Source organism: Ureibacillus galli (assembly GCF_014836845.1).
Taxonomy (GTDB): domain Bacteria; phylum Bacillota; class Bacilli; order Bacillales_A; family Planococcaceae; genus Ureibacillus; species Ureibacillus galli.
Map to the genome: position 1 here is coordinate 1 of NZ_JACSQA010000020.1, position 57,671 is coordinate 57,671.

The window sequence follows — 57,671 nt, forward strand, 5'->3', positions numbered from 1 at the left end:
ATTTTATTTCATTATAAATAAAAGTACCCTATAAGAGAGACCTTTTTTCAAGTGTCTTTCTTATAGGGTACATTTTAAACAAGGACCTTGTCTTTCATATACTTATTTTCTAAAGCTTACTTTTGTGTCGCTAACCATGCTGCAGCTGCTTCTGCATCTTCACCTTGAAGCAATCCAGCAGGCATACCGCCTCGACCATGTAAAATGACATCTAATATTTCATCTTCAGAAAGTCGTGAACCGACATCGGCTAATGAAGGTGTGTTCCCCATACCTTGTAAGTTACCGCCGTGGCAAGTTACACAAGATTCTTTTACAAGTTCTTCACCTGCGCCAGCATTAGCAGTATCCCCATTGTCTGTTGTTTCTGTTGCCGTATCGTTTGTATCTTTGTTTGCATTGTTTGCTTCATCGTCACCGCCGCCACAAGCAGCTAAAAATAGTGCAGAACCGAATGCAAGTGCTAACCATGTTTTCTTCATTTTGAACCCCTCCAAAATTTTTATAATTAGTGGATACCACTGGTTATTATACCAAAATTAAACCCGTTTAAAACCTTCTCCCAACACTTCATAAGCATCGGAAACAATAACAAACGCAGTGGCATCAACCGTTTTGATGATCTGTTTCAGCTTTGTGAACTCTGTTTGATAGACGACAACCATTAACATAAGTCGTTGTTCTCCCGTATATCCACCGAAGCTAGGCATCTTCGTTACACCACGGTTGATTTCCTTATAGATAGCATCTCGCATTTCATCTTGTTTATTCGTAATAATATAGACCATTTTTGATTGGCTAAAACCTAACTGAACAATGTCAATGGTTTTCGTTGTTACAAACAATCCGATTAGTGCATATAATCCTTTTTCCAAGTCAAATACGATGGCTGCACTTAAAGCAATTAAACCATCAATCATTAGAACGCTCGTACCTAATGTAAGTCCAGAATATTTTGTAATAATCTGGGCTAGTAAATCCGTACCTCCAGTTGATGCTTTGCCTTTAAAAACTAACCCGATCCCTAATCCAACGACAATACCACCAAAAAGGGCGGCAAGTAATGAGTTCATTGTTAACGCATTCATATCGTCAAATAAAATGACGAAAAATGGTAATGCTATTGTCCCGATAAATGATTTAAAACCAAAGTTTTTACCTAAAATAATGACACCAGAAATAAAAAGGGGAATGTTAAAAGCATATTGTACAATCCCGGCATTCCAACCAAAGAGACCGTGCAAAATGGTGCTAATTCCACTAACGCCTCCAGATGCTACTTGATTCGGAAATAAAAAAGCATTGAATCCAAAGGCGATGACTGCTGCTCCAAGAAGAACATAAATATATTCCACGATCTTATCCTTTGGAGAATACATTACTTTATCATTATGTTTACCCATCCTGTTCCTCACTCACATCGTTTCTCATTTTTCTCTGCATGATTATAACAAAAGCAGTAAAAAAAGAGAAATTTAATAAAGTCTACATACTGGACAGATCACTCTAACCTAAAAATACTATTTTTTGAAGGTAAAAAAACTGTAAGACTCCATCAAAGGTGTAATACTTAATTTCTTAAGTCACAGCCTTTTGAATCAAACCAAATTTATAAAGATTTTTATTATTGCTGATTGCCAATAAAATGCCTTAGAATATGCCTCTTCTACAGATCTTTTGTCAATGTTCTAAGTCTAATTTGAAAATTAGACTTTCTAAAAACGATGTTCATCTATAAACCGTCATTTTCTCATTTTTCACATCACTAACCGGTTCATATAAAAAGGAGGTTGCACAATAATAGGTGTACTTCACTAACGTGAATTTAAATTTACTTACTATTTAACATTTATCAATTCCTGTATTTGACAATTGATTAAAATTAATCTAAAATTTATTTAGATAATATTCTAAATATCTAAAGAAGGTGTATTATATTGCCCGATGTATTTAAAGGCTTAGCTGATCCCACTAGGAGAGAAATACTCTCTTTATTAAAAGATAGAGATTTAAATGTAGGTGAAATTGCAAAACACTTCCCAATTTCCATGGCAAGTCTTTCACACCACTTAAATATTCTTTATGAAGCAAGGTTAGTTACTAAAATTAAAAAAGGACAGTTTGTATATTATTCCTTAAACACAACAATTGTAGAGGATGTCATCTTAAAATTGGTGTCTTTGCAAAAAAAGGAGGAGTAAATTTTGGATATATTAAATTACTATGCTTTAATAATTTTTTTACTTCTTTGTGCATTTTTATTTTTTCAGCTAAATTACTATAGATTTGGAAGAGCACATAACTTATTCTCATTAATCTCACTAATACTAATCGTAACATTAATCTTTAATTTATCTAATAAAACTAATAATGTTACTTTGTACTCCTTACTCACCTTCTATATAGGATTATTATTATTACTCTTGGGGAATTATTTCACTCACAGTTTAGGGAAAAAGATTGGAAGAATGTTTACAACAGTTCATTTGAATAAATATAAATTAAGAAGAAGAATTGGTTTAATATCTATAATTTGTGGTTTATTATATATAGTTCTGTCATATTTTAATTTTAATAATTATTATGTTCTATATATATCAGTTTGGACTTTGATGCCGTTACTAGGAATTTTAACCATCTTTATAATTATAAAATATTCAAATTTGAAGGAGGTCTGAATATGAGGTCAATAACAAGGGGCTTGCATATTTTTTTCGGTTTAACTGTTTTTTTCCAATTAATCGTGATCAGCTATGTCATTATAAGTAATAATAATCCTCAAGTACCAATTCACTTCTCTTTCGGTGGAACTGCTGATTCGTTTGGAAATGCTTCTGAATATTATTTACTAATAGGGATTAACATTTTAGTATATATCATTACATTTCTACTTGGAAAAAAGGTAAAGGTAGACATGAAAAAATTTCACAGAACTTTTAAGACTAACGAAGATGAAATAAATGCCCAAAATAACATAAAAACAAAAATTCAGGTATTCTTACAAGTGTTAAGCACAAATTTTTCTTTATTTATTTCTGTATTAATTGCATTATTATTAAATAATATTATAAATGATGTAACAAGTGGAAATATTAATAGTATAGGTATTGTTGCCTTCTTCCTCTCTAATCTGATCATTATCATTGTAGGTTTAATTTGGATAAATACCTTTGATAAATAGTTAAAATACCTCGATATGATTGAAATGGAAAAGGCATTCTCCTCAAAGAGTATGCCTTTTCTAAAAAATGCCCTATTTTCCCGATTGTTCTGTCAACATATCCAATGTTTCTACAGCTGCTTGTTCAATAGCATACGCCTGTTGAACGGAACTTGATGTATATGCAACATATTTCCATATACCTGTTGTAATTGCAGCCCCAGTTTGTAGAACTACGCCCTGAACACCGCCAACATATAAGTATACGCCTGCTACTACAACTAAAACGCATACTGTTGGACCACATGCTTGAGGTGTAACTACATCTTCCTCAGTTAATACCTCTGTTTTATTTCCGCTATCTTCGGCATAAGAAACAATTAACTTTTCTCCCTCTGCTAATGTCTCAACCAGTTTATTTGGGTCCTTATTTTCAATAGAGCTTTTTAGCTCATCAAAATATGTAGGATCCACTTCCTCGATGTACTCAACAATAGCGGCGGCAGCTTTCTCCCCTTCTTTTGATTTTGCCTTTTTAGTAAGCTCATCATCGGAGATTTGAGAAGAAATTATTTCTCCTACCTCACCTTGTCCAAACATAAGGCCTTTAAAATATTCTTCGCCAGAGTATACTTTTACAGGGGCAGAATCATTGTTTTTAGCCAATGATGCCTGGCCAATAGTTCCTAGAAGCAATATCAAAACTAGCAAGGAAAATCCCATTTTTTTCATTTTTTTCACCCCCTTCCAATTACCAATATATTACCATATTTTTAAAAAAATAGGGGATTTTTTGTTAAAATATTGAAAATATAGTATATTTTAAGAGTATAATCATTGTTAAATTGGAAGGTGGATTTTGTAGTTATGGACAAATTTGTAAAAGAGAAAATATTTATAATAGTTGTCTCTATTCCTTTTTTATGTTACGTCGTGCTTCATTTTTCTCACGCTCTTCCATCGAGTTTAATAACAGATACAATTACTGCTAAAGCAAAAGTATTCCAAGACTTTTCACCACAGGGATTTGGCTTCTATAGTAAACCTCCAACAGAAAAGGGTATTACTTTTGAATCAGAACATTTACAATTACCCACAGCAATACCAGAAAACTTTATAGGTTTATCGCGATTTGGAAGAGCGCAGGCTATTGAGTTAGGGAAAATATATGAAGAAATACCTAAAGATTATTGGCTAAGTTGTGAAACTGAGAAAGAATGTACTTTGTTAGAAAATAAGTTAAAACCCTATGTGGTAAAAAAGAATGATGAAATACACCACTTGGTAGAAGGTGAATATCTAATTAAAAGTCAGGAGCCTATTTCTTGGTATTTTAGAGATTACAAAGAAACTACGTCTTTTGAACGTGAAATAGCGAAAGTGGTGGTTGAATGAATAAATTAATAGAGCAAATTAATCAATTCAACCCATACTTTAATGTTTACGGACTAGCAAGGACATTATTGGCGATTTCATCTTTATTGACACTTTTGTTCAACAATACAACTACTCTATTAACATATAATCGTAATGACGTATCTTGCGAATATTTAACTGCTCCTTCTGCATTTTGTGTTGCTGACCATTTTAACATTTCTCTAGAATTAATTAGATTTTTAATGATCCTCTGCCTCTTTATTATCGCAAGTGGCTGGAGACCCCAATATACCGGTATTATTCATTGGTATATAGCATATACCCTTCAGTGGTCAGCTACTACAATAGACGGTGGAGAACAGATAAATACCGTCCTTACTTTTTTGTTAATTCCAATCACACTTTTGGATAGAAGAAAGAATCATTTTTACAAAACTGTTGAAAATTGTAACAATTTTTATAGCAAATATATAACTTGGCTATTTATGATATTAATAAAAATTCAGGTGGGTATTATATATCTTAATGCTGCTTTAGAACGATTAAAAAATCCTGAATGGGCAGATGGAACTGCACTATATTATTTCTTTAGTGATCCAATTTTCGGCTTACCTCCTTATCAATTAAATGTATTAGAACCATTATTAAATAGCCCATTCATTATTCTGGTAACATGGGCAGTCACTGTTTTCGAATTGTTTTTGGTTATCTGTATGTTTGCTTCAAGTCCACTTAAAAGATTTGGACACAATTTAGGGATTATTTTTCACATTGGGATTATTTTTACGATTGGGATTGTAACTTTTGGAATCACAATGTGTGCAGCTGTTATATTGTATTTAAGACAGTGGAATAACGAATATTCATTTACAAAAGTAAAAAAGACATTGAAAAAATATATTAATTTGAAAAACACTAAACGGTTCTTTGTAGATAGTTCAGGACGGAGTATCTTTAAGTAAAAAATAAAAAAGGATTGAAAAAAATGAGCGGGATTATTTTATTTGATGGGGATTGTAACTTTTGTGATTGTGCAGTTCAATTCATAATTAAAAATGATAAAAAAGGCTATTTTAAATTTGCATCATTACAGAGTGAAATCGGGATTTGTTTATTAAATAAGTATAGTGCGCCACATGATATTGATAGTATTTTTCTGTTGGAAAATAATAAATATCATTATAAATCTTCTGCAGTACTTCGAATTTGCAAAAATTTAAAAGGATGGTATAAGACGGGGTATATATTGATAATCATCCCTAAACCATTAAGAGATTTCATTTATAATATTGTTGCAAAAAACCGCTATAGGTGGTTTGGTAAAAGAGAAACTTGTATGATTCCTTCTCCAGAAGTTCGCAAACGTTTCTTAGATTAATATGGACTAAATGGAGATTATATTTTTTCAAGAAAAAAGCATAGTTCTTAACAATTAAAGAACGGTCACAGAGTATCGAAATATACAAATTATTACCAAACTTTAATATTACTTTTTGAATTTTTTTAATTTTAATACTAATTTTACATCAGTTATTTGTCAGAATATGATTTACTGAATAAAAAAATAATAGACAAAGTCGTCGAAAGCGACTTTGTCTAGAGTATAAGACCAGTCTTTAATAATTAAGGAAAGGCTGGTCATTTTAGTTTGTTATTTATTTCACTGATGACATTTTGAGTTTAATATAGACTTGGGATAATTAATTTGTAAATACCAGGAGATAGGTCTATTTCATCTTCATCGAAGAATCTCTCTTTTTTAATGGGTGTATACTTTGGATTTTACTACAACCATTCATCTTCCTTATATCAAATTTTGATTCATTAAATAAAAAAATGTTATAAAAGTGTTCGATAATATATTAGCGACACTAAGGAAAAGAATAGTTCTCAAAAAGAACAGTGTTTGCTAAGTTAAAAGAATCAGTAATAAAGTAAAAACAACAAAATTAGTAGCAAAATTTGAGAATTAAACTCAGATTGTAGACAAACTAGAATTTTCAAGTTTGCCTACAATCTGAAGTAATAATTTTTCTTATTGTTCCTCTTTAAAAACCGTTGACCATTCGCTACGTTTTTCTAACATTTCTTTTGCAAGATTTTGGGCACCTTCTAAACTATGGTTTGCTGCCCAGCCACATTGCACTTCATTACAAGCTGGAACTTCCGTAGCGTTAACAACATCTTGCAATGTCTTTTCTAAAATCGTTAACACTTCTTCATAGTCATCATGGTTAATCATCGTTAAATAAAAACCTGTTTGGCATCCCATCGGACTCATATCGACTACAAAGTCCGTATGGTTACGAATATTTTCTGCCATAAGGTGTTCTATTGAGTGAAGAGCATCCATTTTCATATGTTCTTCGTTTGGTTGTTTGAAACGGACATCATATTTACGGACAACATCGCCATTTTGCCCTTCCTTAATCCCGGCAAGTCTTACATATGGCGCTGCCACTTTTGTATGATCTAAATTGAAACTTTCAACATTCATTTTTGGCACGATTTTATACCTCATTTCTATTTTCCTTGATTGTAAACGAGCAATCATGAATAGTAGACGGATATTCAACTCTCATTTATCTATACTATTTTACAGGTTTGGCCTATTTCTGTCACTGGTGACAACACCATTCCTTCAAATTTTATAAATAGTTTTTAAACCATGAGATAATTTGAGTTAAACGCTCGATTCGTAGGCTTGGTGTACCTGTACGAGATAAGTTATGATTATTGTCAGGGAATCGAACAAAACTTGTTTCTTTCCCCATCGATTTTAATGTAATAAATAATTGTTCGGCTTGTTCAATTGGACAGCGGAAATCCAGTTCACTATGCAATATTAATAACGGTGTTTCAATATTTTTCGCGTATTTTAATGGAGAATGATGCCATAGCTTTTCTGGTTCTGTCATATCAGCACCAATTTGCCACGGTGTAAAATAATAACCAATATCAGAAACGCCAAAGAAACTAATCCAGTTAGAAATACTACGTTGCGTTACTGCTGCTTTAAAACGATTTGTATGACCGACAATCCAGTTCGTCATAAAACCACCGTAAGAGCCTCCTGTAACACCTAGGCGGTCGACGTCAATCCAAGAATGTTCACGAAGCACTTCATCCAAACCGGCCATAATGTCTTCATAATCTCCCCCACCATAATCACCGCGTACTGCATCAACAAATGTTTGACTGTAGCCGTGGCTGCCCCTCGGATTTACATAAAGGACACCGTAACCTTGAGCGGCAAGTAATTGCATTTCGTGGAAGAACGTATTCGCATACATCGTATGTGGCCCACCATGAATTTCAACAACTAATGGATACTTTTCACCATCTTTCCATTGACTAGGTTTCATTAACCAACCTTGAACGGATTTTCCATTTGTACTTGTGTAGTAAAAGGCTTCCGGTTTTACAAGTTCTACTTCATCTAACCATTCATCATTAAAGTGAGTGATTTGATTTCGTTCGCCCTTCGCAATATCAACTTTATATAACTCTCCCGGGGAAACTGGATTCGATACACAAACTAATGCAATTTGACCATTTTTGGAAAGGGCATAATCATATACGTGCTCCCCTTCTGGTGTCGCAGGATAAACAGCCCCATCTAAACTTGCATAATATAATTGAACATCCCCCGTTGTAGAAAGTTGGAAATATAAGTCGTTGTCTTCCGTCCAAACTACATCTGGAGCTGCAACCCCTTGCTGAACGTCAGCTACTGCATAATCCCCAACAGGACAATCGATACTTTCTGTTAAATTTTGTGTTAACTCAGTTTCCGTATCATAAATATACACGTTGGAGTGGGTCGCATTTTTATATGTTGCATCGCTCCCAACATAAGCTATATATTTACCATCAAATGAATATTTTGCTCCGCCATAATACCCTTCATGGTCTACTAATACCGTTTTATTTTTTGTTTCAACATCTATGATAAATAAAGGATTATTAAATTCGTAATCCGGCTGGTCATAATGTTTTAAACCGATAATAAGCTTTTTACCATCTGGTGAAATATCATTTAAAGAGTAAGAATCTTTTCCTTCTGTAAACTGTTGAATGGCATTATCTTTTAAAGAAATGATGCCAATTTGGGAAGAGATTTTTTGTTTGACTAGCCCATGTCCCTTTACCCCATCCATTTTATAGCGCATTTTGTGTACGGTATAGGTCTCTAGTTTTTCTTTTCCTTCTTCTTTTTTCGCCTCTTGAGTAAAGGATGCTCCTTCTTTTAAACTACTCGTAAACCATATTTTTTCTCCACATGGCGACCATAAAAATGACTGGATTCCTTCTTCAAGATCTGTTATTTTTTTTGCTTCGCCACCGCTTTTATTCATAATATAAAGTTGACTTTTTTCATCGCGGTTCGAAATAAATGCAACTTGTTTTCCATCTGGTGACCATCTAGGATTTGAAATTCGTTCCTTTTCAAAAGTCCATTGAACGACATCGTTCGAATCCACATTGACATAATATAAATGGTTAAAATACTGATCCTCTTTTTCATCAATAAACGTCTTAATAAAGACAGCTTCATTTTCTGTAGGAGAAAATTTCGGGTTTGTAATGGACTGAATTTTAAACAAATCTTCTTTTTGAAGTAATCGTTTTGTGACCACTTTTCTTCACCATCCTATTCAATATTTCGGTTTCCGTAATATAAAGTTTATCATGACGACTGTTTATGTCAAACTATTTTTAATAATCAAAAATATACAATTTTATAGTATATGAAAAAAAAAAGAGATTATCCCATCTTGGAGATAATCTCTTAAATATTGTTATTTTGCTTTTTCAATTTCTTTTAAAGAGCGGCGTAATATTTTCCCTGTCGAATTTTTCGGTAGTTCGTCTAAAAGCTCGATTACAGTCGGAACTTTATATTTCACAAGACGATCGGAACAATACTGTTGTAATTCTTCGATAGACGTATGGTTGTCCTTTAATACAACATATGCATGTACCGCTTCACCTAAATTGGAATCGGGCATCCCGACGACAGCAGCTTCTAACACATTCGGATGGGAGAATAATACTTCTTCCACTTCTCGGGGATAGACATTAAACCCACCTACGATAATCATGTCTTTTTTCCGATCGACAATATAGAAGTATTCATCTTCATCTTTTTTCGCCAAATCTCCCGTATATAACCACTCTCCGCGAATCGCATTATACGTTTCTTCTGGCATTTTATAATAACCTTTCATGACATTCGGACCACGAACGATTAATTCCCCAACTTCGCCAACAGGGACTTCATTCCCATTTTCATCGACAATTTTATTATCAACATTTGGAATAGACATCCCAATGGAACCCGCTTTACGTTCCCGATCCAACGGGTTAAAGCATGTTACCGGAGAAGCTTCTGATAAACCATAACCTTCTGAAACTCGTACTTTAAATTTCTCTTCGAAATTTAAAAGAACTTGTACAGGCAGTGGTGCACCACCTGAAACGGCTAACCGTAAATGGGCGAAATTCTTTGTATTACCATCAAATTGATAGAGGAAATTAAACATTGTCGGCACCCCTGCAAATACCGTTGCCTGTTCCCTTCCAGCAAGATTATAAATTTCACTTGGACTAAATTTCGGCGCTAATAGCACTGTAGCCCCTTGCAGTAACGGTGCGTTGACGACGACGGTTAAGGCAAATACATGAAATACAGGTAAAGTAGCAATAACCCGGTCATCCGGCGACATCTGTAAGTAATGGCCAACATCCCGCGCGTTAGAATAAAGGTTACGATGGGTTAGCATAGCCCCCTTTGGATACCCTGTCGTTCCTGAAGTATATAAAATAATTGCCACATCATCTTCTTCCACATGAACTGGGTCAGCGAAAGCTGTAGCCTTCCCGAGTACTTCAGAAAATAAAAACGTTCTTTCTTTTGCTGTAGAAGAAAGAGCCTCCATTCTTTCTCCTATGTTTGGTGTTGTTTCACAAATAATGTACGTTTCAACCTGCGGTAATATGTTCACTCCTGCCTCCACTAACGGCAGTAAGCCATCTAATGCGATTACTACTTTCACATCACCATTTTGAATAATGTACGAAATTTCTTCTTGCGTGTACGTTGGATTTACTGGAATTGCAGTCGCTCCGATTCGCATTGTCGCATACAACGAAATTAAAAAATGTGGTGTATTTCCTAATAAAAACGCCACATGATCTCCCTTTTCCACCCCAAGTTGTTGTAATGCATAGGCAAAACGACTTACTGTTTGTTCGAACTCACCGTATGTAGTGTCACTCCCTAAAAAATGATATGCACGTCTTTCGGGCTGTTCTAATGCTGTTTGTCGAACACGTTCAACTAAATTCAAAACACCCATCCCCCTTTGACTTAACTTCCTTTTACTACGAACATGACGAAAGGAAGTCGAAAAATGAATTACTATTCATTTTCTAAATATTATAAATTATTTATATTAATAAAACAATGAATTTTAGTGTTTTATTACATTTTTCTCTTAGAAAATGGAAAGTTATTCTACTAATAACATTTATTTTGTCAATCTCGAACGTGGGCTAAATAGCGCCAACGAATTAAGTAAAAGTAAATAAGTTGCAAAAGAATTAATAAGACAAAGGAAATAACCACTTCTTTTACGATGGATATATTCGCAAAATCCCTCAATAAATTTTGCAAAGTAAAGAATGCAAAGAGACTATGGAATAGTGCAACACCCCATGGTAAGAAAAATTGTGGCATTAGGTGTTTTGTCACAAGGGATTTCAGCTCACTGTGGGAAATCCCCATTCGCTTCAATACATCAAATTTTTTCTTATCCGCTTCTAAATTCGTATGCAGTTTAAAATAAATAAAACTGCCCCCTGCTAATAAAAAGACTGCTGCTACTAATAAACCTACTAAAGTTAGTAAGGAATAAGTGGATAGAAGATACGAGTAATTTAATCCTGCATTTTCAAAATAATAAGGTAAATGGTATTCGTCTTTTAAATATTCCTTCGCCACCTTTTGTTGAATAGCAAATCCGACTTCGTTTGCTTCAATCCATTGGGGAATATCGAACGTATATAAATGATACCCTGGCTCTACATCCGGAACGCCATTATATGGATGTACGAGCTTCTTAAAATCTTCGTCACTAATAATAATGGCATTTAAACCTACAATCGTTCGGGGAAATATTAATTTTGGATATACTTGATCGATACGGATAGGTACATTGTTTTCGACTAAAACCGTATTAACCGTCCGATTGGACAACTTCTTAATGGAATCTTCGGAATAAGGAATAAACATCCCTTCCCCCTCCGATAAATTAATTAATGGGTATCCATAAGAAATCAATAAACTATTAATATCTGACTCACTAAAAACTTCCACTCCATAATTGGTGAAAGATGATGTCTGCTTTAACACCGTAAATTGGGTGAGTTGATAAGATAATCCTTTATGCTCTAACTCTGATACGATGGATTGAATATGTTTATGTTCATACGGATTATCGATGTGCCCTTTATAAATTAACCCTAAAGGATTGAGCTTATCATATTGGGATGTATAAGATGAAAAGGCAGCAAGTAATCCAATCGATAAAAATGCTAACGTAGATACCATTGTCATGATAAAAAACATTTTTCCGTTGTTTTTAAAAATAAACGTTTGCTCCGCAATTGGCAGCATCCGAGATTTTTTCCAGTATAGATTTTTTTTCCCCTTTACACGGGCAAAAAAATACTGGGTCGTATGGGCAAAGAAATAATACGTACCTAACGTAATAAAAATCGGAATTAAGACGGAAAAAATTTCAAAGGTTCCCCTCGTTGTCAGAAGAGCTAAACAATAGCTAAACACGATGAAGATAATACCAAGTATCGCTTTATTTTTCGTATAATCCACTTTTACTTCGATACTTTTTGGCCCATTAAAGACATCAATAATTTGTTTCTCCGGTGCAAAATGAAAGCAAAACAACGAAATAAATATAAACGCACTTAAATAAACAGCAATCGTTAATAAAAAGGGTTCCCATGAAAGATATAGCGGAAGATCTTCCAACAGTAAAATTTCACGGACAATCATAAAGAAAAACTTCGAAAAGGAAAATCCGAATATAATCCCCAACACAATAGAAATGGAGCCGATAATAATCGTCTCCAAAAAAATGAGCTTCGAAAGCTGTCTTCTTTCCATCCCAAGATGAAGCAAAATAGCAAATTCTTTCGCTCTAGCTTCTAAAAAGGCTTTCATAGAATAGAAAATAAAAAACCAAGAAAACAATACTAAAATGATTTCAGCAATGACCATCCAAAGAATCGGAACATTTCCTAAAAAACCGTTTTCCGTTGCTGGATGGAACATTAGCATCGAGTAAATAAAGAAAACAAATACGGAAAAAAAGCTTGCCATGAAGAAAGCGGCATATATTCGTATATTTCTTATGACATTACGGTAAGCGAATTGATGAAAGGTCACCTACTTGTCCTCCCCCTAGTAAGCTCAGCACATTTAGTATTCGTTGGAAAAATGTTTGGCGTCTATCATCCCGGTGAATCTCATTGAAAAATTCACCATCTTTTATAAATAACACCCGATCGCAGAAACTCGCCGCAATTGGGTCATGGGTAACCATAATAATTGTTGCCCGTTTTTCTTTATTGATTTTACTTAATAACTCAAGTACTTCACGGGAATTATTTGAGTCTAAATTACCTGTTGGTTCATCAGCTAAAATAATCGTAGGCTCATGAATTAACGCTCTTGCAATGGCAACCTTTTGGGCTTGTCCACCGGAAATTTCATTCGGTCGTTTATGTAAGAACGATGTTAAATCAAGCCTTTTCGCTAAATTCTCCAACCTTTCTTCCATCATCTCTACCGGCTTTTGATCAAGAGTTAAAGGTAAAATGATATTTTCTTCCACTGTTAACATAGGCAACAAATTAAAATCTTGAAAAACAAAACCTAGTTCTCTTCTTCTAAAATAAGCTAGTTCATTTGGACTTAAGCTTTGTGGTTTCATATCATTGAAAATAATTTCACCCGAAGTGGGACGATCAATCGTCGAGATTAAATTTAACAAAGTGGATTTCCCGCTACCTGAAGGACCCATTACCGCTAAAAACTCCCCCTGCTCCACATCAAAAGAAAGTTGATTTAATGCTCGATTCGTTACTTTTCCTTCATATACTTTTGTTACGTCTTTTACTTGTAAAATTGGCATTGTTCAATTCCCTCATCAAATAGTATTAGAAAGTTAATATGATAGTCGTTCCTACCCCTACTTCAGATTCAATTAATAATTCGTGACCTAATTTTTCACATATTTCCTTTGCTAAATATAAACCCATACCGGTAGATTCACCGGTTTTACGTCCATTTTCCCCTGTGAAAAAGGCTTTTGTAACCCTCGTTAAATCCGATTTTGGAATACCAATTCCTTCATCCTTTACCGTTAACGTTACTTTCGATTCTTGTTTTGTCGCTGACACGATGATTCGTTTATTTTGCTCAAATGTATACTTCACGGCATTTGTAATAAATTGACCTAAAATAAATTTTAACCATTTCGAATCACTAGCAACCGTTAATTCGTCATCAATATGTGTTTCTGGAAAGACCCGATTTGTTATAAATAAACGTTTATTGTCATTTATAGTTGCATTGACGATTTGTTTTAAGTTTACTTGCTCGACTTGCATATCATCCTCAAACTTATCAAGTCTTGCATTCATTAACACCATTTCGAGTCCTCGTCTTAAACGTTCTACTTCCTCTTGGACACTGTTTTTGTCGAGCGGACCTTCTTCTTGCAGTAACAATTCCAATACAGCAATGGGTGTTTTCATTTGATGAATCCACTGATTTAAAAACTTCTCATGTCTTGTTTGAGTGGCATATAAAGCTTGTACTTCATGTTGATACACTCGATATAGTTCTTGTAAAAATTGTTCCGTTTGGATATGTTCAGGTGATTTGGCATTTTTCTGAAGGGCATCTTCCATCGTGAAAGGTAATTGGGTAATTTTTTTCAAATATCTTTGACGGAAAAAATAGCGAACTCCTAAATAAGAAACCGTTAATATTAAACTAATAATAATTGTATAGATGGCCGTATTCACATTTCGAAATCCGTCTAACCAGTAGACTGATAATATAAAAAGAACGATAAATAGCTGAAAAATAATTAATGACCAATTGTCCTTTATAAATAATCTTAACCCCATTACATTTCCTCCGCATTTAACACGAAACGATAGCCAGCACCCCGAACCGTTTCAATAACCGAAAGAACGCCGTAATCAGCTAGTTTTTTTCGAACACGGGTCATATTAACATTCAACGTATTTTCATCGACAAAAGTTTGGTCATCCCATAGTTCTTCCAGTAATTTTTCCCTCGATACGACTTTCGGAGATTGGCCCATGAGTAAATCTAAAATGATACACTCTTTCTTTTGCAATGGAATTTCAATTTCCCTTAAATGTAGTTCCATTCTTTCTAAATAAAGGGTTAACTGACCTAAAAGGACGGTACGTTCTTCTTGTCTAGAAGAATACTCCCCATAAGTTCTTCTTAAATGACTTTTAATTTTCGCTAAAACAATTTCATAATTAAATGGCTTTGTAATAAAATCATCTCCGCCATTTTCTAACGCAAAAATTTGATCCATTTCCCCAGAACGTGCTGAGATAAATATAATGGGACATTTTGTATGTTGTCTTAATTGTCGGCACCAATAATAGCCATCATAGGAAGGTAAATTAATATCTAATAAAATAATGTGAGGAGCAAAAGAATTACATTCCTCTACGATTTCATCAAAATTTTGTACAATCTCTACTTCATATTGATATTTTCTTAATGTATCTGCTAAAAGGGAAGCAATCTTATGATCGTCCTCCACAATGAATATCCTTGTGTTTACCATACTCATTCCTCCGTTATATTTTGGAATGCTTAATTACTTTATTTTATCAAAAAGTCGATAGGTCATAAACCTGGAGCTACTTTTTTTCTATTCGTATCATCTTGAAATATAAAAAAGATGCCCCGTTAGTAGAAATGGAGCACCTTTTTAGTAAAAAGGGAGTATTAATAGATTAAGTTTAAAAATTCTTCTTTTGTGACACCACCGAAATAGTGAGGAATATCAATTGATTCTAAAGCAATGTCAATGCTAGAACGATCATACTTTGTCCCAATTAAACGTTTTTCAATTTCTTCTACATCACCTACACCGAAGAAATCTCCGAAAATTTTAGCCTCTTCAATGATTCCTTTATTTACCTCTAAACGGATATCGATACTGCCTGAAGGGAAACGGTTCGTTTTTTGAATGTTAAAACGAGGTGATTTTCCATAGTTCCATTCCCATGTTTGATAACGTTCTTTTGAAATTTGATGAATTTTTTCCCAATCTTCGTCAGTTAAATTGTAGTATTGAATGTTTTCTTCTCCACCGAAAATCGATTTTAAAATTTCCATTCTAAACTGCTCTACCGTCATCGGTTCTTTTAAATAATCGGAAATATTACCAACTCGAGAACGAACAGACTTAATCCCTTTTGACTCGATTTTATCTTTTTTCACTTTTAGCGCGGAAGCAACCGCATCCACATCTGTATTAAACATTAAAGTTCCATGACTAAACATACGCCCTCTCGTTGAATATTGGGCGTTCCCTGATACTTTACGGCCTTCCGCTAAAATATCATTACGACCGGAAAGTTCGGCATTTACACCAAGTTTCGCAAGGGCATCTACAACAGGCTGTGTGAACTTTTTATAGTTGTGGAAGCTGTTACCATCATCCTTCGTTAAAAAGCTAAAGTTTAAATTGTTCAAATCATGATAAACTGCTCCACCACCGGATAAACGTCTTACAACAATGATTCCATTTTCCTCTACATAGTCAGTATTGATTTCTTCAATCGTGTTTTGATTTTTCCCAATAATAATTGATGGTTGATTGATATAGAACAGTAAATAATCGTCCTTTTCTATATCCATATTTCTTAAAATATATTCTTCTATTGCTAAGTTAATACGGGGGTCTGTAATCCCTTTATTATCGATAAAATACATTGTTTTCACTCCTCTTCAAATACAGTTACTATTTTACACGAAAATTGAAATTATGTGTTGACGAAAACAAACTGTTATAATACAATTAAAAATATCAAATCAGTAATATAACAGATGTCCAAAAGGAGGGGCGGCTCTTGTTAGAAAACGTTGTTGAATTCTTCAAAAATTTACCCGACAAAGTTTGTGTACAATGTGGGGACAAAATGGAAGAACAAAGTGAATGTTACGGCAACACTTGCGATAAATGCAATTCTCTCTAGTCGTCAGTCGGTGTATTATTGATTCAGTATTAACCTTCATCTTAGTAGATGAACCTTTAAGTAAATAGCTTACACGATAAAACCCTCAAAGCTCGCTCAAGCTTTGAGGGTTTTTAATTGATTTCTTAATGATGATTACTTTCTTCATTGGATTCACTATGCTCACCGTGCTCACTATGATCTGTTTCTGTAGATTCTCCTTGATCACTTGGCATTGAGCTATCACTATTATCTTCTTTTACTTTACTCATATCTGGATTACCGACAATAATTTGTTGTTTCGGCATAACGTGCAAGCCCCTCGCAGTTGTATGGGCGTACATATAGTAAACGCCATCATGATCAAAGGTAATTTCCGCTTTATAAACACCGTCTGCTTCTAACTCACCGTCCATCATTTGCCCTTCATCTCGATATCCAGATTCCCACACTTCGAATTCTACAGATTCTGCATCATTTATATTTTCACCATTTTGAGAAACATGGGCAGCTAATTCGATTGGTTCATTCACTGCTACTTTTTCAGGCGTTAATATATCTACAATGACTTCAAGTGATGCTACATCTACTGGCTCTTTATTCGTATCTACTTTTGTGTCATTTGACGAACATCCTACTAATAATACCGTTATTGCTACGAAACTTGCGAACCACTTTTTCATTGTTATTTCCTCCAATCTTAAGATTGAAAACTTTATCGGTTTCGAATTAGTTCATACTGTTATTTACAAAGTAATAAAAGATAATAGCTGCCTTATCTATGAAGATTCGACAGCTATGTTCAAGTTTTAATTTAGATGAGCTGCATTTCAAACAGTTCTTGTAGCACATCTTCAGCAACGGCTTTCCCTTGAGAAACACAATCTGGAACACTAATTCCTTCATAGGAACTCCCTACTAATTTAACATTCGGGAATTCTTTTTCCAATTGCTGTCTCATCGATTCCATACGTTTCTCATGCCCTACTGTATATTGTGGCATTGATTGCTTCCAACGGGAAACAACCGTAAATAATGGCGCTTCCGTTAAACCAATGGCTCTCTCTAAATCTTTCAAAACAGTTTTTTCAATATCGCTATCTGACAATTCAACAATCGCTTCATCACCGACACGACCAATATATACTCGCAACAAGTCGTAACCTTCGGGAGCAACATTTTTCCATTTATGATTACACCAAGTACATGTCGTAATGGCAAAGTCACTATTTCTAGATACAAAAAAGTTCATAGCATCTTGATAGTTTTTAGCTTCTCCTTGTTTAAAGGCCATTGTTACTGTTGCAATAGTGGCATATTGCATAATAGGCGTATGTTCCAACAAACCGTAACTAGTGAAAATATCCTTTGCCACATTAAAAGGTGTCGTCATAATCACTGCATCACATTTAATAGGAGCCATATTATTCGAAAATAATTGAATCGTTCCATCATTTAACTTATCAATTGATTCCACTTTTACTCCTTTTAAAATGGAGTTGGGCGATAATTGAGATTCCAATGATTCAACTAGCGTTTCTAAACCATTTTCAAAAGTTTGATAGGACTCAATATGGTCTTTTTTTAATGCTTCTCCTGATTTTTTCAAACCAAGAATTAAACTACGATGTTTCTTTTCAATCTGATAAAATTGGGGAAACATCGACTTAATACTTAAATGGTCGATGTCTCCCGCAAAAGTTCCTGCAAGTAAAGGTTCTACTAAATTTTCAACAACTTCTTTACCGAAACGACGTCTAAAGAAATCCCCAATTGGTTCATCCTCCACATCTCTTGTTTTAGGTAACAATAAATCCCCTGCAGCACGAATCTTACCAGTTAAAGAAAATAAACTAGAAGTTATGAATGAAGAGACTTCAAGTGATCCGAACATTAAATTGTTCGGGATTGGATATAAACTGCTACCGACTGCCACATAGGTATGACCATTGTTATTCTCCATCATCTTTTGTTCAATTCCTAAATCTTCCGCTAAATTACGAACACTATTGTTATAGTCTAAAAAAGATTCAGGACCCCGTTCGATAACAAATCCGTCTTTTCTTAAAGTTTGGATTTTACCACCTAAACGTAAAGATGATTCGATTAACACGACCTCAATCGGCAAATTGTTCAATTGTGCTTTTCTTTGTAAATAGAATGCTGCCGTTAAGCCGGTAATTCCACCACCTATAACAGCAACTTTTCGCATACTTAAAGTCACCTTCATCATCACTCTCTAAAATTAATTAGCCAATTTATTATAAATAGCATCCACCATTGCATCAATAAATAAAGGATGCGTGTTTGGCATTGGCGGACGACGGTAGTTCGCTCCTAGTTCTTCACAAACCACTTTACATTCATAATCGTTATCATAAAGAACTTCTAAATGTTCTGTTACAAACCCTACAGGAATGTAGACGAATGAACGGAACCCTTTTTCTTCATAAAGTTCGCGTGTTAAATCTTGTACATCCGGTCCAAGCCAAGGCTCAGGTGTTTGACCAGCAGATTGCCAGCCTACCTCCACATTTTTCACACCTGTTGCTTGTTGGATTAAACGAGCTGTTTCAATTAATTGGTCTTCATAAGGATCGCCAGCTTCTTTAATTTTTTCAGGCAATGAATGATTTGAAACGATTAAACATGCTGTTTCACGTTCTTCTTCGTCCATTTCAGCAAATGCATGATTCACTGCTTCCTTCCAATATTCAATAAACTTCGGCTCGTTGTACCAAGCTTCTACAGAAGTTAATTTCATCGAGCTACCTAGTTTTTCAATCGCTTCTTTCGCTCTACCGTTGTAAGATTTGATAGAGAATGTTGAGAAGTGTGGTGCTAATACAATTGAAACTGCTTCTTCAATCCCATCTTTCACCATTGCTTCAACTGCATCTTCAATAAATGGTTCAATATGTTTTAAACCAATATAAAATTTATATTCCACTTCATCTTGCACTTCATTTAAACGTGCTTCAAGAGCTTGTGCTTGTTTTTTCGTCATTTCTGCAAGGGGCGAAATCCCACCAATTGCTTTATAACGACTTTTTAAATCTTCTAAATGCTCCTCAGAAGGTTTACGTCCATGACGAATATGTGTGTAATATCTTTCAATATCTTCTTCCTTATATGGTGTTCCATATGCCATTACTAATAACCCGCGTACTGGTTTCAATTTTTTCACCTCATAAAATTTTACTTAATGCTGTCATTTATTATTTGAAAAAAACTTCGATAAAATAAAATTTCTCCCTGAATAAATTAACCTTATTGACCTAATTGACTTACTCTTTCACGACTGTATTCATGAATGAAGGTTGTAAGGCGTTTTAATACATCAGGATTTACTTCTGGGAATACACCATGACCTAGGTTAAAGATGTGGCCAGGTACTTCAAGTCCTTGATCGATAATATCTTTTGTTCGTTGTTCAATTACAGACCAATCTGCTAACAACAATGAAGGATCAAGGTTACCTTGCACAGCTTTCTGTACGCCTAACTCACGGGCTTTTCGAATTGGCATACGCCAATCTAAGCCAACAACATCAATCGGAAGATCATTCCATTCATTAATTAAATGGCTAGCACCTACTCCGAATTGAATTAATGGGACATTCTCTTTTCGTAATTCAGCAAAAATACGTGTCATAACTGGTTTAATGAAAACTCGGTAGTCTTCAACATTTAAAGCACCAACCCAAGAATCAAATACTTGAATCGCTTTTGCACCAGCTTCAATTTGAGCTGTAATGTCACTAATAATCATGTCGCCTAATTTGTCCATTAAAGCAAACCATGCTTTCGGCTCCGAAACCATAAATGATTTTGTTTTATTGTAATTACGAGAAGGACCGCCTTCAATCATATAACTTGCTAAAGTGAAAGGTGCACCTGCAAAGCCTATTAATGGTACATTTAATTGTTCTTCCGTTAACAATTTAATTGTTTCTAATACGAAGGGTGTATGTTCTTTTGCATTGAACTGTCCTAGTTTCTCAACATCCGCTACAGTACGAATTGGATTTGAGATGACTGGTCCAACACCCGCTTTAATTTTCACATCCACACCGATACCTGGAAGAGGTGTTACAATGTCTTTATAAAGGATTGCTGCATCTACATTGTAGTTTTCAACAGGTAATCTTGTGACATAAGCACATAATTCCGGTTGATGAGTAATTTCTTCTAATGAATACTTTTCCTTAATTTTTCGGTATTCTGGTTGAGAACGGCCAGCTTGACGCATATACCATACTGGTGTGTACTCTGTACGTTCACCTCTAGCAGCCCGCAATAATGTATCATTAATCGCTTTCATTTTTGTACCTTCCCCTCAATTTAATTCGCCTTGATTGCTACTCCTTTTTCTATCAAAGCCACTCTCTATTCCGTATAGGAAACTCTATAAAGAATAAAGTAAAAAAGCAAAACTACCTTATGGTCATTTCACTTGTCGTCTATTTTTAAACGTACCGATGATAAACACATTACCGTTTCCGTTAAATATGTTACGAGGTCGTGAGAAAGACGATAGGTTCCTCTTTGTTCATCTGTTACATTTTCCATTAGAAAAGGTAAAATTTTGCTGACAAAGAAATATATTAGTTCATTGATATCCGTTTTCAAATATATACTTTTACCATCATATTGTATAGTTTTATCGACTAAATGTCATAAAATTGTTCTTTAACGAAAGGTTTTTATCATGAATTATTTTTGACAAACGTTCCGTCTTTTGCTTTGATGATAACAATAGGAAATGAAGAAAGGAGTTTGGTTACGTATGTATATCTATTTAACATCTGGAACTGCGGAATATATGGAGAAGTTAATGAAAAAATATCGTTCAAAGGAACAAATGATTGTTTTACATGGTTCTGGAACATCTGTCTTACTCCATGAAACAGAGGGAAAAACGCTTTTTGCTACACCTCGGAAGTATGAAGTGTTAGATCGTGTAAACGAACTTGAGCAACGAGGTTATTTTGTTTTCAATCATATTCCGGTGTCTGATGAGGGGAGACCGATATTTGAAAAACGGTTTTTAGACCGTTCTAAAACGATTGAAAAGGAGCCAGGGTTTATTGCTTTCCGATTATTACGACCTTTAGCTTCTGATACGTATATTGTACTTACCCAATGGACTGGTCCAAACTCCTTTGAAACGTGGAAAAATTCCCAATCCTTTAAAGAAGCCCATAGCAAGCCAAATGGCACAACACCAGGTGTAAAAAAACAAAATATATTTAACGCTGCCAGTTACCTAACGACTTACTCTGGCAAATTAATGGAAAGTGAACAATAAAAAATAGAGGGGTGTCAATGGACACCCCTCCTTTACTATACTTCGACATTTATTCCCCGATTATCCTTTAATGCTTTAGAATAGACACCCTTTGCAACGGCTAGATCATAATAAGCAGCCCCAACGGATTTAAAGAATGTCACATCCTTTTCGTTTTCTCTTCCTATTAAATGGCCGCTTACTAAAGACTCTAATTCCCCATACAGTTGTTCAAAGGACCAAATCCCTTTATTATTCGCATTGATTAGTTCTCCAGCTTCATCCTTTGCACCATGTAAATCATCTACCACAATTTTAGAAGCGGATGCAATGGTAGTTTGATCAATTTCATGCATATGTGGTAAATAAGAACCAACTCCATTCACATGGGTACCAGGTTTTAAATAGTGTCCGTTAAAGACGGGTGTTGTCGATTTTGTAGCACAACAAATAATGTCAGCTTTACTAACCGCCACATTGACATCCTCTTCCACCTTAATGGTGGCTGAAACTCCAAAATCCTTTAACGTTTGTAAGAATAATAGAGCCCGTTCCTTCGTTCGATTTACTAAAAGTATTTCTCGAATATTCCGAACCGCTAATACCCCAAGTACTTGCTCAAATGCCATTCCACCCGTTCCGATAACTGTTAACACTTCTGAAGTTTCCTTTGAAAGGCAGTCAGTTGCTAGGGCAGTCATTGCGCCTGTCCGTAATCTCGTTAAATAAGAGGCATTAATTAAAGCTAAATGCTCACCGGTCTCCGTACTCGTTAAAACGATGACTCCTTGGGTTGTGGGCAACCCTTTTTCAGGATTATTTGGAAAAATCGTCACGACTTTTACTGCCGCCACTTTATTTTCCAAATCCGCGCTTGGCATATAAAGAGAGGAAGCATTACTTTCTGAAAACTCCAGTACCGTTCGATGGGGAGATTGAACTTTATTTTGACCTTTTGCAATCAACGTTTCTCGAACATCTTGTATGGCATCTTCCATCTTATAAAAACTTTTAATTTCTTCTTCATTTAATACGTTCAATCGTAACATCTCCGTTATTTTTATTTATTAATGTACAGCAGTCTTTTCCCGTTCTTTTCCTTCAGTTTTACCTTCATTATTTACAGTTTCAAATTCATCTAACTCTTTATTACTCTTTTCTCTTACTGAGAATACGGCAAATAAAGAAATAACAGCGGTCAATATAATGTAAAGGGCAACAGGAACATAGGAATTATCAAATTGAACTAATAAAGCAGTTGCTACTAGCGGCGCTGTTCCACCAGCAACGGCAGCGCCAATTTGGTATCCTAATGAAACTCCTGTATATCGTACTTTCGCGTCGAAAATCTCAGAAAACATTGTACCTAATACAGCAGTAATCGGCGCCCAAATAATACCTAGTCCGATAATTGTTGCAATCAATAGCGTTGCAAAGGTACGTTGTTCTAGTAACCAGAAATATGGGAATGCGTATAAAATCATTCCAATCGTACCCCATATATACACTTTTTTACGGCCAATCTTGTCAGATAAACTCCCCATTACTGGCATTAACAGCGTAGTAATAATTGTAGCGATCATAACTGCAACTAAAACTTGCGTATTGGTAAAACCTAAATTACTTGTTCCATAGGACACGATAAATGTGGCAAAAATATAGAATGGAGCTGTTTCAACAACTTTTCCACCAATGGCGATTAGTACTTCTTTCCAATGGTATTTAAAAATATCAACAATCGGTAATTTTGGAATCTCCCCTGACTCTTGTACCTTTTTAAAGGAAGGTGTCTCATCAAGCCCTTTACGGATCCATAGACCAAAAATAACTAAAACTGCACTTGCAATAAATGGAATACGCCAACCCCAAGAAATAAAGGCATCTTGGGAAACAACCGAAGTGATGAATGTTAATGCACCTGAACCTAAAAACATCCCGATTGTAACACCCATTTGTGGGAAGGCACCAAATAGTCCCCTTTTATCCTTTGGTGCATATTCAACTGCTAGTAGCAATGAACCGCCCCATTCACCACCAATCCCGATTCCTTGAACTAACCGAAGGGTAATTAATAGAATCGGAGCGGCTACACCAATTGCTTGATATGTTGGTAATAGCCCCATTAATACCGTTGCAACGCCCATTATCGTTAACGTTACAACAAGGGTTTTTTTCCGTCCTATCCGGTCACCGATATGACTAAAAATAACACCGCCTAATGGGCGTATAAAGAAGGCTAAAGCTAACGAAGCGTATGATAACAATAGACCGACTGTTGGATCATCGGCGACAAAAAACACTTGATTAAATACTAATGCGGCAACTGTGCCATATAGAAAATAATCAAACCATTCAATCGAACTTCCTACTAAACTCGCAATCCATACTTTCACCATTTGATTTTTGCTCACAATATTTCCTCCTTAGGTTTTATTTATGTCACTAAAAATCGAAGAAAGAAAGCAAAGTATGTACAAAAATTTAAGTGACACTTAAATTATTTCAAATCAAATATTACACATTTTAGAATTTTCAGTCAATATATTTTTTTAGGTTTGAGTTACCTAGTTTAGTAGCGTATAATTTTTTTATGGAAATATCAGGAGGGGTGTTAGACATGACGATAGGTGAACGACTCCGCAAAATAAGAAAAAAGAAGAAAATGACATTAAAAACGCTATCAGAACTTACGGGGGTTTCCATTAGTTTCTTATCTCAAGTAGAACGAAACAAATGTAATGTAACATTAGAATCATTGAGGAAAATTAGTGATGCCCTTTATGTTAATCCAAGTATATTTTTTTCCGGTACAAATCATGATAGCCCAGAAGTGAAAAGTTTCCCCTTTTATTACGAGGATCTTTCGAATAATATTAAAAACCCATCTTTTCACCCGATACTTGTTACATTAAAGCCGAGGGAAAAGGAAATTAAAGAACTTACCCATTATGGCCATGAATTCATCTACGTTTTATCTGGTACATTAACATTATCCCTTGAAGGAAATATGATTGAACTAAAAGAAAACGACTCCATTATGTTAGAATCCACAAGAAACCACAATTGGTGGAATAATAGTGAACACGAAGTTCGGTTTCTATTAGTTTCTACTAATTAATAATAAAAAGGAGTACTTAAGTAATTAAACTTCAGTACTCCTTTATTTTTGTTTAATTATCCTCAGAAGGATCCTTTGTCATCATAAAAGTAACTTCACTTATCACTATCAAAATAATCGCTAATACAAAAAACAAAGGTTGTCCAACGGCACAAAGGGTAACAATAATGGCTTGAATGACCATGAAAAGACGCAACACTTTTTGCACTGCTTGTTTTCGTTGACTTTTTACAACTGGATATAGCCGATCCATTCTAAAATCTCCTGAAGATAATAGGGCGTATTTTAACTGAATCGTCGTTGCAAAGGAAAGGGCCGCAACAACAATCCATGTAACAATTGGAATATTCACTAACAAGACGACAATACTAGAAATCGCCGTCAATCGAACCCATAAATAAAAATGATCATCCGTTCGGATAAATGTTCGATAGACTAAATAATTTTGGGTACTCTTTTGACTATAAGGAACAATTGAATAGACGAAATTCAACCAACTTCTTCGGCGAATCGAACCTCGTAAATGAGGGACGTCTGTAAAATAGTTCGCAAAGCGATAAAAGCCCATCATGCGGTTTTGTTCTAATTTGACAAAATGTTCGTAAGGGATTGGTTGTTCCTTTACTCGTCTAACTAATGCCCAGTCGTATATTAAAAGTAAAACGATAAAAAGAATAACAAAGGAAAAACGTGCAGTTAAGATTGATTGCACCGTTAAAATCGAAAGAACGGCACGAGTTATTTTATCAACGCCAATGTTATGTCCTCTATTAGCGTATCGATAATGAAATTCAATTTGCACATTCAAATATTTTAAAAGAATAATAATTATTAATACAGTCCAAATTTGGGCAGAAGATAATTCGGTCACTGTATTTAATAAAGGGATCGCCACAATATACACAATGGATACTAGTCCAATTTGAGACCAAAAAGTCCATGTTAGCGCCTTTTTAAAATAGAGGGACATTTTAGATTCTAACGGTAACAAATAAACTTGATCCGGTTCACGTAACAATGTAACAGGTCGACTGAATGCCAAAATGAAGCCGATAATAAGCGCTATGATCCATTCTGCTGGGAAAGAAGCGTTGACGACTTTTAACCATTCACTATATTGATATCCGACAGCGCCGATTACAAACACTAACACAATTGCTAAATGTCCTGTGAATACAAAACGCATATATTTTTGCACTTCATTCATATAGTGGGTAAATCGCTTAGACCAGACCTCGTTCAAATTATTCATGGTCTTGCTCCTTTGTCATAGCGATATATAAATCATCTAATGTAGCATTCGGCATATTAAAGGCTTTTCGTAAATCATTCATCGTCCCTTGCGCTCGAACTCGACCTTCATGTAATAAAATAATTCGGTCACAATGCTTTTCAGCTGTTGATAAGATGTGGGTAGACATTAAAATGGAAGCACCATCTTTTTTCTTGTCATCCATCTGATCTAATAACGATTGAATTCCTAGTGGATCCAAACCAACGAATGGTTCATCAATAATATATAATGGTGGATTTACTAAAAATGCACACATAATCATTACTTTTTGACGCATCCCCTTTGAAAAATGGGACGGAAACCAATTTAAACGTCTTTCCATTCGGAATTCTTTTAATAAATCTTCTGAGCGCGATTTTAATGTATGTTGGTCAATGCCATAAGCCATTGCTGTTAATTCTAAATGTTCTTTTAAAGTTAATTCATCATATAACACAGGGGTTTCGGGTATATATGAAAAAGAAGAGCGATATTTTTCCATATCCTCATTCAGCGTGACACCATTTAAACGAATTTCCCCATTTTGTGGTAAAAGTGTACCGATAATATGTTTAATCGTTGTACTCTTTCCTGCTCCATTCAAACCAATTAAACCAACTAGCTCACCCTGACCAATTGAAAAAGTTAAATCTTTAATTACTGGTTTTCTTGTATACCCACCGGTTACTTCAGTTAGTTGTAACAATGTCATTTTTTTACGTCACTCCTATTCTTTCTACAGTTTAACAAAAAATGCGAATTGAATCAGTTGTCATATGTTAAAATATTAGAAAAACACGAATATTGCTAATCAAAGCTGTATACGATGTCTTTGAAAAATTGAGCATATCACCAATTAGGCTGGCATGTCTCACTACTTTACTTGAAAGGGTGTTTATTTTGAACGATTGTATTTTTTGTAAAATCATTGACGGTACCATTCCAAGTACAAAAGTTTACGAAGATGAAAACGTCTATGCATTTATGGATGTTTCACCTTTAACAAAGGGACATACTTTATTAATTCCAAAACAACATGTCCAAGATTTATTTGAAATGCCAGAAGAAGTTGCATCTAAACTCTATTCCGTTGCACCTAAAATTGCTAATGCGATTAAAGATGCTTTTCATCCACAAGGAATGAACACGATTAACAACAACGGTGCTTTTGCAGGACAATCTGTGTTCCATTACCATTTACACTTTATTCCTCGTTATGATGAAACAGATGGTTTAAAAGTTAAGTGGGAAACAAAACAAAACGAGTTTACTTCTGATGTTTTACAAACAATCGCATCTCAAATAAAAGAAAACTTAAACGACTAAGATTGTATCCTTTTACAATTATATGAAATTCGTTGAATTGTATTCTATTATATGAGGTTGCAAAATATTTATTAAGCGATTAAAATCAATGTAAGTTTCGCTAACGGCAACGAGTGCACGTTAGGAAATGAGAGCATAGAAAAGTAGAGGAGAGTTTTGTAAATGAATACAAAAAATTTAGTTTTAATGGCACTTTTAGTTGGTATAGGTGCTGCGCTTTATCTTATAATCCCTGGTTACGGTGAAGGGATGAAACCAGATTTTATGTTAACAATGATGTTTATTGGGATTTTATTATTCCCTACCTTTAAGGAGACATTTTTGTTATCTATTGCAACAGCTATTTTATCTGGTCTATTTTCCACATTCCCGGGCGGCTTTGTTCCAAATATTATTGATAAAGTCGTAACAGGTATTATTTTCTTTATTATTGTCGTAGCTTTACGTAAAGTAGCACAAAAAATTGCAGTAGGAACAGTATTAGTTTGTCTTGGAACATTACTTTCTGGAACTGTTTTCCTATCTATGGCATTAATGTTAGTAGGATTACCTGGCGGGCAAGCATTCGGTGCTTTATTTGTCCTCGTAGTTTTACCAGCTGTACTATTAAATGCTATTGCGTTTATCATTATCTATCCAATTATTACGAACCTATTAAAACGTGCAAAATTCAACACATCGATATCCCAAGCTTAAATTAAAAGTAGACAAAGTACATTCGCTTTGTCTACTTTTTTTCTAGACTAGCCTCCTCTCTACTTCTTTTTTAAAACGCATTTCATGGTTTAATATGGTTAAGAGAGGGAAACTTTTATATATAGAAGAAAATAATAAACTATCGATTACCCTATAGGAGTGATAAGTATGCGTGCGAAACCATTTTTAATCGGACTATCAACAGGAATTATCGGAGGGCTAACTGCCATTATTTTTACAACACCCCAATCGGGAGATCAACTTCGCTCAAATGTTGCCCGAAATTTAAAGATTGCTAAAACAAGGTTAACTGAAATTCAACACCATTCCAGTTCAGTAAAAGAGTCCTTTAAATCATTAAAAAATGAAGCGAAAAATAATATCCCGAATATAATGAATGACTTAAAAGGTTCCATTTCCAATTTTAAACAAGAAATTGCACCGGATACTGCGAAATTAAAAGAAGAAATAGAAGGATTGCAGAAATCTATTACCGAAATCGAGAATAATTTATCAGAAATCAATAACAAACAGAATAATGAATAAAAAATTAATTACTCATTTATACCTATTTTATGGATATTAAATGGGTAATTTTTAATTATTCTATCGTAAATTTTAATATTTTTCAGGCAAAATTCAATTATTTAATTTTTCTAACTTTAAACTTTTTTCTTTTACTGCTATAATATTTTCATAATGTTAAGGAAAGAAGAAAGTAGGTGTTCGCTTTGTCTGATGATTCATACACAATGAAAGAAGCAATGCTTTATAGTCAAAGAATTGCTCAATTGTCAAAAGCATTATGGAAAGCTGTAGAGAAAGACTGGCAACAATGGATTAAGCCCTATGATTTAAACATCAATGAACATCACATTTTATGGATTGCCTTTCATCTAAAAGGTGCGTCTATTTCTGATGTTGCGAGATTCGGAGTAATGCATGTTTCAACTGCTTTTAACTTCTCTAAAAAATTAGAAGAAAGGGGCTTATTGAAGTTCTCTAAGCGGGATGATGACAAACGTAATACTTATGTCGAACTGACACCTAAAGGCGAGGATCTAATTTTACTTATGTACGATCATTATTACGATACACATCATTCAATCCTTGAAGGATCTCTAGCATTAAAAGAATTGTATGGTAGATTTCCAGAATTTCTTGATGTTATGGCCGTTATCCGTAACATTTATGGGGAAGATTTTATTGAAATTTTTGAACGTTCATTTAAAAACTTCCGCTCTTCAATCGTTGAAGATGAAGACAAATTGATATTAAAAAGATAAAATGACACATCAAAAACCCGTTTATTAAAAGTATGAATACGCAATAGAATGTCAAGGATGATTATGAGTGTAGCGATACACTCTTTTCTTTTTCTTTAAAACACCACATTCTCTACTATTTCAAAAAATGGTGTAGCGTTACGGCCGTTTTTCCATTACAATATTTTCACTATAAAATTTAAATGGGGTCATTTATCTTGCATTGTTGGAAAACAATTAACATAAAAAAAGAATATGGGTCAACTTGGATATCGATTATGGTAACATCATTGTTTATATTGGTTTTCTCCTTTTCCTATTTAGTATTTAATCGTATACACCCGACGTTATACCGAGACGATTATTTTGGGGTTTTTGTTGTGATTTTACTTTTACTCTATCCGTTACATAAGCTGATCCATTATTACTCACTTTTTAATTATCGAGTCTTTGTTAAATTCCGAATGCGTATCGAATACAAGTTTATTCCAATCATTCGTATGCGTATTAAAACCATTATTTCAAAAAAGCGATATATTTTTACGTTATTAGCTCCATTTATTATAATAAATACAATACTTATTATACTTGCTGTTACTTTTCCCCATCATACTCACTTCATTTGTATATTACTGGGGTATCATACTAGCATTTGTTTTGTGGATCTTTTATATGTAAAAAATTTAATCGTTGCGCCTAAAGATGCTGTTATTGAAGAAACACCAAAGGGTTGTGAAATTTTAGTAAGAACACTTTAGTGGTATATTTACTTGTATTACATTGACATTTTTTGTATCCTTAAAGGAAGTGAAAGAGGGGAGGAATAGACTTGCTACTTTTCATTGTAGTGCTATTCTCAGTGTTTTATTTATTTCAAATAAATCGCATGACATATGCACTTGTCATGTTAAAAGAAATTCCAGAAGAAAAGCATGAAAAAATATTCCGTACCATAAATGTACTCGTTACCATTTTATTAGTTTCTTTTTATGTTGAAGTATACGTTTCAATGTAAAAAGATAAGAACAAATTTAAATGGGTTAATAAAGGTTGTCATTGAAGGGTCTAAGAAGTTGAGTTGGTACGGATAAATAGATAAGAGAGCTAATGATAAACATTAGCTCCCGCAGTTTCGTTACGTATGTTGTTTAAATTAGTAAATGAACGCAGCACCTACAATGATTAATAAAATGAACAACACAACTAATAACGCGAAACCACTTCCATATCCGCCACTATAGCTTCCCATCACGACACCCCCTTTCAAAGTCTATATTATGCATGCACGTTCGTGGCATATAGGCAAATAAACATGCAACCATTTTGTTTTTAATCCGTTTATGTTATAGTTACTATTGATTTCAATCGAAGGTTAGGAGAGTAAATAACTTATGAAAAAACCGTTTTTAGCACTAACACTAGCTACTTCCGTTTTCGCCCTATCAGCATGTAACTCTGGTGATGAGGTAGTTGTTTCAACAACTTATGGAGATATTTCGAAAGATGAATTTTATGATGATATTAAAAAACTTGCTGGTAATGCCTTATTAGAGCAAGTTGTAATTGAACAAATTTTAGAAAGCAAATACAAAGTGACAGATAAAGAAGTAGATGAGCAATTCAAATCCGTTAAAGAACAATATGGTGATTCTTTTGAATCTGTATTATCTTCTAACGGCTTAACTGAAGAAGCATTCAAAGATAATGTTCGTTTCTCTCTTTTACAAGAAAAAGCTCTTGCAGAAGATGTAACAGATGAACAAATCGAAGAATACTACAATCAAGGAAAATACGAATTAAATGCACGTCACATTTTAGTTGCTGACGAAGAAACAGCCCGCGCTGTTATCGAAAAGTTAAACGCTGGTGAAGACTTTGCTGCATTAGCTAAAGAATACTCAACAGACGGTTCTGCTTCTAGCGGTGGAGAACTTGGATGGTTTACTGTTGGATCAATGGTAGATGAATTCAACGATGCTGCTTATGCGCTAGAAATAAATGAAATTAGTGAACCAGTTCAAACACAATTTGGTTTCCATATTATCCAAGTAACGGACAAGCGTGAAGTAAAAGATTACGGTACATTGGAAGAAAAAGAAGATGAAATTAGAAAAACTCTTGCACAAAAAGGCGACTGGCAAACAAAAGTTGTTGAATTAGTGAAAGAAGCTAAAGTCGATATTAAAGATAAAGACTTAAAAGCAGCTTTAGACCACTACACAGAAACGGAAGACAAAGCGTCTGACGAAAAAGCAACTGAAGACAAAGCTGATGATAAAGCAACTGAAGAAGAAAAATCAGATAAATAATTAAATTCTTTTAAAAACGTAGTATTTGAAAAAATACTACGTTTTTTTCGGTTATCATTTGAACCGGCCACTTTTCCCTTCTATAAATTAAAAAAGCAGTGACCTTTTTTAAAGGCAACTGCTCTATAACTTGAACTTTTTAATGATAATTTTTTCTGTAAAGTTCCATTCAAATTACTCGAAGGTTGGTTTGTAAAAAGAACGATTATCCAATGGGAATAGTCTTTCCGTAAATTCACCCGGTTTTGTTTTTGATAATGCTCGTGTTAACATGTTCATCTTTGCATCTATATTATCAATGTAATGGAGAATCTCTGCTTCTTGAACCATTGGCTTTTTAGGGCTTCCCCATTCCTCTTTACCGTGATGGGATAACACAATATGTTTTAAAATAACAATTTCTTCCCCATCAATGCCTAATTCTTTAGCTGCTTGGCCAATTTCATCCACCATAATAGAAATATGACCTAATAAGTTTCCTTCCACTGTATAAGCTGTAGCAATAGGACCCGTTAGTTCTTTTACTTTCCCAATATCGTGTAATATAATTCCTGAATAAATTAAATCACGATTTAAAGTCGGATAAAGGTCACAAATTGCTTTCCCAAGTCGAAGCATGGACACGACATGATCAATTAATCCAGAAGCATAATCATGATGATTTTTCGATGCGGCTGGATAAACCGATAGTTCGGTTTGGTATTTTTTTATAATGTATCTAGTAATTCGAGAGATATTAGGGTTTTTAATTTCAAAGAAAAATTGGGTTAATTCTTCAAAAAGTTCCTCTTTCGGTGTTGATGCAGATGGGAGTAAATCATTTATTTGAATTCCTTCATCTGCTCTCGCAACCCGTATTTGCTTAATCCGAAGCTGATTTTTCCCACGATAATCGTGTATCTCCCCACCAATATGTACAATGACTTCAGGACGATACATGTTTTCATGCTCTTCGTTTGTATCCCATAATTTCGCTTCAATGTCCCCACTCTTATCTTGTAAGATGAGTGTCATGAAAGGTTTGCCTACTGTTGTAACTCCTTTTGTCGCTTGTTTAATTAATAAAAATTGATTCACTGATTCCCCCGCTTGGAGTTGGGTAATTCCTTTCATATTGAAAACACTCCTTTTTCTCTTTATTCCGTATGAAACTCTTATATTACTATTGTAACATGGGAAACTAATAGATACGATTTAATTTCCAAACAACATTCGATTAACCAAATTTTCGATATTTTCAATGAATTAATCCGTTTTATTATGTATAATGTATTATATCTTCTAGTTTGTAAAAAGGTGGGGATACAATGGAGAATTATCGTTTTACAGCATTTGAAAAAACAGGGGAAATTCTATTTGATGAAGTTTGGACATTCGAAAATGAAGAAGTGGCCAAAGTAAATGGACAAAAACAAATTGAAGTACACGGTGTAGAAAATAAAACACACCGCCTCGTTAACTCGAAAGGCAAACTAATTTTATTCCATATTTAAGTGAGTAAAAACGATTAGGCGTCTCCATTAAGGAGACGCCTTTCGATTATTTCCCTTTAAATTGTTGTGGTCTTTTTTCAATAAAAGCTTTAATGCCTTCTAAATGGTCTTCTGTTTTACGCATACGCACTTGCCCATCTGCTTCTAATTGTAAAATAGAAGTTAGTTCAGATAGCTTTTGTGTATGTAAAATCGACTTTGTTTCTAACATCGCTAAAATCGGAGAAGATAAAATCTTGCCAACTAATTGATCGACAAAAGATTCCGATTCCCCTTCTTCTACTTTATAATCAATTAAGCCTAAATCTAGCGCCTCTTGTGGATCCATCACATTTCCAGCCCAAATGAGTTGTTTTGCCTTCGTTGTACCTACCCGTTCTTTCATAAAGAAGTGGCCGCCACCATCAGGAATTAGCCCAATACCGATAAAATTCATAGCTAGTTTACTATTATCTTCGGCAACAATAATGTCACATCCTAAAGCTAAGCTGAAGCCTAATCCTGCAGCTGCGCCATGGATTTGTGCAATTGTAATCATTGGCAACTGATATAGTGCTAATACCATTCTCGAGATATAATCCATGATGTTTCCAAAGTCATTTGGAGCTCCAGACGTCAACATCATTTTAATATCCCCACCAGCTGAAAAAATCTTTCCTTCACCTTTTATTACTAAAATTTGAACTTCAGGATTATCTTTCAGAAACTCGAGACAATCGGCAAGTTCCTTCATCATTTGAAAATCCATTGCATTTGCCACATTCGGTCTGTTAAAGGTTAATGTTGCACGACGATCTGCGATTTCTACTTTTATTGTTTCATAAGCCATTAAACCATCCCCTAATTTTTACATTTTATACATAACTATTCAATGAATGTCATCAAATATCCTTTATTTACTTAAATATTTCCCAACTTGTCTCCCAGTAAACAAGCAGCCCCCAACAAAGGTTCCTTCTAGAGCTCTATAACCGTGGACACCTCCACCACCAAAACCGCTTACCTCACCAGCTGCATATAATCCTTTTACGATTTCGCCTGCATCATTTAAAACTTGACCGTTTAAATTTGTTTGTAGACCCCCTAATGTTTTCCTGGTTAACAAATTTAATCGTACAGCGATCAAAGGACCGTTTTGTGGATCGAGTAACTTATGAGGTTTTGCTACCCGTATTAATTTATCCCCGACGTAATTTCTTGCACTACGAATCGCCATCACTTGTAAGTCTTTCGTAAATTTATTATCCATTTCCCTATCTCTTGCTAAAATTTGATCTTTAATTTTTATGAAATCAAGTAAGTTATTTCCAGCTAGTTGATTCATTCCTTCCACTAAATCTTTTAAACTTCTTTCCACAATGAAATCTTCCCCATATTCTTTAAAAGATTTAATAGGGGTTGGAGGACCAGGCAATACACGCTTTAATAACTGTAAGATACTTTTGTTCGTTAAATCAGGATTTTGCTCTGAACCTGAAAGGGCAAATTCCTTTTCAATTATTTTTTCTGTTAAAATGAACCAAGAATAATCGTACCCCGTTTTTTGTATTGCCTCTAACGTACTTAAAGTATCAAATCCAGGAAAATTTGGAGCCATAAATCGATTTCCTAGCGCATCAAACCACATGGCAGAAGGTCCTGGCAAAATTCTTATTCCATGATTGTTCCATATCGGATTCCAGTTCTTTAAACCTTCTGTATAATGCCACATCCGATCCTTATTGACGATACGAGCTCCAGCATCTTCTGAGATTTTTAACATACGCCCATCCACAAAAGCGGGCACCCCTGCAATCATTTGCTTTGGCGGATTACCTAATCTTTTCGGCCAATTTTGTCGTACGAGTTCCATATTAGCTCCGATTCCACCACTGGCAACAATGACTGACTCTGCATAATATTCAAAATCTCCAATTGCTATTCTCGAACTTTCCTGTCCTCGCTCAATTTGACTTTCTTCTAATACTTTTCCACTAACCCCTATGACTTCCCCGTTTTTGGTTATTAGTTCATCTACTCGATGACGAGGTTTATAATCGATTTTTCCTACCTTTTCGGCTTGCTTAACTTTCTTTACAAAGGGCTCCACAATTCCTGGTCCCGTTCCCCATACGATATGAAATCGAGGGACAGAATTGCCATGTCCACCAGCTAACGCCCCACCTCGCTCCGCCCACCCGACGATAGGGAAAAATTTAATACCGATTGATTTTAGCCATTCATACTTTTCTTCAGCAGCAAACTCTACATATGCTTGTGCCCATTGATAACTCCATAAATCTTCATCTTCCAACCGATCAAAACCAGCAGTACCAAGCCAATCTTGCCATGCTAATTCTTTACTATCCTTAATACCTAATCTTCTTTGTTCAGGAGAATCAATTAAAAATAATCCTCCAAAAGACCAGAAAGCTTGGCCGCCGATAGAGTTTGCTGGTTCTTGATCGACAATTAATACTTTTTTGTTCCCATCAATTAATTCACAAGCTGCTGTTAATCCAGCGAGCCCAGCCCCAACAATGATGACGTCGTATTTCACACTTCCACCCCTTTTTGAAATGTATAATGTTATCTTTCTTGAACATTCTTTTTATTTCCTCTTTTCATTGAAGAATAAATTAACTTACTTGCCTGATTTTCTTTAAAAGACGAAAAATCTCGAAAACTTCAATTTAGTTAATTTAATCGAATAAAATCAACCTAATATTCTGATACTTCTACCATTTTCCCAATGTTAATAGCGTATAAGGATGGATATAAATACGAACATTATATAAAATAAACTAGATAATATTCGTATATAATAGGTATTATTATCTTATAACGAAATTTTTTTTGAAAACATGTTGACAAAACTGAACAATAGGGATTATGATGTTAACAATTAAATCAACGAAAAATATTAGGACGGAGACATACTCTTTCCTCGAAAACTTAAGAGAGCTGATGGTTGGTGAAAATCAGTGTTTTCTATGATTGAAGTTCCACTCCCGAATAGATTAGCGGAAATACAAGTATGCTAATCCGTAATCGTGCACGTTACGCATTTGCTTAAAGGTTGTCTGAGTCTATTTCAGCAACGAAAAAGGGTGGTACCGCGTAAGAATGTTAATTTAGCCTTTCGCCCCTTACTTAATTGTAGGGAGCAAAAGGCTTTTTATATTTTTTAGAAGCTTTCCCTTCTAAATTATCAAAATCTTTAAAAAAAACATATTTAAAGGAGCGTATTATTCAAATGGTAACAAAAACTGCTACGACAACAGATGAAATTAATGTATTTATTGCTGATCCCCTAAGTGAAGATGGTATTTTCCCCCTTCGCCAGGAAACCGAATTAAACTTAAATGTAATCGTCGATACAGGTCTCACACCACAACAATTAATTTCTAAACTAGCTGACGTCCATGTTCTTTTAGTACGTAGCCAAACAAAAGTCACACGGGAAATTATCGAAGCAGCAAAATCCTTAAAATTAATCGGACGTGCTGGTGTAGGTGTTGATAATATCGACTTGGCAGCAGCAACAGAACACGGAATTATCGTCGTTAATGCACCAGATGGGAATACGAATTCTGCAGCTGAACATACAATCGCGATGATGACTTCCCTAGCTCGTCATATTCCCCAAGCCTACAACTCTTTAAAAAATGGAATTTGGGATCGTAAATCTTACGTTGGCGTTGAGCTTAAAAACAAAACGTTAGGTGTCCTTGGTTTCGGGCGTATCGGTACAGAGGTAGCTTACCGCGCAAAAGGTCAACGAATGAACGTTATTGCTTATGACCCATTTTTAACAGAAGAGCGAGCAAAAGAACTAGGCGTAACAAAAGGAACAGTAGATGAAGTCGTTCAAGCTGCTGACTTTATTTCAGTTCATACACCGCTTCTACCGGAGACTCGTAACTTATTAAATAAAGAAAAATTCGCTATCATGAAAGACGGCGTTCGAATTATTAACTGTGCCCGTGGTGGAATTATTAACGAAGACGATTTATACGATGCAATCGTCGAAGGAAAAGTTGCCGGTGCAGCCCTTGACGTATTCGTTGAAGAGCCAGCGACAGATCACAAATTATTGAATTTACCACAAGTCATTGCTACTCCTCACTTAGGTGCTTCCACAATAGAAGCGCAAGAATCAGTAGCCGTGGACGTTTCAAATGATATTATTAAATTCTTTAAAACAGGTACGGTTACAAATCCTGTGAATATGCCTTCGATTCCAAAAGAGTTATTGGCACAAGTAGAACCGTTCTTTGAATTAGCTGAGAAATTGGGTTCTTTCTTATCTCAAGTGACGACTGAAGCCATTAAAGAAGTGAATATTTCTTATGCTGGTGAAGTAGCAAATTACGATGTCCGTCCATTAACATCTAATGGATTAAAAGGATTGCTCCAAAAAAATCATGGTGACCACGTAAACGATGTAAATGCCCGTTATTTATCTGAACGAATTGGGATTAAAATTAATGAGCATAAAACGACTACTGCGAAAGGTTTTACGAATCTAATCACAGTAGAAGTTAAAACAGAGCATGAAGTACACTCAGTAGCAGGAACATTATTAAACGGCCTTGGGGCTCGTATCGTAAAAGTAGAAAATTATGTTGTAGATGTTATTCCTGAAGGTCGCCTACTTTATATTAAAAATACAGATAAACCAGGTGCAATTGGTCGTGTTGCCACAAAATTAGCTGAAAAAAATATTAACATCGCCACAATGCAAGTTGGTCGAGATCAAATTGGCGGCACTGCTGTCATGATGTTGACAATTGATAACGATGTAACCGAATTCGATTTACAATACGTAGCTCAACTTGAAAATATAGATGAAGTTAAAGCAATTACTTTATAATACTTATATAAAAAGCCGCGCAAAGAAAAAATTGCGCGGCTTTTTTCTTAATTTAATACTTGATAAAGTACATAAAACCATTATTTATGAGCAATATAAAAGTATTGTATTTCTGGAAAAAGAGAAAGGGGCAACCATCATTGTCGGAACAATTATCATTAGATCCAATTTCTCTAAAGAAAGAAACAATTAGTGGAAATTTACAAAGTACTATGGAGATTTTCAATTCCTTTTACTCGATTCCTATCAATAGTGATGTCAAAGTTCGAAACCTTCTTATTGGCGGATTAAATAAAAAGGCTTCTATCATCTATATAAGTACCATTACAGATTCCCAAGTCATTGAAAATCAAGTTATAAAAAACCTACTATTAAATAGTGATGATTCGAAGGAAGTTCAAGATATTCTATCAACGAAAACAATTAAAAATGTAGAAATAATTGGGGATATATTAAAAGAAATAAATAAAGGAAATGTTGCAATTCTCGTTGATGGACATTCAATTGCTTATATTATCGATGCAAGCAAATTTCAAGGAAGATCTATAGAAAAAGCAGAAAATGAAGTATCCCTTAAAGGACCAAAGGAAGCATTTAATGAACAAGCAGTGGCGAACATTTCATTAATTCGGAAGAAGATTAAAAATGAAAGTCTCATTGTTGAAATAACCCCAGTTTCCGTAAGAGCCAATAATGAATTATATATTCTTTACATGAAGGATTTAGTAAATGACGAATTACTTCAATCAGTGAAAGAAAGAGTCAATTCACTAGATGTAGCATCTATACAAAACCTCTCTTTATTAGAACAATTTATTGAAGACCGGGAAAAATCCATTTTTCCAACTATTTTAAATACGGAAAAACCAGATCGGGCAGTTGCCTATTTAGAAGATGGTTTTATCATTTTACTAATGGATAATTCACCGACATCTTTAGTATTACCCGCGACTTTTTGGTCTTTTTTTCATCTTTCCGAAGATAATTATTTACGTATACTATTTGCAAACTTTATAAGATCATTACGGATTTTAGCCTTATTTATCACTTTATTTGCATCTGCCACTTATATTTCCATCACAAATTATCATGTGGAAATGATTCCAACAGATTTACTTTTAGCAATCTCAGCAACTAGAGAAATTGTACCATTCCCATCGGTCATTGAAATATTGTTAATGGAAATCGCCTTCGAACTTATTAGGGAAGCTGGTTTAAGAGTGCCAAGCCCGATTGGTCCAACCATTGGCATTGTTGGAGCTTTAATATTAGGACAAGCGGCTGTACAAGCGAATATTGTCAGTCCACTTGTAGTCATTATCGTTGCCCTTGGCGGCTTATCCTCCTTTGCAATTGGTGATATTAATATGAATTTCACCATTCGATTATTAAGATTTCTATTTATTATCTCAGGGGCACTTTTCGGATTTTATGGGATGGCAGCAGTATTTACTGTCATTTTATTTTATATGCTATCCATCAAGACTTTTGGGGTTCCATATTTATCTCCGATGACACCAAAATATGTTTCCTCAAAGGATACTGTGTTCCGGAAATTATTACAAAATCAAATATTTAGACCCGGTTATTTAAAACCGAAAGATATGGATAAAAAAGCAGGAGAATAGCGATGGACAAAACAAAGGGGACAATTGGTACAAGAGAATTTATCGCCATTATTATTCTTACAATCGGAACAAAATTGGCGGATGATACACCAAGTCTATTTTTTAGTAGTATGGGAAGTGCTGCTTGGATGGCACCTATTATTATTGGGGTCACAACCATCTTACCCGTTTTTTTTATACTAAAAATTTTCGCAATATATCCAAATAAAACTTTTGTTGAAATTATTAAAGAAGTATTCGGGAAATATGTTGGATTTTTCGTCCTATTCGCATTATGGATTTTTCAAATCTATGCCCTTATCATCGATTCCTCCATTTATACAGATATTATGGGAACGATGTACTTTAACGATACACCTACTATTGTTATTTACGCAGTATTAATTTCTGTAGCGGCATATGGAGCAAAAAAAGGTTTTGAACATATTAGTTCCTATGCATGGATTATTATTGCCGGTGTAAAAGTTACCGCATTAACCGTTTTAGTATTAATAGTTTTACAAGGTCGTCCCGAATTTATTTTCCCTCTATTTGGAACAGGAAAATGGGAAATTATAAAAGGAAGTACATCTTATATATCTATTTTTGCAGATTTATTTTATTTTGCATTCATTGCTTCGTATTTAAAGAGTACAAAGGTTTTAAAAAAAGGGATGTGGATTGGGTTAGCCTTTATAACGATTGAAATTTCTACAGCCATTATGTCTTATGTCATGCTGTTTGATTTTAATGGTATAAAGCTAATCGACTATCCTTACCATGAGTCTATACGAACAATCCAACTCGGGTTTATAAGAAATACAGAGTCGCTATTCTTTCCCTTTTGGTTAATTGCAACTTTTGCGAGATTTTCCTTTTACTTTTATATAAGCGTCTTATTATTCAGCACTCTATTTAAAATTAGTCAAAAGGAATTCATTATCCCTATACTTGCAACATTAATCGTATTTTTCGGTATGATACCTGAAACTCCAACCTTTGCAATTTATACGTTAAGAGGAGAATTTTTAAAACTAGTTACTCCAGTGTTTTTGTTCCTACCATTTGTTATATGGGTATTAGCAAAGCTAAAAGGAGGTTCAATAAATGATAAAAAGAAAGCAGCTGAGTAAATTATCGTGCCTTTTTTTAATGTTAATTTTTTTAAGTGGTTGTTGGGATCAGTTAGCTATAGATGAAAGGGCCTATGCTGTTGCCATTGGACTAGATAAAGGAGAAGAAGAAAATCAAATTAAAATAACATTTCTTATTACGAATCCTGAATTATCTAGATCAGAAGGTGGACAAGGATCGAATGAACCTCCAAGAGAAATTATTACTTTTCAAACGAATGATTTAATTTCTGCGAAGGATATGGCGAATACGGTCATTGCAAAACAGGTTACATATACGCAACTAGGCTATCTTCTTGTTTCGGAAGAATTAGCGAAAGACAAAAACTTTGTACGATTAATGTATGATGTTGCAAAGGAACCGGAAATAAAACGAGGTGTTCGGTTGATTGTAACAAAGGAGGAGGCTAGTCAATTTCTAGAAAAAACTCAACCAAAACTTGAAACGAGGGTTCATAAATTTTTTGAATTAATACTCGAATATGGTATTCGAACAGGTTATATACCTGATACGGATATTAACAAATATTTTAGAATTACCGAAGCAAAAGGATCGATTTTTTTAGGAATATACGCTACTACTGAAAAAGACACTTCAGACAATCGTAAAGGCGAAGATAATTTTATAGCTGGGGAATTTAATGCAGAAGGACAAACGAATAATTCAGAATTCGCTGGATCTGCTGTTTTTAAAGAAGGTAGGATGTTAGGGACTTTAACGAGCGAAGAAACAAGACTTACTATACTACTAAATGATACATTAAATTCTGGGCATATGTTAACAACATTTCCCGACCCTTTTGATAGGGAGCATCAGGTTGTCACAAGGTTAGTAAAGAAAAGAAATAATGAAGTGAAGATAAATTTGAATGGGGATAATCCAACAATTGATATAACGATTCCTCTATATGTGGAAGTTCTATCAAATCATAGTATGATTAACTATGCAGTAGATAGTAAAAAAAGAAAGATTTTAAAAAATGATATTGAAGAACGTATTACTACGAAATTTGATAATCTCATTAAGAAGACGCAAAAGGAGTTTAAAGGGGAACCATTTGGTTGGTCCCTTGATGTTAGAAAACAATTTCCAACGATTCCAGCATACGAAAAATACAATTGGGGAGAAAAATATCCTGATTTACAAGTGAATGTATCGGTTAACATTAATTTTGGGCAATTTGGTAAACAAAGTGAAGTTCCTGCTTTAGAAGGAAGTGGCGATTAGGTTGGACTTAATCATTTGGTTGGTTATTGTCATCATGTTTCTATACGCAGTTGGTTTTGCCATCACCCTATGGAAAGAGCAAAACAAAAAAGGTGCCATTGCCGTTTTCATTTTGGCGATAATGATTGTAGTAGTTCCTTTTTTCTCTGTTTTACAATGACATCAGGAAAATAGAAAGCGAAATGACATTTGCACTGTCATTTCGCTTTCCTTGTTATAAATTCTTTAGCAGTTCTTTAAATTCGGTTAAAGACTTCACTTCGAAGGTTGGTGTTACTTTAGAATCGTTACTTTTCCCTTCCCGATTAATCCAAACGTTTTTCATACCGACACGAGCAGAACCTAATATGTCTGTATTTAAATTATCGCCTACCATTATCCCTTGATCTGGCTGAATATTTGCCTTCTCCATCATATATTCAAAAAGGGAGGCGTCCGGTTTTCCGACTCCAAAATCACCAGAAATAATAATATGATCAAAATAGGATTTAATTTCCGGGGTAATTTTTAATTTTAAATTTTGTAAGCTAGGTGCTCCATTTGTTAATAAAACTAACTGATATTTCCCCTTCAAATCATCAAGTACTTTATATGTATCTTCATATACGAAAGGTGAGTTTTTCCGTTCTTCTACAAAACGTTCACCGAGTTCAGCACCTAATGCGACATCATCTATCCCGATAGCTTTCAGACCGTTTGTCCAAGCATCTTTTCGATAAGTCGGAACGATTTTTTTCATTAATTGAAATGATTCAGACGAATCGTCAAAGGTACCCCATAATCCTTCAAAGGGATTTATCCCAATCGATACTGTATATTCATAGGTCTTATAAGATTCATATAATTTACGAGCATGGAGCCGAACCGCATCCTCCAGCTCCTCCGGTTTTATATTATATTTTGTGGAAGCATAATGACATGTCTTTTCAAAAGCAGTTTGTATACTTTTTTTATCCCATAATAATGTATCATCTAAGTCAAAAATAATCGTATGAATTGGCATTTGGTTCTCCCTATGTATATATTTATATTTTAATTGGAATCGAATTTTCGTTCTAAACCAATTATTGGTAGCTTTCTAAAATAGAAATTAAATGGTATATTTATTTTATCATATTTTCAGAATTATTAGGTTAATTTTTGAAAAGTGAAAATTATATAATAATAGTTAAACAATTCTAGCACCAACTGTTTTTACAACAGAAGCACTAGTAAAAGGAGAGAAATTAATGATTAAGAAATTTGCAGCAGACGCTTTAGGACTTTCGGATATCGGTAAAGTAATTGAACCTCAAGACTACGATAAAACAGAATCTGATGATTACGTTTTACATGAGAAGGGCGAAAAAATTTACTTCCTTATAAAAACAAAAGCGGATGAATATTGTTTTACTAATTTTGCCCTTATACATGTTGATGGTGATTCCGCAGTAAGTAAAAAGCGTACATTAAGACGTTACGATTATAAATATAATACGTTACGCCAAGTATCGCTCGAAACAGCAGGTACGATTGACCTTGATATTGAAATTAAATTCACAATTGGCGAAACGCCATTATCAATTGATATTAATAAAAGTTATGCTGAGAAAATTAAAGATCTTTATAAAAGCTTAATTACAATTGAACGTATGATGCGAGATAATGAAAAACACCGCAACTTTATGTTTGATAGTTTAGAGTATGCAACAAGAAGTGTTTCTTCAACTGGTTATGGACAAACATCCCCTGCTGAATCCTTTAAATCCATTGCTGAATTTGCTAACCAATGGTTAAAAGAAAGCAGTAACAACTACTCAAAAGAAGACTTTGGAGATGTGTTCGAATTATTTATTAAAAACTAATCATCTTTAAAGCGAATTAAAATATTGTTTCCAAATGAAAGTGGTATTAGTTCTTTTCTAATACCACTTTTTATTATATTTGCTATATTCCCTTTAAGGTTACCATCTTCTTAAATCGACTCATTGATTGCCTTACGTTGAACAATAAAAAAGAATAGCCCTTGTCTATTCTTTTTAATTAACTGTATATTGATTTCGCCCATTTCGTTTTGATTTATACAATGCATCATCAGCTAATTTAAAAATTTCCTTTTCATCTGTAATCATTCCACGATAATTCGTACTTACCCCGATACTAATATGAATTGGAATTTTTTGATCATTTACCTCTATTACTAAGGAAGTGAGATGTTTATGAAGATTTTCCACAATCGATTGTAATTCTCTTAAGTTTTCCACTTTTAAAATCGCAATAAATTCATCTCCGCCATATCTAGCCAAAAAGCTATTATAATTAGCTAAACAAAGATTTGCCTCATAAGCGATTCTCTTTAATACATCATCACCAGCTAAATGGCCATATTTGTCATTTACTTCTTTAAAATAATCAACATCAAATATGATAAAACCAATTAAATCATCTGTTTTGTGCGCATCTAATAACCATTCTTTAACATTTTTCTCAAAATAATGGCGATTATAGCAATTGGTTAACGGATCTTTTGTTGTCATGGATTCGTATTGTTTATTACTTTGAGAAACTTCAATTTGCATTAAATTTTGATTTAAATTAATTTCCTTTAACTTTAAAAGAATATTAATATAATCTTTCTGAATCGCGATTAAACGATCTTTATCATTTAGCTCTGTCATTATTTCTACTAAAGTTTTATTTATTTCTTCCAGTTGAATTAAATCATTGTTATTTAATGCAAACCCTTTTGCCTTTTCTAATATTTCACATGCTTCTTCATATCGTTTTTGTTTTTTATACCATAGTCCTTTATATTGATAAACATAGATTGAAGTTTTCACCATTTTTTTACCTTCAATGTAAGAAAAAAGCATTTTAAAAAGCTCTTCAGCCTTACTAAATTGGTGAAGTTCTGTATAGGCTTTCGCCAAATTTAAACGTATATGTAAAAAGGCGGGGATATCATAACCATTTTCTTCATAAAACTGTTGTGATAATTTAAGACACTTTGTAAGAAGTTCAACAGCGTCTTCCGATTGACCAATATCGATATAATGTACACTTAAATTATTATAAATATTGCAAAGTAATGATAGATCATTATATTGAATCGCTAAATCTTTTGCCTTATTTAAATATTCTAGATACTTATCTTTATTGCCGAGTTCTCCACAGGCAGCGGCAAAGGAATTAAAATATTTAATTTTTTGTTCAATTGTTCCATACTCATCTATCCATTCAGAAGCCTTTTTTAAATCAGCAATACAAGATTGGATATCTCCTAATTGATAAAAAGTTCTACTACGATTCCAATACAAATCGATTAATATAGTGAAATTTTGTTCCTCTAATGCAAGACTTACGGTAGGCTCAAACAAATTAAAAAATTCATCAAAACGTTCCTCCCTTGAAAGAGCGGTCATCGTAATGTTTAATTCCTTTAATTCTTGCATATTTTCACTTCCCATCTATTTCCCACTACTTTTTTCATACCTTTATGTTTAAGTTATACACAAAATTTCGTTATTTTACAAATTATACCAATAACATATTTTATTATAAAATGAATTTTCTGTCTTTTAGGTTCTTTCATTTTACCTATTATTTTCTAAAAATGAAAGGATTTTTGAAACATAAATAAAATGAATTTGTAAGAACATTGCAATAAAAATAGCTTTCATTTTATAGTACTTCAACTCTAGGAAAAAACCACTTCGATATAATTTGGTAAAAAAAGACAGAGATTTTACTCTCTGTCTTTCCGAAACTACTGTTTAACTTCTGTATGATACAAATCGTTCAGCATTTCAATTTTTTTCTCAATTGCCTCTTCAAAGGTCATAATGTATGCTGCCGGATCTTTCGGATTATGGAATTGTGTAATTTTACCTGTCAGCGGATTAACAAACTTCGTTGAAGCGCCACAACCTATCCCTAAAATTGTCTGAACTTCTTCCATAATGACAATATTATAGATACTTTCTTCACCTGGTTTACAATAACCAACATTTTCAAGATTACCTAATATATTTTTTTGGCGGTATAAATAATAGGGTACATATCCATTTTCTGCTGTCCATGCACTTGCCATTTCCATCATTTTCGTTACGGTATCACGATCAGCTACTTTATATTTATCTTTATTATGGGTCATTTCGGAAGCTCGTTTAAAGGATAACGTATGAACCGTTAACGACTCTGGTTGCATTTTCCCACTTTCGTCTAAAGAATGTTGGAATTCCTCAATTCCTTCATTCGGTAACCCTATAATTAAATCCATATTAATATTGTTCATTCCAGCGTTTCGAGATAACCAAAATTTATCGATTGTTTCTTGTACAGAATGATGACGACCAATCGCCTTTAAAGTTTCATCCGTATAACTTTGGGGATTTACTGAAATACGGTCGATTCCCCATTTTTTCAGCACTTCAATTTTCTCGATTGTAATCGTATCAGGGCGACCTGCCTCAACCGTAATTTCACGGATTTTTTCTGGATTTGGAAAAGATTCAAACATCGTTTGATAAAGAGCATCCATTTCATGAGCTTCTATGGAAGTTGGAGTACCTCCACCCCAATAAACGGAAGTGATGTTCATATTATTTTCCTTTAACCATTTCCCCATAGCACGGATTTCGATATGCAATCCATCGATAAAAGACTCAACTCGTCCTGCCTTCCGGTTACTAGCAATCGCATAAGCTGGAAAAGTACAATAGGCACATTTTGTCGGACAAAATGGAACACCGATATATACTGAAAGTTCCTTTCCGATTTCATCTAAATCAGGAATTGTTTCTAATTGTCGTTTAACAATTTCACGCATCAGAGCAATTTTAGAATCCGATATACGATAGTCCTTTTTCAAAATAGCGAAAATTTCTTCTTCCTTTAATCCTTGTTTCCGATATTTATGATATAGCTTTGTCGGACGAACTCCGGTTAATATTCCCCATTGTTGCGTCATACCTGTATACTGTTCAAGTACATCTAACATGACATGAGACAAAGCGCGTTTCATACGAATGCCTTGCTCTTTTTCGGTACCTTCCGACTCATAACGAATTGAATAATTACTTGTATATGTTTGACCATCTACTTCTAATTCACAATTTGTATGAATGGCGTAATCTTTATCTATTGAATATTGAAAACGAAAAGAAAGTTCTGCATCGTCGGCAGATACTACGATCTTAGAGTCTTCAAAAAACAAATTTGCTATATGATTTAACACACGGTTCCAATCTTCTTTAAACACTTCATTAACTTCGATCTTTTTCATCGTTCATACTCTCTTCCCTATTAATATTCGTTCATATAACAACAAAGGAGAATTCCTACTCCATCATCACTCTATCGAATTAGGATGAATCTGAATGGAGATTTACAAACGTTAATTATAACATGTCATTTAAATATAACAAATTGTTCATTCAATTTGCTTATTATTACTTCAATATTGAATTTATTTTCTTGATTATATAGATAATAATTCATAAAAAAACCACACAAATTTTTGTGTGGTCTTAAATCTTACAATCCATCGTATAAAGACTGGATAGGTTTTACTAATATACGGTTTACTTCTTCAATTACTTTACTTAAAGCCATTTCAGCTTCTAACATCGCTAAAATTTTCGGACTTGATTGGGCTAATTGAGCTGCCTTTTGTGCAAAGATTAATTCATCTTCTTGTAATTCTTCACCATTCATTTGCTTTTGTTGAAGCTTCATTTGAATATCACGGAAGTTCGTAAACAATCTCGTCGCTTCTTCATCTGCTCGAACAGCTTCGACTGTATCTTTTAAAACTTTAAACTCATCCGTTTGACGTAACGCCGCTTCTAATTTGTTAATGTCTTCATAAATGTTAATCAAAAAATTTCCCACTCTCATTTTTAATTTAAAAGATAGACAATCAATCCTTGTACAATACCAATTGCTCCACCTAATACAGCACCTAAAATTGTAATCATTTGTAATTCTTTGTTGGCAATCCCGATGACAAGCTCTTCTAATTTCTTTAAAGGGAAAGAATCCACTTGCTCCCGAACTACTTCCTCTAAATTTAAACGATCTAATACATCTTCTAGCTTACTTTCTGCCTCTGTAAACCCTTTATGAACTATTTTAGGTAACAATTCATTTTTAACATATTCATTCCCTTGAGGCCAATAATAGCTAATTGGTTTTTGGAGATGTTCTTGCATTTTAAGTTCTTGTTTTGCGTAACTTTGGATATTTTTTAAGATGCCATCAAAGTCGATATCCTCTAGATACCCCATAACAGACTGTTGTTTAATAGTATCCCATTCTTTTAAGAAAATGTTAACTAATAAATGTTTCGTTCCAGGTGCGTTTATTAAACGAATGATTTCCTTTTGGATTTTCGATACGATCGAAGTTGAATCCCCTAATAACATTTGAATCATTCCACCGAAAGAACCTTTCGAACCTAAAAAATCATCCATCATATTTTTAATCGTCATCTCACCTTTAGCTGATAGGAAATATTCTTCCCCTTTTACTAAAAGATACGAAGTGACTTCAGGTATTTTTCTATCGATAGCATGGTGAATATCGTCAGGTAAAAGTTCCTCAATTGATTTAGTAGAAATCGTTGTCTTCATCACATTAAATTGCTTTTCAATAAATAAATCTACTTTTTCTTCAATTGTATTTGGCAAATGATCAAATCCGCCTAACTTTAACCAGTCGATTATCGTTTTATCGTCCGTAAAAACTGTATTTTCGACTTTCGTTTGCGCGAATTGTAAAACCGTTGAACGAATTTCTTCATTAAATAATTTTTTTTGAAAAACTTCAGGTGTTAATAAATAATTTTTTACGGTTGCACCAATTTGTTTTGATAATTCCTCACGACGTTTCGGAATGAGACCTGGTGTAAACGGTAATCGCCATTTTTTAATGTATAGTGCATTATATGGTCGAAACAACATTTTAATCGCAAGATAATTTGTAAATCCCCCGATTAATGCTCCAACTACAGCCATAAAAATGATTGTAACTACTACATTTTCCATTGAAATCCTCTCATTTCTTTCAAACTATTCCACAATTATATCAAAGGAAATGGATATAAAGATAATGTTAGCCTTTCTTTCTCACTTTTAGTACGATAAACGTAATCTTAAGTTTCAAGGGGGATAAGTATGATTCAACATTTTCAATTTAAGCCTTTATTTGAAAACAATTTATTGCCGGGGTGGGCGATATCCTTTTATTACAAACAGCAACAATATAAGGCTGAATATAAAAAAGACGGAAAAATTGTTTGGTTAAGCGCAAAACCTTCCAGTGAAGAACAAGAAAAGGTAGAGAAAATGATTCATGAACTAATGCTTTTTCATGTTTATGATTGATAAAAAGCGGGTTCGAATAAATCGAACTCGCCCTTTTTTATATTTCTTTCACTTTATATTTTCGAGCAAAAACGATATAGAAGTATGTGGATGCCACTAAATATAAACATCCCGTAATCGTAAAGGTATAGGCATAACCCCAGTAATTTCCGTACGTTGTAACGAGCCAAGCAGCTGGAATTCCCATCGTTGCCCAACCGATATTAAAAACCATCTGACTTACAGAGTTAGCGAGTCCTTTATATTTATCATGCACAACATCCATCGCTATGGCACTTTGAATCGGATTTCCTGCATTCATTAATGCTTGCCTCATTAAAAATCCAATGGAAGCAATAAATAAGGAATTGGTATAAGCTGTTAAAAATAAAAACGGAATCGATAGAAGTTGAAAAATGACTAATGCCCGAACTTTCCCGACTCTTTTAACTAGAAGTGGTCCGATTAACATTGCAACAGCGGTCATTGCAGACCCTAATGCAATAATAAAACCTACATAAGAATTCGATGCATCGAATCGATTGGCAAAATATAAATTTAAATATGGAATAACTAATCCAGATCCGGTTCCAATAATTAAATTAGATATTCCGAATAAAACAATCATTTTAAAGTTTGTCTTAAAGCTACTTTCAAAACGATCCTCTTGTCTTAATCCCTTATCTTTTGGTACTTTCACATCCTTTTGGAAACCGTCGCTAGATTTTAATCGAAATAGCGGTAATAAGCCAACCGTAAAGATTGCTGCGCCTACCATTAAAGAACCTCTTATACTATCAACTTCACTAATTTGGAATAACCATTGAAAACCATCGGCCACAAATCCTCCGAGTAAATTACCAAGAACATTTGCAACCGTCACAAAAGAAAAATGAATACTAAATAATTGAATTCTTTCATTTGGATTGGAATTTTCAGCTAAAAAAGGAACACCCGATACTTGAACAAATGCCCAAACGATACCAGCGATAAATGCAAAGACGAGAATCGGTTGTTCTACGGAAACGATACTTCTTCCAAATAACATAATAGCCGTTATAAACGTCCCAACTAAAAGAATGGATTTCCTCCCGAAACGATCACTAATAATTCCAGCAGGCACTAACATTAATGCCGTTGCTAGTGAATTAATGGAAATGACGCTACCATTGACTGCCTCTGAATAACCTAATTCTCGAATGTAAAGATTGTACATCACCATAAAGACACCCATCCCAATTTGAATGAGTACGTTGGCCATCATAAACAATCGAACATTGTTATTAAAAGATTTAATCGTTTTATAACTATTTTTCATCCATTTGTACATAGCGACTAAACCGCTTTCCAACCATTTCCCTCGTTCAACTAACATAAGTATGTAAAGACAAATTTGAATTTTCTATATATTTCGTTACCCTAAATATACGACTCCCGTTATAAAACTGCAATACCTATTTATAGAAAAAAGAGCTAGCCCTCATTTGAATATGCTTCCCTTTTACCATAACGATGGAAACATTCATTTAGGACTAGCTCTTTATTTTCATTTAATTATTATTGAAGGGCTCCTGCTTGTAATCGGTACATCGTTTCATAACGACCACCTAATGCGATTAACTCATCATGAGTCCCTTGTTCAACAATTTCTCCCCGATCTAATACTAAAATTTGATCAGCATTTTTAATTGTTGATAAACGATGGGCGATAATAAAGGTTGTTCTTCCTTTTTTCAAAACTTCCATCGCATGCTGGATAATTTCTTCTGTCTCGGTATCAATATTAGAAGTTGCTTCATCTAATATTAAAATAGCTGGATCAAAGGCTAAGGCCCGGGCAAAGGAAATTAATTGTCTTTGTCCAGAAGATAAGGTACTTCCTTTTTCAATAACCGGTTCATCTAATCCTTTTTCAAGATTTTTTAGAACCCTTTCCCCACCAACTGCCTCTAATGCTTTTTCTACCGTTTCTCTAGTAATACGTGGATCGCCCAAGCTGACATTTGTTGCTATCGTTCCAGTAAATAAATACGGATCTTGTAGTACGATTCCCATATGCTCACGAAAGGCTTGTCGCGGAATGGAAAGAATATTTTGACCATCTATTAAAATTCTTCCCTTCTGAGGATCATAGAAACGGAACAGTAAATTCATAATGGAACTTTTCCCTGAACCTGTATGACCAACTAGGGCAACTGTTTCCCCTTTTCTTGCGGAGAAACTAATATTTTTCAATACATAGTCATCATTTTTATATGCAAAGGAAACATTCTCAAACACAACATTCCCTTCGTATCTTGGAATAGATTGTGTACTTACTGGTTCTCCTTTTCGATCCAGCAATTTAAAGACACGAGAACCGGCAACAAGGGACCGTTCCAATTGGGAGAACTGATTGACAATATTAACGATGGGGCTAAATAATCTCGTTATATAGTCCACAAACGCGTATAACGTTCCCGCAGTAATGACATCTGTAGTAGTCATGGACTGGGTACCAAAATAGTAAATAAAAATAGCAAAGATAATTAAACGTAAAACATTCACTAAATTAAATGCCGTTGCTGAATCTAAAAATAATAACTTTCTTTGATATTCATAATGCTCATTATTCATCTCAGCAAATTCTTCCTTCATTTGCTTTTCCCGTTTGAAGGCTTGAATAATGGTCATTCCTTGAATCGATTCATTTATCATGGCATTGATGTCTGCAATCTTTGTTCGAACAACATGGTTATATTGGGAAGCATATTTTCGATAACCAATCATCCAAAAATATACGATTGGAACAACGATTAATGCAACAAGGGCCATTTTCACATTTAAAATGAATAGCGCTATATATACCCCAAAAATGGATATAAAGCTTGTTGCAAACTGGGATAATACTTGCACATATAAATTACGAATCGCTTCCGTATCATTCGTTACCCGCGCTACAATTTTCCCAGCAGGTAAATTATCAAAATAGTCGATGGGCATCGTTTGAATATGACCAAAAACATCTTGGCGTAACTTTTGAATAATCCGGTTCGCTCCAATTTGTAAATAAATATACATAAAGTATCTTAAAATAGCCGTTGCAATCGCTAATACAAAAAAGACAATTAATAAATTGATAATCGGTTCAAACTTCAAAGAACCGGGTGTCATATAATGGTCAATGATGTATTTAGCGATAAATGGCCCCGCTAAATCGGTAAATACGGCAATCGTTAATAAAAATAATCCGATATAGATTGGCTTTTTAAATTGTAGTGCATATTGAACTAAACGTTTACTAGTACTCATTCGCTAGACACCTCCTCTAGCTGTTGTCTATCGTATTGTTCTTTATACCAGCCTTCTTTTTGAAGAAGTTCTTCATGGGTACCTTCTTCGATAATTCGACCATCATCCAATACGATAATATGGTCTGCATGTTGAATAGCAGATAAACGGTGGGTTGTGATAATGGTTGTTTTTCCATTACGCACAAGACCAATATTTTCAATAATTTTTGCTTCCGTTTTTGCATCTACAGCGGATAAAGAATCATCTAGAATAAGAATCTCTGGATTTTTTATAAGCGCCCTTGCAATGGACACCCGCTGCTTTTGTCCTCCAGAAAGGGAAACGCCCTTTTCACCAACTAAAGTTTCCATTCCTAAAGGTAAATTTTTCAAATCATTTTCAAAGTAAGCCATTCTCACGGCTTCATTTATTTCTTCCTCTGTTGCATCTTCTTTTCCAAATAAAATATTTTCACGTATTGTTCGGGAGAAAAGAACATGATCTTGCGGAACATATCCTACCCATTCTAATAACTGTTCCTTTGATAATTTGGCAATATCAATATCGCCAATCGTAAACTGCCCTTCACCTAATGGATATTCTCTAAGAAGTTGTTTTACAAAAGTCGTTTTTCCGGCACCAGTTTTCCCGACAACCCCTAAAGTTTCCCCTTGTTTTAAATGTAGGGAAAGATTTTGTAAATTTTTCATTTGAGACATCGGATATTGGAAGGAAAATTGATTAAATCCAATAGAAGATGGACTCGCCCCTGTTACTGGGTTATGAATATTTTTTACATCTTGTTCATAATCCAAAGTTTCTTGAACACGATCTAGGGAAGCATTCCCCTGTTGCATCACATTTATGAGCTCTCCAATAGCCATCATTGGCCATACTGCTAACCCTAAATAGACGTTAAAGGTTACAAGCTGACCTACCGTCATTTCACCATTTGATACAAGAACCGCACCATATCCTAAGGCAACAACATAACTTATTCCTGTTCCAATCTTTGTAATTGGTCCGAATAATGCATTGATTTTTGCTACATGGATATTTTTTTGGTACACTTCTTCACTCATTTGTGCAAAACGTTTTTCATCTTTCTTTTCCTGTACATATGCTCGAATAACACGTACACCTGCTACCGACTCAAGCACACTATCATTTATTTCACCAAAGGATTCTTGGGCTGTCATGTAACGTTCATGGACAATTTTGCCCAAATATTGCATAAGTACGGCCATTATTGGAATTGGAAGCATGGAGAAAAGTGTTAACTTCCAAGAGATTAAAAATCCCATTGCTAAAATGATCGCCCCCATGTAAATCGTAGAATCCATCAGGGTCATAATGCCGAACCCTGCCGTTAATGACACGGCATTTAAATCATTTGTAGCTCGAGCCATTAAATCGCCCGTACGATTTTTTTCATAAAAGGTTGGTGTCATTTTTAAAAATTGGTACATCAATTTTTTACGAAAAATTCGTTCTAGCGTTATGGCACCACCAAATAATTGATATTGCCAAGTGAAATTCATCGCATATCCAACAACGATGATGAAAATAATCGCTATTAGATAATTGCGAAGTGACTCAGCTGTCATCGAATTCATGGCAATTTCATCGATTGCAGCCCCAATTATCCATGGTGGTATTACTTCCACAACGTTGGCAATCATTAGGAGGACGACCGCAATCGTATATCTTTTCCAATAACTTTTAAAAAACCATTTCAATTTAAATAAAACATCAAACATTTAAACACCTTCTTTTCCTATTCATATTCCTTCACTATCCACTATCTGCAAACCCATCTTTTAATAACTTTCTTGTGTAATACTTTTTCATATCATTACGCTTCCTCTCTAACTTTTTTGTACTTAAACAACATGACATAAATCTCTTCCACGATATTGTATTCGATCGTCCACCCTACCGAATTTATCCATAATTTGGAATATTATAAGCGCAAAAAGCACCTATCCCTTTTAATGTGATAGATGCTCATAAAAAAAGGATACAAGTATCCAATACCTGTATCCCCTTTCGCTTAAATTTATGCGCGTTTAAGCTATAAACAGAAGAAATATATAGGAAGGCTTGGATTAACATATTGAATTGCTGGCGGCAAATTTAATTTAATTTTCATAATCCTTACCTCCCCTTCCTTAAGTTTATTTTCTATTAAAGGGTAGCATAACCATTTTTTGAAAGTCAACAATTTTTAGAAAATAGAGAAAACAATTTTTCGAAGGCTTATTTTCATCGATTCTCTCCCCTTCTATTAATCTAATCTGACTAGTAAATTGGTCTTAAAAAATGTAAATATTCTTCCTGATTGTATGTTTTCAATTTGTATTTTTACATAAAATATTTTATCATTGTATTATTCAATTATTTTTTATTTAACAGGAGGTGTACTCTTTGTTTGCTCCCCTCATTTGGGCTGGAAACAAAGAAAATATTTGGACGTAGACATAGTAGAGTTAACCATTAGGTTGGCAGCATTTGTGTTGTTAATTGCTGCTACGGCATTTTTTGTTGCAACCGAGTTTGCAATCGTAAAGGTGAGGTCAACACGTATTGATCAATTAGTTGCGGAAGGCAACAAAAAAGCAATGAAAGCAAAGAAAGTTATTTCAAATCTAGATGAGTATTTATCAGCTTGTCAATTAGGTATTACAATTACAGCATTAGGTTTAGGTTGGTTAGGAGAACCTACCTTTGATTTAATTTTACATCCTTTATTTGATATGTTTAATTTAGATTCAAGAATATCTGGAGTGCTTTCAGTCGTTGTTGCATTCATTATTGTAACTTACTTGCACGTTGTCGTAGGGGAATTAACTCCAAAAACGTTTGCCATCGAGAAATCAGAGGCACTTACTTTAAATTTATCTGGACCATTAATTATGTTCCATAATGTTATGTACCCATTCATTAAAGCATTGAACGGTTCTGCTCGTGCTTTATCTGGATTATTCGGTTACAAAATGGTTTCAGAATCTGAAGTAGCGCATTCTGAAGAAGAACTTCGCATTATTTTAACTGACAGTTATAAAGGTGGAGAGATCAATCATTCAGAATACGAGTACGTTAATAGTATTTTTGAATTCTCTGACCGTACTGCGAAGGAAATTATGGTACCTCGAACTGAAATTACAAGTATTGAAAAAGATTTAACAATAAAAGAAGTATTTGAAGTAATGGGTGTTGAACAATATACACGATACCCTGTTATTGATGGCGATAAAGACCACGTAATTGGTCTAGTAAACTTAAAACATTTATTAACAGCGTATATTAAAGATCCTGCAAACGGTAACAAATCGATTCAAGAATATATGCAACCGATTATTCGTGTTTTTGAAACTGTTCCAATCAGTGATTTATTACTTAAAATACAACAAGAACGAATTCATATGGCCATACTAATGGATGAGTACGGTGGAACATCTGGTTTAGTCACAATCGAAGATATTATCGAAGAAATTGTCGGTGAGATTCAAGATGAATTTGATGATGATGAGATTCCGGAAGTACAAGAAATTAGTAATGATCATTATATAATAGATGCAAAAATGTTAGTAGAAGAAGTAAATGACATGTTGGGAATTACAATTGATGATGAAGATGTCGATACAATTGGTGGTTGGTTCTTAACACAACGTTTTGATGCTGTTGAAGGTGATAGCTTTGATTTCCAAGGCTACGAATTTAAAATTAAAGAATCAGATGGACATCATATTCTTTATATCGAAGTAACAAAATTACCTGAATCTGAACCGTCAGAAGATGAGGAATCAGAAGAAGAGAATAATTAAACATTTACTCAAGTTAAAACGACTTTCCGGTTTTCGGAAGGTCGTTTTATCATGTTCTAAAGTTTTGCCAGGAGGAAACAAAGTGGAGTTATATACAAATTTACGAGCTGGGGAAAAAGGGGCATGGCTATCCATTATTGCCTATCTATTCTTAAGCTCCATTAAACTTACAATTGGTTATTTTGGAGAGTCGGAAGCATTAAAAGCTGATGGGCTAAATAATACAACAGATATTATTGCTTCAATCGCTGTACTTATTGGACTTAGAATTTCTCAACGTCCTCCTGATTTAAATCATCCATACGGTCATCTTCGAGCAGAAACGATTGCTTCGATGATTGCCTCATTTATTATGATGATGGTCGGTTTACAAGTACTACTTAGTTCAATTATGAATCTATGGAACCCTGTGCGACAAAGTCCTTCTATGTTAACGGCATTTGTTGCAATAGGAAGTGCAGTGGTGATGTATGGTGTTTATCGGTATAATTTGTCCCTTGCTAAAAAGATTAATAGTTCGGCAGTAAAAGCGGCAGCGTATGATAATCGTTCGGACGCCCTTGTTAGTATCGGTACAGCGATTGGTATATTTGGGGCGATTATCGGTTTTCCAATCATCGACACTTTAACCGCATTAGTTATTGCGATTATCATTATTAAAACCGCAATTGAAATTTTCTGGGAGTCCGTCCAAACTTTGACGGACAGCTTTGATATTGAAGATACCGAAACTTTGTCCGTGCTGATTGAAAATGTAGATGGAGTTATTGAT

General features: G+C 34.3%; 56 protein-coding genes and 1 other annotated feature (1 of these 57 running past the window's edge). Of the genes, 25 read left to right on the forward strand and 31 right to left on the reverse strand.

From position 1 onward, the window contains the following. Positions 1-116: 116 nt before the first annotated feature. A complete protein-coding gene (gene cccB / locus H9636_RS12705) occupies positions 117-482 on the reverse strand; it encodes a cytochrome c551 (protein WP_191707939.1) in 366 nt (121 codons plus the stop codon). Positions 483-539: 57 nt separating this feature from the next. Further along, positions 540-1,403, reverse strand: coding sequence for a YitT family protein (locus H9636_RS12710; protein ID WP_225230213.1), 864 nt, complete (start codon positions 1,401-1,403; stop codon positions 540-542). A 534-nt stretch (positions 1,404-1,937) separates the two neighbouring features. Between H9636_RS12710 and H9636_RS12715 the strand changes: the two genes are divergently transcribed. Together H9636_RS12715 and H9636_RS12720 are read left to right on the forward strand one after the other, a co-directional pair. Beyond that, positions 1,938-2,201 carry an autorepressor SdpR family transcription factor gene (locus H9636_RS12715; protein WP_174232639.1) on the forward strand — a complete coding sequence of 88 codons (264 nt, stop codon included), beginning with the start codon at positions 1,938-1,940 and terminating at the stop codon, positions 2,199-2,201. Between the two features lie 479 nt (positions 2,202-2,680). After that, positions 2,681-3,181 carry a hypothetical protein gene (locus tag H9636_RS12720; protein ID WP_191707940.1) on the forward strand — a complete coding sequence of 167 codons (501 nt, stop codon included), beginning with the start codon at positions 2,681-2,683 and terminating at the stop codon, positions 3,179-3,181. Between the two features lie 72 nt (positions 3,182-3,253). Here the strand turns inward: H9636_RS12720 and H9636_RS12725 are convergent, their stop codons facing one another. Next, positions 3,254-3,892 carry a sporulation delaying protein family toxin gene (locus H9636_RS12725; protein WP_191707941.1) on the reverse strand — a complete coding sequence of 213 codons (639 nt, stop codon included), beginning with the start codon at positions 3,890-3,892 and terminating at the stop codon, positions 3,254-3,256. Between the two features lie 135 nt (positions 3,893-4,027). Here H9636_RS12725 and H9636_RS12730 point away from each other — a divergent pair, with 135 nt between their 5' ends. The 3 genes from H9636_RS12730 to H9636_RS12740 are packed head-to-tail and all read left to right on the forward strand — an operon-like array spanning position 4,028 to position 5,915. Next, positions 4,028-4,555, forward strand: coding sequence for an SdpA family antimicrobial peptide system protein (locus H9636_RS12730; protein ID WP_191707942.1), 528 nt, complete (start codon positions 4,028-4,030; stop codon positions 4,553-4,555). Beyond that, complete coding sequence (locus tag H9636_RS12735; protein ID WP_191707943.1) at positions 4,552-5,499, forward strand: sporulation-delaying protein SdpB family protein; 948 nt, start codon at positions 4,552-4,554, stop codon at positions 5,497-5,499. Before H9636_RS12730 ends, H9636_RS12735 begins: the two co-directional genes overlap by 4 nt. Positions 5,500-5,522: 23 nt before the next feature. Next, a complete protein-coding gene (locus H9636_RS12740) occupies positions 5,523-5,915 on the forward strand; it encodes a thiol-disulfide oxidoreductase DCC family protein (RefSeq protein ID WP_122970845.1) in 393 nt (130 codons plus the stop codon). 657 nt (positions 5,916-6,572) lie between these two features. On the opposite strand, the gene H9636_RS12745 is transcribed toward H9636_RS12740, so the two are convergent. The 8 genes from H9636_RS12745 to H9636_RS12780 all read right to left on the reverse strand — a co-directional run bounded on the left by H9636_RS12745 (position 6,573) and on the right by H9636_RS12780 (position 16,622). Continuing rightward, positions 6,573-7,043 (reverse strand): S-ribosylhomocysteine lyase, encoded by a 471-nt coding sequence (locus H9636_RS12745; protein ID WP_318241022.1) that lies wholly within the window; start codon positions 7,041-7,043, stop codon positions 6,573-6,575. 142 nt (positions 7,044-7,185) lie between these two features. Continuing rightward, on the reverse strand, positions 7,186-9,177 hold the full coding sequence (locus H9636_RS12750) for a S9 family peptidase (RefSeq protein WP_191707945.1): 1,992 nt from the start codon (positions 9,175-9,177) through the stop codon (positions 7,186-7,188). 162 nt (positions 9,178-9,339) lie between these two features. After that, the gene (locus tag H9636_RS12755; RefSeq protein ID WP_191707946.1) at positions 9,340-10,890 is read right to left on the reverse strand and encodes a fatty acid--CoA ligase family protein; all 1,551 of its coding nucleotides are present in this window, start codon (positions 10,888-10,890) and stop codon (positions 9,340-9,342) included. Between the two features lie 188 nt (positions 10,891-11,078). Next, positions 11,079-13,010, reverse strand: a complete 1,932-nt coding sequence (locus H9636_RS12760; protein ID WP_191707947.1) for an FtsX-like permease family protein — start codon at positions 13,008-13,010, stop codon at positions 11,079-11,081. Continuing rightward, positions 12,982-13,758, reverse strand: a complete 777-nt coding sequence (locus H9636_RS12765; RefSeq protein ID WP_191707948.1) for an ABC transporter ATP-binding protein — start codon at positions 13,756-13,758, stop codon at positions 12,982-12,984. The genes H9636_RS12760 and H9636_RS12765 overlap by 29 nt, the downstream gene beginning before the upstream one ends. Before the next feature lie 25 nt (positions 13,759-13,783). Further along, entirely contained in the window at positions 13,784-14,761 is a 978-nt protein-coding gene (locus H9636_RS12770; RefSeq protein ID WP_191707949.1) for a sensor histidine kinase, read from the reverse strand. Continuing rightward, positions 14,761-15,465, reverse strand: a complete 705-nt coding sequence (locus H9636_RS12775) for a response regulator transcription factor (RefSeq protein ID WP_191707950.1) — start codon at positions 15,463-15,465, stop codon at positions 14,761-14,763. Before H9636_RS12775 ends, H9636_RS12770 begins: the two co-directional genes overlap by 1 nt. A gap of 164 nt (positions 15,466-15,629) precedes the next feature. Further along, on the reverse strand, positions 15,630-16,622 hold the full coding sequence (locus H9636_RS12780; protein ID WP_191707951.1) for a lipoate--protein ligase: 993 nt from the start codon (positions 16,620-16,622) through the stop codon (positions 15,630-15,632). Between the two features lie 137 nt (positions 16,623-16,759). On the opposite strand from H9636_RS12780, the gene yhfH reads away from it, so the two are divergent. Then, positions 16,760-16,885: a protein YhfH gene (yhfH, locus tag H9636_RS12785; RefSeq protein WP_122970854.1), complete on the forward strand. Its 126-nt coding sequence runs from the start codon at positions 16,760-16,762 to the stop codon at positions 16,883-16,885. A 125-nt stretch (positions 16,886-17,010) separates the two neighbouring features. On the opposite strand, the gene H9636_RS12790 is transcribed toward yhfH, so the two are convergent. The 4 genes from H9636_RS12790 to hemE form a co-directional block, all read right to left on the reverse strand. After that, entirely contained in the window at positions 17,011-17,547 is a 537-nt protein-coding gene (locus tag H9636_RS12790; protein ID WP_191707952.1) for a FixH family protein, read from the reverse strand. A gap of 131 nt (positions 17,548-17,678) precedes the next feature. Beyond that, on the reverse strand, positions 17,679-19,076 hold the full coding sequence (gene hemY, locus H9636_RS12795; RefSeq protein WP_225230214.1) for a protoporphyrinogen oxidase: 1,398 nt from the start codon (positions 19,074-19,076) through the stop codon (positions 17,679-17,681). Between the two features lie 33 nt (positions 19,077-19,109). Next, positions 19,110-20,042 carry a ferrochelatase gene (gene hemH / locus H9636_RS12800; protein ID WP_191707954.1) on the reverse strand — a complete coding sequence of 311 codons (933 nt, stop codon included), beginning with the start codon at positions 20,040-20,042 and terminating at the stop codon, positions 19,110-19,112. A 92-nt stretch (positions 20,043-20,134) separates the two neighbouring features. Beyond that, on the reverse strand, positions 20,135-21,187 hold the full coding sequence (gene hemE / locus H9636_RS12805) for a uroporphyrinogen decarboxylase (protein WP_191707955.1): 1,053 nt from the start codon (positions 21,185-21,187) through the stop codon (positions 20,135-20,137). A 465-nt stretch (positions 21,188-21,652) separates the two neighbouring features. On the opposite strand from hemE, the gene H9636_RS12810 reads away from it, so the two are divergent. Continuing rightward, entirely contained in the window at positions 21,653-22,174 is a 522-nt protein-coding gene (locus tag H9636_RS12810) for an antibiotic biosynthesis monooxygenase family protein (RefSeq protein ID WP_191707956.1), read from the forward strand. Between the two features lie 35 nt (positions 22,175-22,209). Here H9636_RS12810 and H9636_RS12815 read toward each other — a convergent pair whose 3' ends face one another. Together H9636_RS12815 and H9636_RS12820 are read right to left on the reverse strand one after the other, a co-directional pair. Beyond that, complete coding sequence (locus tag H9636_RS12815; protein WP_191707957.1) at positions 22,210-23,193, reverse strand: ornithine cyclodeaminase family protein; 984 nt, start codon at positions 23,191-23,193, stop codon at positions 22,210-22,212. Between the two features lie 27 nt (positions 23,194-23,220). Further along, entirely contained in the window at positions 23,221-24,549 is a 1,329-nt protein-coding gene (locus H9636_RS12820; protein ID WP_191708012.1) for an MFS transporter, read from the reverse strand. A 221-nt stretch (positions 24,550-24,770) separates the two neighbouring features. Between H9636_RS12820 and H9636_RS12825 the strand changes: the two genes are divergently transcribed. Further along, on the forward strand, positions 24,771-25,271 hold the full coding sequence (locus H9636_RS12825; RefSeq protein ID WP_191707958.1) for a helix-turn-helix domain-containing protein: 501 nt from the start codon (positions 24,771-24,773) through the stop codon (positions 25,269-25,271). A 52-nt stretch (positions 25,272-25,323) separates the two neighbouring features. On the opposite strand, the gene H9636_RS12830 is transcribed toward H9636_RS12825, so the two are convergent. Further along, positions 25,324-26,523, reverse strand: a complete 1,200-nt coding sequence (locus H9636_RS12830) for an ABC transporter permease (RefSeq protein ID WP_191707959.1) — start codon at positions 26,521-26,523, stop codon at positions 25,324-25,326. After that, positions 26,516-27,256: an ABC transporter ATP-binding protein gene (locus H9636_RS12835; RefSeq protein WP_191707960.1), complete on the reverse strand. Its 741-nt coding sequence runs from the start codon at positions 27,254-27,256 to the stop codon at positions 26,516-26,518. The genes H9636_RS12830 and H9636_RS12835 overlap by 8 nt, the downstream gene beginning before the upstream one ends. Before the next feature lie 188 nt (positions 27,257-27,444). Here H9636_RS12835 and H9636_RS12840 point away from each other — a divergent pair, with 188 nt between their 5' ends. The 6 genes from H9636_RS12840 to H9636_RS12865 all read left to right on the forward strand — a co-directional run bounded on the left by H9636_RS12840 (position 27,445) and on the right by H9636_RS12865 (position 30,846). Next, complete coding sequence (locus H9636_RS12840; RefSeq protein WP_122970864.1) at positions 27,445-27,870, forward strand: HIT family protein; 426 nt, start codon at positions 27,445-27,447, stop codon at positions 27,868-27,870. Positions 27,871-28,032: 162 nt separating this feature from the next. After that, entirely contained in the window at positions 28,033-28,566 is a 534-nt protein-coding gene (locus H9636_RS12845) for a tryptophan transporter (protein WP_191707961.1), read from the forward strand. A 168-nt stretch (positions 28,567-28,734) separates the two neighbouring features. Next, positions 28,735-29,112 carry a YtxH domain-containing protein gene (locus H9636_RS12850; RefSeq protein ID WP_191707962.1) on the forward strand — a complete coding sequence of 126 codons (378 nt, stop codon included), beginning with the start codon at positions 28,735-28,737 and terminating at the stop codon, positions 29,110-29,112. Positions 29,113-29,297: 185 nt separating this feature from the next. Next, a complete protein-coding gene (locus H9636_RS12855; protein ID WP_263604252.1) occupies positions 29,298-29,852 on the forward strand; it encodes an HTH-type transcriptional regulator Hpr in 555 nt (184 codons plus the stop codon). A gap of 197 nt (positions 29,853-30,049) precedes the next feature. Then, positions 30,050-30,589, forward strand: coding sequence for a DUF3267 domain-containing protein (locus tag H9636_RS12860; protein ID WP_191707963.1), 540 nt, complete (start codon positions 30,050-30,052; stop codon positions 30,587-30,589). 71 nt (positions 30,590-30,660) lie between these two features. After that, positions 30,661-30,846: a hypothetical protein gene (locus H9636_RS12865; protein ID WP_191707964.1), complete on the forward strand. Its 186-nt coding sequence runs from the start codon at positions 30,661-30,663 to the stop codon at positions 30,844-30,846. 138 nt (positions 30,847-30,984) lie between these two features. Here H9636_RS12865 and H9636_RS12870 read toward each other — a convergent pair whose 3' ends face one another. Next, a complete protein-coding gene (locus tag H9636_RS12870; RefSeq protein ID WP_191707965.1) occupies positions 30,985-31,080 on the reverse strand; it encodes a YjcZ family sporulation protein in 96 nt (31 codons plus the stop codon). A gap of 142 nt (positions 31,081-31,222) precedes the next feature. On the opposite strand from H9636_RS12870, the gene H9636_RS12875 reads away from it, so the two are divergent. Further along, positions 31,223-32,140 (forward strand): peptidylprolyl isomerase, encoded by a 918-nt coding sequence (locus H9636_RS12875; RefSeq protein WP_191707966.1) that lies wholly within the window; start codon positions 31,223-31,225, stop codon positions 32,138-32,140. Positions 32,141-32,314: 174 nt separating this feature from the next. Here the strand turns inward: H9636_RS12875 and yhaM are convergent, their stop codons facing one another. Beyond that, on the reverse strand, positions 32,315-33,253 hold the full coding sequence (yhaM, locus tag H9636_RS12880; protein WP_191707968.1) for a 3'-5' exoribonuclease YhaM: 939 nt from the start codon (positions 33,251-33,253) through the stop codon (positions 32,315-32,317). 194 nt (positions 33,254-33,447) lie between these two features. Between yhaM and H9636_RS12885 the strand changes: the two genes are divergently transcribed. Further along, positions 33,448-33,633, forward strand: a complete 186-nt coding sequence (locus tag H9636_RS12885; protein ID WP_191707969.1) for a YhzD family protein — start codon at positions 33,448-33,450, stop codon at positions 33,631-33,633. Between the two features lie 46 nt (positions 33,634-33,679). Here H9636_RS12885 and H9636_RS12890 read toward each other — a convergent pair whose 3' ends face one another. Further along, positions 33,680-34,462, reverse strand: coding sequence for an enoyl-CoA hydratase (locus H9636_RS12890; RefSeq protein ID WP_191707971.1), 783 nt, complete (start codon positions 34,460-34,462; stop codon positions 33,680-33,682). Positions 34,463-34,525: 63 nt separating this feature from the next. Then, on the reverse strand, positions 34,526-36,172 hold the full coding sequence (locus H9636_RS12895) for an FAD-binding dehydrogenase (protein ID WP_191707972.1): 1,647 nt from the start codon (positions 36,170-36,172) through the stop codon (positions 34,526-34,528). Positions 36,173-36,528: 356 nt separating this feature from the next. Then, positions 36,529-36,765 (forward strand) — a binding site (T-box leader). Positions 36,766-36,868: 103 nt separating this feature from the next. Between H9636_RS12895 and serA the strand changes: the two genes are divergently transcribed. The 5 genes from serA (at position 36,869) to H9636_RS12920 (ending at position 42,616) form a co-directional block, all read left to right on the forward strand. Next, positions 36,869-38,488 carry a phosphoglycerate dehydrogenase gene (gene serA / locus H9636_RS12900; protein ID WP_191707973.1) on the forward strand — a complete coding sequence of 540 codons (1,620 nt, stop codon included), beginning with the start codon at positions 36,869-36,871 and terminating at the stop codon, positions 38,486-38,488. A 140-nt stretch (positions 38,489-38,628) separates the two neighbouring features. Then, positions 38,629-40,116: a spore germination protein gene (locus tag H9636_RS12905; protein ID WP_225230215.1), complete on the forward strand. Its 1,488-nt coding sequence runs from the start codon at positions 38,629-38,631 to the stop codon at positions 40,114-40,116. A gap of 2 nt (positions 40,117-40,118) precedes the next feature. Then, positions 40,119-41,228 (forward strand): GerAB/ArcD/ProY family transporter, encoded by a 1,110-nt coding sequence (locus tag H9636_RS12910; protein ID WP_191707975.1) that lies wholly within the window; start codon positions 40,119-40,121, stop codon positions 41,226-41,228. Then, positions 41,203-42,456 (forward strand): Ger(x)C family spore germination protein, encoded by a 1,254-nt coding sequence (locus H9636_RS12915; protein WP_191707977.1) that lies wholly within the window; start codon positions 41,203-41,205, stop codon positions 42,454-42,456. The genes H9636_RS12910 and H9636_RS12915 overlap by 26 nt, the downstream gene beginning before the upstream one ends. A gap of 1 nt (position 42,457) precedes the next feature. Further along, positions 42,458-42,616 carry a hypothetical protein gene (locus H9636_RS12920; RefSeq protein ID WP_158599663.1) on the forward strand — a complete coding sequence of 53 codons (159 nt, stop codon included), beginning with the start codon at positions 42,458-42,460 and terminating at the stop codon, positions 42,614-42,616. Between the two features lie 54 nt (positions 42,617-42,670). Here the strand turns inward: H9636_RS12920 and H9636_RS12925 are convergent, their stop codons facing one another. Next, on the reverse strand, positions 42,671-43,459 hold the full coding sequence (locus H9636_RS12925) for an HAD family hydrolase (protein WP_191707979.1): 789 nt from the start codon (positions 43,457-43,459) through the stop codon (positions 42,671-42,673). Between the two features lie 226 nt (positions 43,460-43,685). On the opposite strand from H9636_RS12925, the gene H9636_RS12930 reads away from it, so the two are divergent. Then, positions 43,686-44,300, forward strand: coding sequence for a PH domain-containing protein (locus H9636_RS12930; RefSeq protein ID WP_122970880.1), 615 nt, complete (start codon positions 43,686-43,688; stop codon positions 44,298-44,300). A 174-nt stretch (positions 44,301-44,474) separates the two neighbouring features. Here the strand turns inward: H9636_RS12930 and H9636_RS12935 are convergent, their stop codons facing one another. The 4 genes from H9636_RS12935 to H9636_RS12950 form a co-directional block, all read right to left on the reverse strand. Continuing rightward, entirely contained in the window at positions 44,475-45,902 is a 1,428-nt protein-coding gene (locus H9636_RS12935; RefSeq protein ID WP_191707980.1) for a GGDEF domain-containing protein, read from the reverse strand. A gap of 299 nt (positions 45,903-46,201) precedes the next feature. Beyond that, positions 46,202-47,719: a coproporphyrinogen III oxidase gene (locus H9636_RS12940; protein WP_191707981.1), complete on the reverse strand. Its 1,518-nt coding sequence runs from the start codon at positions 47,717-47,719 to the stop codon at positions 46,202-46,204. 251 nt (positions 47,720-47,970) lie between these two features. Continuing rightward, positions 47,971-48,315, reverse strand: a complete 345-nt coding sequence (locus tag H9636_RS12945) for a YlbF family regulator (protein ID WP_191707983.1) — start codon at positions 48,313-48,315, stop codon at positions 47,971-47,973. A 20-nt stretch (positions 48,316-48,335) separates the two neighbouring features. Further along, positions 48,336-49,481, reverse strand: coding sequence for a DUF445 domain-containing protein (locus H9636_RS12950; RefSeq protein WP_191707984.1), 1,146 nt, complete (start codon positions 49,479-49,481; stop codon positions 48,336-48,338). 129 nt (positions 49,482-49,610) lie between these two features. Between H9636_RS12950 and H9636_RS12955 the strand changes: the two genes are divergently transcribed. Then, positions 49,611-49,820 (forward strand): YheE family protein, encoded by a 210-nt coding sequence (locus H9636_RS12955; RefSeq protein ID WP_191707985.1) that lies wholly within the window; start codon positions 49,611-49,613, stop codon positions 49,818-49,820. 37 nt (positions 49,821-49,857) lie between these two features. Here H9636_RS12955 and H9636_RS12960 read toward each other — a convergent pair whose 3' ends face one another. From H9636_RS12960 to H9636_RS12970, 3 genes are all read right to left on the reverse strand, one after another. Beyond that, the gene (locus tag H9636_RS12960; RefSeq protein ID WP_404817752.1) at positions 49,858-51,150 is read right to left on the reverse strand and encodes an MFS transporter; all 1,293 of its coding nucleotides are present in this window, start codon (positions 51,148-51,150) and stop codon (positions 49,858-49,860) included. A gap of 206 nt (positions 51,151-51,356) precedes the next feature. Beyond that, positions 51,357-53,090, reverse strand: coding sequence for an ABC transporter ATP-binding protein (locus H9636_RS12965; protein WP_191707986.1), 1,734 nt, complete (start codon positions 53,088-53,090; stop codon positions 51,357-51,359). Then, positions 53,087-54,832, reverse strand: coding sequence for an ABC transporter ATP-binding protein (locus tag H9636_RS12970; RefSeq protein WP_191707987.1), 1,746 nt, complete (start codon positions 54,830-54,832; stop codon positions 53,087-53,089). Before H9636_RS12970 ends, H9636_RS12965 begins: the two co-directional genes overlap by 4 nt. Positions 54,833-55,573: 741 nt before the next feature. Here H9636_RS12970 and H9636_RS12975 point away from each other — a divergent pair. Both H9636_RS12975 and H9636_RS12980 read left to right on the forward strand, forming a co-directional pair. After that, positions 55,574-56,899 carry a hemolysin family protein gene (locus H9636_RS12975; RefSeq protein WP_191707988.1) on the forward strand — a complete coding sequence of 442 codons (1,326 nt, stop codon included), beginning with the start codon at positions 55,574-55,576 and terminating at the stop codon, positions 56,897-56,899. Between the two features lie 82 nt (positions 56,900-56,981). After that, on the forward strand, positions 56,982-57,671 hold the 5' portion of the coding sequence (locus H9636_RS12980; RefSeq protein WP_191707990.1) for a cation diffusion facilitator family transporter. It continues 210 nt past the right edge of the window; only the first 690 of its 900 coding nucleotides appear in the window; it begins with the start codon at positions 56,982-56,984; the stop codon falls past the right edge of the window.

Coding starts and splice junctions, on each gene's coding strand:
- cccB (WP_191707939.1), bottom strand. CDS start 482: ATGAAGAAAACATGGTTAGCACTTGCATTCGGTTCTGCACTATTTTTA.
- H9636_RS12710 (WP_225230213.1), bottom strand. CDS start 1,403: ATGGGTAAACATAATGATAAAGTAATGTATTCTCCAAAGGATAAGATC.
- H9636_RS12720 (WP_191707940.1), top strand. CDS start 2,681: ATGAGGTCAATAACAAGGGGCTTGCATATTTTTTTCGGTTTAACTGTT.
- H9636_RS12725 (WP_191707941.1), bottom strand. CDS start 3,892: ATGAAAAAAATGGGATTTTCCTTGCTAGTTTTGATATTGCTTCTAGGA.
- H9636_RS12730 (WP_191707942.1), top strand. CDS start 4,028: ATGGACAAATTTGTAAAAGAGAAAATATTTATAATAGTTGTCTCTATT.
- H9636_RS12735 (WP_191707943.1), top strand. CDS start 4,552: ATGAATAAATTAATAGAGCAAATTAATCAATTCAACCCATACTTTAAT.
- H9636_RS12740 (WP_122970845.1), top strand. CDS start 5,523: ATGAGCGGGATTATTTTATTTGATGGGGATTGTAACTTTTGTGATTGT.
- H9636_RS12765 (WP_191707948.1), bottom strand. CDS start 13,758: ATGCCAATTTTACAAGTAAAAGACGTAACAAAAGTATATGAAGGAAAA.
- H9636_RS12770 (WP_191707949.1), bottom strand. CDS start 14,761: ATGGGGTTAAGATTATTTATAAAGGACAATTGGTCATTAATTATTTTT.
- H9636_RS12775 (WP_191707950.1), bottom strand. CDS start 15,465: ATGGTAAACACAAGGATATTCATTGTGGAGGACGATCATAAGATTGCT.
- H9636_RS12780 (WP_191707951.1), bottom strand. CDS start 16,622: ATGTATTTTATCGATAATAAAGGGATTACAGACCCCCGTATTAACTTA.
- H9636_RS12790 (WP_191707952.1), bottom strand. CDS start 17,547: ATGAAAAAGTGGTTCGCAAGTTTCGTAGCAATAACGGTATTATTAGTA.
- hemY (WP_225230214.1), bottom strand. CDS start 19,076: ATGCGAAAAGTTGCTGTTATAGGTGGTGGAATTACCGGCTTAACGGCA.
- hemE (WP_191707955.1), bottom strand. CDS start 21,187: ATGAAAGCGATTAATGATACATTATTGCGGGCTGCTAGAGGTGAACGT.
- H9636_RS12810 (WP_191707956.1), top strand. CDS start 21,653: ATGTATATCTATTTAACATCTGGAACTGCGGAATATATGGAGAAGTTA.
- H9636_RS12820 (WP_191708012.1), bottom strand. CDS start 24,549: ATGGTGAAAGTATGGATTGCGAGTTTAGTAGGAAGTTCGATTGAATGG.
- H9636_RS12825 (WP_191707958.1), top strand. CDS start 24,771: ATGACGATAGGTGAACGACTCCGCAAAATAAGAAAAAAGAAGAAAATG.
- H9636_RS12830 (WP_191707959.1), bottom strand. CDS start 26,523: ATGAATAATTTGAACGAGGTCTGGTCTAAGCGATTTACCCACTATATG.
- H9636_RS12835 (WP_191707960.1), bottom strand. CDS start 27,256: ATGACATTGTTACAACTAACTGAAGTAACCGGTGGGTATACAAGAAAA.
- H9636_RS12845 (WP_191707961.1), top strand. CDS start 28,033: ATGAATACAAAAAATTTAGTTTTAATGGCACTTTTAGTTGGTATAGGT.
- H9636_RS12850 (WP_191707962.1), top strand. CDS start 28,735: ATGCGTGCGAAACCATTTTTAATCGGACTATCAACAGGAATTATCGGA.
- H9636_RS12870 (WP_191707965.1), bottom strand. CDS start 31,080: ATGGGAAGCTATAGTGGCGGATATGGAAGTGGTTTCGCGTTATTAGTT.
- H9636_RS12875 (WP_191707966.1), top strand. CDS start 31,223: ATGAAAAAACCGTTTTTAGCACTAACACTAGCTACTTCCGTTTTCGCC.
- yhaM (WP_191707968.1), bottom strand. CDS start 33,253: ATGAAAGGAATTACCCAACTCCAAGCGGGGGAATCAGTGAATCAATTT.
- H9636_RS12885 (WP_191707969.1), top strand. CDS start 33,448: ATGGAGAATTATCGTTTTACAGCATTTGAAAAAACAGGGGAAATTCTA.
- H9636_RS12890 (WP_191707971.1), bottom strand. CDS start 34,462: ATGGCTTATGAAACAATAAAAGTAGAAATCGCAGATCGTCGTGCAACA.
- serA (WP_191707973.1), top strand. CDS start 36,869: ATGGTAACAAAAACTGCTACGACAACAGATGAAATTAATGTATTTATT.
- H9636_RS12910 (WP_191707975.1), top strand. CDS start 40,119: ATGGACAAAACAAAGGGGACAATTGGTACAAGAGAATTTATCGCCATT.
- H9636_RS12915 (WP_191707977.1), top strand. CDS start 41,203: ATGATAAAAAGAAAGCAGCTGAGTAAATTATCGTGCCTTTTTTTAATG.
- H9636_RS12925 (WP_191707979.1), bottom strand. CDS start 43,459: ATGCCAATTCATACGATTATTTTTGACTTAGATGATACATTATTATGG.
- H9636_RS12930 (WP_122970880.1), top strand. CDS start 43,686: ATGATTAAGAAATTTGCAGCAGACGCTTTAGGACTTTCGGATATCGGT.
- H9636_RS12935 (WP_191707980.1), bottom strand. CDS start 45,902: ATGGGAAGTGAAAATATGCAAGAATTAAAGGAATTAAACATTACGATG.
- H9636_RS12940 (WP_191707981.1), bottom strand. CDS start 47,719: ATGAAAAAGATCGAAGTTAATGAAGTGTTTAAAGAAGATTGGAACCGT.
- H9636_RS12950 (WP_191707984.1), bottom strand. CDS start 49,481: ATGGAAAATGTAGTAGTTACAATCATTTTTATGGCTGTAGTTGGAGCA.
- H9636_RS12955 (WP_191707985.1), top strand. CDS start 49,611: ATGATTCAACATTTTCAATTTAAGCCTTTATTTGAAAACAATTTATTG.
- H9636_RS12965 (WP_191707986.1), bottom strand. CDS start 53,090: ATGAGTACTAGTAAACGTTTAGTTCAATATGCACTACAATTTAAAAAG.
- H9636_RS12970 (WP_191707987.1), bottom strand. CDS start 54,832: ATGTTTGATGTTTTATTTAAATTGAAATGGTTTTTTAAAAGTTATTGG.